The following is a 57671-nucleotide window of genomic DNA, read 5'->3' as shown; positions in this document are numbered from 1 at the left end:
CTGCATCCCCGGCATCGGCACCACTTTGCCGTTCGGCCCCTTCAGCCCGACGGCAATCTGCGAAATGGAGTGCCCCTCGGTGTGTCCGACGAGACCATAAACATTCATAAACGGCAGCAGCCAGGCATCCAGCTTGAGCGTCTCGGTTTTGCTGCTTTCCCGCGTATTACCGACGCCAATCTGGAAGGCGTTGTCCAGCGAGACCGGCCCATTTCCGAAAATGTGCTTCACGGCGCGTTTGCAAACAGGATCCTTACCGCAATCGATATTGCGGCCGTCCAGCGACAGGCCAGTGAAGCTAATGCTGTCGACATTAATATTCTGCCGCATATCCATATAGTTAATGCTGACGCCAAACGGCAGCGGCAGGACGTAGCCACGCTTTCTGGCCTCGTCGCCTAGCAAAGGGAGTAGCGAAGACGATGCTGTCGCCGCAGGCTGGCGACTTTCTGGCGCCGGCAGATCCGCGGGCTCGGCGCCGTGATAGGCATACGCTGGTTCGAGCGGCGTCGTTGGTTCCGCGGCCGCGCAGATCTGAACAGAGGCGAATGGCAGCGTAACCAACATCAAATAATGGCGTTTATTCATGAAAAATCTGATGTTAGTTCTGAATTGCAAAAAAAGAGGGCGGGTAGCTTATAGAATCCCCTGTGCGGAATAAGGGATTTAAATGCGGATTAACATCTGTTCATGAAAAAAGAGAAGACAGGCCCGACGAACGCCGGACCTGAAGGAAGCTTACGCTAAAACGTATTTTTCAATAGCGAAGGCGACGCCATCATCGAGGTTCGATTTGGTAATGAAGTTCGCCGCTTCTTTGACCGCCGGAATGGCGTTATCCATCGCCACGCCGACGCCGGCAAATTCAATCATCGCGATATCATTTTCCTGATCGCCAATCGCCATAATCTCTTCCGGTTTGATACCCAGCGCATCGGCCAGCGACTTCACGCCGGTGCCTTTATTGACGCGTTTATCCAGTATTTCGAGGAAGTAAGGCGCGCTTTTCAGCACGGTGTACTTTTCTTTCACTTCCGCCGGGATACGGGCGATGGCCTTGTCGAGGATCGCCGGCTCATCGATCATCATTACCTTCAGCAGCTGGATCTCAGGGTCCATCTTTTCCGCTTCGCAGAACACCAGCGGGATGGTCGCCACATAGGATTCATGCACGGTGTAGTAGCTGATATCGCGATTCGCGGTATACAGCGTATTGCGATCGAGCGCGTGGAAGTGGGAGCCGACTTCGCGGGAGAGCTGTTCGAGGAAGCGATAGTCGTCATAGCTCAGCGCGGTTTGTGCGACGGTGCTGCCGTCCCCGGCTTTCTGCACCAGCGCGCCATTGTAGGTGATGCAGTAATCACCCGGCTGCTCCATATGCAGCTCTTTCAGATAGCTGTGGACACCCGCGTAAGGGCGGCCAGTGGTCAGCACCACGTTCACCCCTTTTTCACGGGCGGCGGCAATGGCGTTTTTAACGGCGGGAGAGATAGTGTGATCGGGCAGCAGCAGCGTGCCGTCCATATCAATTGCAATCAGTTTAATAGCCATAGGATCCCCGGGTAAGATGAGTCTTCCCTCATGCTAACGCGATTCCGCTCAAAAAACAGTAAAAGTGTCGGCCAGAAAGGGGGATGGAACCGCAGCAGAGGATTCCCCTTTTACTGGCAAAGAAAAGCCCGGTCGCGCTATGCGACCGGGCTCAGACATTCCGTTACCCCGGTCAAACTCGCGCCGGGGGAACACACGGCTTAGATATCGATATTCGCCGCTTTCAGGGCGTTCTCTTCGATAAACGCGCGACGTGGTTCAACCGCATCACCCATCAGGGTAGTGAACAGCTGGTCGGCTGCAATCGCGTCCTTGACGGTCACGCGCAGCATACGGCGGCTGTCCGGATCCATGGTGGTCTCCCACAGCTGATCCGGGTTCATCTCGCCCAGACCTTTATAGCGCTGGATAGAGAGGCCGCGACGGGACTCTTTCACCAGCCAGTCCAGAGCCTGCTCAAAGCTGGCTACCGGCTGACGGCGTTCGCCGCGCTCGATGTAAGCATCTTCTTCCATCAGGCCGCGCAGTTTCTCGCCCAGGGTACAGATACGGCGATATTCCGGCCCCATAATGAACTCATTATCCAGCGGATAGTCGGTATCCACGCCGTGGGTACGAACGCGAATAACCGGTTCAAAATGCTGCAGCTCTTTGTTCTCATGGAGATCAAATTTCCACTGGCTGCCGTGCTGCTCTTTCTCATTCAGCTCGGAGACCAGAGTGTTCACCCAGCGGGTCACCTTCTGTTCGTCCGCCAGATCGGCCTCGGTCAGGGTCGGCTGATAGATAAGCTCTTTCAGCAGCGCTTTCGGGAAGCGGCGCTCCATGCGGCCAATCATTTTCTGAGTGGCGTTAAACTCAGCAACCAGTTTTTCCAGCGGTTCGCCCGCCAGCGCTGGCGCATTGGCGTTGGTATGCAGGGTGGCGCCGTCGAGGGCGATGGCAATCTGATACTGATCCATCGCTTCGTCGTCTTTAATATACTGTTCCTGCTTGCCTTTCTTCACTTTGTACAGCGGCGGCTGAGCAATATAGACATGGCCGCGCTCGACGATCTCCGGCATCTGACGATAGAAGAAGGTCAACAGCAGGGTACGAATGTGCGAGCCGTCGACGTCCGCATCGGTCATGATGATGATGCTGTGATAGCGCAGTTTGTCCGGGTTGTACTCATCGCGGCCGATGCCGCAGCCCAGAGCGGTGATCAGCGTGGCCACTTCCTGGGAAGAGAGCATCTTGTCGAAGCGGGCTTTCTCAACGTTGAGGATTTTGCCCTTCAGCGGCAGGATCGCCTGATTCTTGCGGTTACGCCCCTGCTTCGCAGAGCCGCCCGCGGAGTCCCCTTCCACCAGGTACAGTTCGGAGAGCGCCGGGTCGCGTTCCTGGCAGTCCGCCAGTTTGCCCGGCAGGCCAGCCAGATCCAGCGCGCCTTTACGGCGGGTCATCTCACGGGCACGACGCGCGGCTTCGCGCGCGCGCGCGGCGTCAATAATTTTGCCGACCACGATTTTCGCATCGGACGGATTTTCCAGCAGGTATTCGCTCAGCAGTTCGTTCATCTGCTGCTCAACCGCCGATTTCACCTCGGAGGAGACCAGCTTGTCTTTGGTCTGCGAGGAGAACTTCGGATCCGGCACTTTCACCGATACCACGGCAATCAGGCCTTCACGGGCGTCGTCGCCGGTGGCGCTGACTTTCGCTTTTTTGCTGTAGCCCTCTTTGTCCATGTAGGCGTTGAGGGTACGGGTCATCGCCGCGCGGAAGCCGGCAAGGTGAGTCCCCCCGTCACGCTGCGGAATGTTGTTGGTAAAGCAGTAAATGTTTTCCTGGAAGCCGTCGTTCCACTGCAGGGCCACTTCCACGCCGATACCGTCTTTTTCAGTAGAGAAATAGAAGATATTCGGGTGGATCGGCGTTTTGTTCTTGTTGAGATACTCAACGAACGCCTTGATGCCGCCTTCGTAGTGGAAATGATCTTCTTTGCCGTCGCGCTTATCGCGCAGGCGGATAGAGACTCCGGAGTTCAGGAACGACAGTTCGCGCAGGCGTTTCGCCAGGATATCGTATTCAAACTCGGTGACGTTGGTGAAGGTTTCCAGGCTCGGCCAGAAACGCACCATGGTGCCGGTTTTGTCGGTCTCGCCGGTCACGGCCAGCGGCGCCTGCGGCACACCGTGCTCATACATCTGCTTGTGCACTTTGTTATCGCGCTGGATAACCAGCTCCAGCTTCTGCGACAGGGCGTTAACCACCGAGACGCCCACGCCGTGCAGACCGCCGGAGACTTTATAGGAGTTATCATCGAATTTACCGCCAGCGTGCAGGACGGTCATGATAACTTCCGCTGCGGAGACGCCCTCTTCCGGGTGAATGCCGGTCGGGATGCCGCGACCGTCATCCTGGACGGAGACGGAGTTATCGCTGTGGATGGTCACCACGATATCTTTGCAGTAACCCGCGAGCGCTTCGTCGATAGCGTTATCCACAACCTCGAATACCATGTGGTGCAGACCGGTGCCGTCATCCGTGTCGCCGATATACATACCCGGGCGCTTACGCACCGCATCCAGCCCTTTCAGGACTTTGATACTGGAGGAGTCATAAGAATTCGACATCAACGTTTCTCGCTCATTTAATCTTGGGTTAATCCGTTATTTTACCTTTTTCCACGCGGAACATCTTCGAATTTTTGTCCGACATGTCCATAACGTGCTCAGCGCTGATGGCGCTGACGAAAACCTGCGACTGCGTCGCTTTCAGGCGACTGGATAACAGACCGCGGCGGGCATCATCGAGTTCCGAGGCAAAATCATCTATCAGGTACAGGCAGCGCCGCCCGCTGACGCGGGTGAGGAACTCGCCCTGCGCCAGACGCAGGGCGCACATCAGCAGCTTAAGCTGCCCGCGCGACAAGGTATCTTCCACCGGCGCCCCGTCGGCGCGAATACGGAAATCCGCTTTATGCGGGCCGTGGGCGGTATAGGTTAACATTCTGTCACGCTCGAAATTCCGCTCCAGCACTTCAGCGTAGTCGGTCTCTTTTTCCCAGCCGCGCTGGAAGGAGAAGGAGAGCGAGAATTCCGGTAAAAATTGCTGACAGGTATCCGCCATGTCTTCGACGATAGCGGCGCTGTATTCGGCACGCCAGCGGCTGATCTGCTCCGCCAGCGGGATTAATTCCAGATCCCATGGCCGCAGCTGGGCATAACGGCTGACCTGACGCAACGCGGCGTTGCGCTGCTTGACCAGGCGCTTCAGGTTGCTCCAGGCGGTGAAGAATCCGGCTTCGTTATGAAAGCATCCCCAGTCAAGGAATGCTCTTCTGTATTTGGGGCCGCCGTTGAGTAAAGTAAACCCCTCCGGCGTAATCAGCTGCATCGGCATCAGGTGCGCCAGCTCCGCCACTTTGTGGCCGTCGGTGCCGTCAATACGCACCTTGCTGTCGCCCTGTTTGTCTTTGGTCAGGCCGATGGCGGTTTCCCGCTCTTCGCCCTGCAGACGGCCATGCAGAACAAAGGCCTCCTGCTCGTGGCGGATCACCCGGCCAATTTGCAAACTGCGAAACGCCCGGCCATGGCCAAGCGTGTAGATGGCTTCCAGCACGCTGGTTTTGCCGCTGCCGTTCGCGCCAACCAGGAAGTTAAAGCCGGGAGATAAAGCGAGATCCGCATGTTCAATATTGCGGAAGTCTTTGATTAGCAGTCGGGATAGCGACATATCAGCTCATCATCATTCAAGGGGCGTGGGTGTCGCAGCCAGTTCGTCTACCGCCAGCGCGCAGAAAGCGGAGCGTACACGAAGTACGTGAGCATTTCGAGCACTGCCGGAAGACGAAATGGCAAGTAAACCAGCCCCTTTACGATTCTACAGCCGCATTGGCATAACAACGTAGGCTGCGGATTGAGAAGCCGCATCCTCAATCTGCACGCTCGACACCGAATCCGTCAGCAGAATGCGCACATTCTCGCACTTCAGCGCGTTCAGCACATCCAGCACGTAGCTAACGTTGAAGCCAATCTCCATCTCCGTGCCGGCGTAGGTCACGTCCAGAATCTCTTCCGCTTCTTCCTGCTCCGGGTTATTGGCGGTGATTTTCAGCTGATTTTCGCTAACGTACAGCCGCACGCCGCGGAATTTCTCATTGGAGAGAATCGCCGCGCGGGCAAAAGCCTGCTTCAGAATATCGCAGCCCGCTTCGAGGTGTTTATCCGGATTTTTCGGCAGTACGCGGCGATAATCCGGGAAACGGCCATCAACCAGCTTCGAAGTGAAGATAAAATCGCCGACATGGGCGCGGATATTATTGCTGCCGATCTGCACGCGCAGCGGCGTATCACCGCCGTCGAGCATCCGCATCAGCTCAATCACCCCTTTACGCGGCACGATCACCGAATGGTTCGGCAGCGACGCTTCCAGCGGCATCGAACAGACCGCCAGACGGTGGCCGTCGGTTGCGACGGTGCGCAGTTCGCTGCCTTCGGTTTCGAACAGCATACCGTTTAAGTAGTAACGAACATCCTGGTGCGCCATCGAGAACTGGGTCGCTTCGATCAGACGCTTCATGGTCGCCTGCGGCAGGGTAAATTCCACCTCGCTCTGCCAGTCGTCAAGATTCGGGAAATCGGCAGCGGGCAGGGTCGACAGCGAGAAGCGGCTGCGGCCGGAACGCACCAGCATGCGATCGCCTTCCAGCTGCACCGCGATCTCCGCGCCTTCCGGCAGGCCGCGGCAGATATCAAAGAATTTACGCGCCGGAACGGTGGTGGCGCCCGCTTCGTGCGGCTGAACCAGCGCCACGCGCGCCACCATCTCCATTTCAAGATCGGTACCGGTCAGCGACAGCGCGCCGTCCGCGACCTGAAGCAGCAGGTTACCGAGAATGGGCAGCGTCGGACGACCACCTAACGGACCGCTCACCTGTTGCAGCGGTTTTAATAAATGTTCACGTTCTACGGTAAATTTCATAGCGTCACGAGGATAATGTTCTGATTAAATTGGAAAAATCTTCTTTAATGTCGTGGCTTTCTTCACGCAGCTGCTCAATCTTGCGGCAGGCGTGCAGCACGGTGGTATGGTCGCGGCCGCCAAACGCATCGCCGATTTCCGGCAGGCTGTGGTTGGTCAGCTCTTTGGCCAGCGCCATCGCCATCTGGCGAGGACGCGCCACCGAACGGGAGCGGCGTTTGGACAGCAGGTCCGCTACCTTAATCTTGTAGTACTCCGCCACCGTCTTTTGAATATTGTCGATGGTGACCAGTTTTTCCTGCAGCGCCAGCAGATCGCGCAGCGCTTCGCGCACGAAATCGATAGTGATCGCCCGGCCGGTGAAATTGGCGTTGGCGATAACGCGGTTCAGCGCCCCCTCCAGTTCACGCACGTTTGAGCGCAGGCGCTTGGCAATAAAGAACGCCACTTCGCCCGGCAGGCGGATGTCGTTCTCATCGGCTTTTTTCATCAGGATCGCGACGCGGGTTTCCAGCTCCGGCGGCTCGATCGCCACCGTCAGCCCCCAGCCGAAGCGGGATTTCAGACGATCTTCAACGCCGTTGATCTCTTTGGGATAACGATCCGAAGTCAAAATGATCTGCTGATTACCTTCCAGCAAGGCGTTGAAGGTGTGGAAAAACTCTTCCTGGGATCGCTCTTTATTAGCGAAGAACTGAATGTCATCGATCAGCAGGGCGTCAACGGATCGGTAGTAGCGCTTAAACTCTTCGATGGCGTTGTTCTGCAGCGCTTTAACCATGTCCTGAACGAAACGCTCCGAGTGCATATAGACCACTTTGGCGTTCGGTTTACGCGCCACGATACCGTTCCCCACCGCGTGCAGCAGGTGGGTTTTACCCAGACCCGTTCCGCCGTAGAGGAACAGGGGGTTATAGGCGCCGCCCGGGTTATCCGCCACCTGACGCGCCGCCGCGCGGGCCAGCTGGTTAGATTTACCTTCGACGAAGTTATCAAACGTGTGTTTCACGTTAACGTTAGAACGGTAGGTCGGCTCCGCCGGCGCCGGGACATTATCCCAGCCAGGGCGCACGATCGTCGGCGCCACGCGCGCGGTCTGCACCTGCGCCGCCGGGATAGTCGCTGCGGCCGGGCTTACCGCCCCTTTCTGCAGCGAGCTGGCGGGCTTAGCTCCCACCTCAAAACGCAGCTGCGGGGCGTCCGCACCGCAAAAATCATTGAGGAGTCCATTGATATTATTGAGGTATTTGTCCCTTACCCAGTCGAGCACAAAACGGTTTGGCGCATACAGTGCCAGCGTGTTATCGCTCAGTTCCGCCTGCAATGGGCGGATCCACATGCTGAATTCTGTGGCTGGTAACTCATCCTGCAATCGGGCAAGACACTGCTGCCAAAGCGAAAGTGACACGGCGGACTCCACTCGAACATAAAATCGATATCAAAGAAAAACTGAAACAATCGTGATTGTTGGCACACGTCGACAAGACCCTGCATTAGCCGAAAAGCCCCTGCACAAAAGGGGTGACGTGCGAACCGCTATCTGCGGTTATTTCCCGCTGCGGATCCGGGGATCGCGATCGGGACCGGGGATCATAGCCTAAACTGAGAAAGAGATCTTGTGTTTCTCAACAGATTCTTCCCGATTTATCCACAGGAAGGATCGAAACCGGGTAAGTGTAATCGATCCTGGGAAGAGTGAAGCACGATTTCCGCCGCATATTGGAAAAATTAATGAGCTATGCCGCTTTTGGGCGGAAACGATCTAACAAAGATCCTTCAGGATCCTTGCGCTTTACTGGCCAGGCCGTATAATCCCCCACCCGGCGCGTAATGCCCGTTTTCGTCACGCGTCTCAGCTTATTTTTTGTGCGACGAGGTGCGAGAAATAAGGAAAGAGAATTGACTCCGGAGTGTACAATTATTACAATCCGGCCTCTTTAATCACCCACGCTGAGGCGTAAGTCGTTCGAAGTTCGTTCGGGTCTACGCAAAAGTCAGTGAATTTATTCAAGTTTAGGTAGAAATCGCCATGAAACGCACTTTTCAACCGTCTGTACTGAAGCGCAACCGTTCTCACGGCTTCCGTGCTCGTATGGCTACTAAAAATGGTCGTCAGGTTCTGGCACGTCGTCGTGCTAAAGGCCGCGCTCGTCTGACCGTTTCCAAGTAATAAAGCTAACCCTGCGTGGTTAAGCTCGCATTTCCCAGGGAGTTACGCTTGTTAACTCCCAGTCATTTCACTTTCGTCTTCCAGCAGCCACAACGGGCTGGCACGCCGCAAATCACCATCCTCGGCCGCCTGAATTCGCTGGGGCATCCCCGCATCGGTCTCACCGTCGCCAAGAAAAACGTGAAACGCGCACATGAACGCAATCGGATTAAACGTCTGACGCGTGAAAGTTTTCGTTTGCGTCAACATGAACTCCCGCCAATGGATTTCGTGGTGGTGGCGAAAAGAGGGGTTGCCGACCTCGATAACCGTGCTCTCTCGGAAGCGTTGGAAAAATTATGGCGCCGCCATTGTCGCCTGGCTCGCGGGTCCTGATCGGCCTGATTCGAGTTTATCAGCGCCTGATTAGTCCGCTACTCGGGCCGCATTGCCGTTTCACCCCAACCTGTTCTCAATACGGAATTGAGGCCTTACGCAGGTTTGGAGTGATAAAAGGCAGTTGGTTGACGATGAAACGCGTATTAAAATGCCACCCTTTACACCCTGGTGGTGACGATCCCGTCCCGCCTGGACCATTTGATACCAGAGAACACTAACGATGGATTCGCAACGCAATCTTCTTATCATCGCTTTGTTGTTCGTGTCTTTCATGATCTGGCAAGCCTGGGAGCAGGACAAAAATCCGCAACCCCAGCAGCAGACCACGCAGACTACGACCACAGCAGCGGGTAGCGCCGCCGACCAGGGCGTACCGGCCAGTGGCCAGGGGAAACTGATTACGGTTAAAACTGATGTGCTTGATCTGACCATCAACACCCGCGGTGGTGATGTTGAGCAAGCGCTGCTTCCGGCTTACCCGAAAGCGCTGAAATCGACTGAACCGTTCCAGTTACTGGAAACTACGCCACAGTTTATCTACCAGGCGCAGAGCGGCTTAACCGGTCGTGACGGCCCGGATAACCCGGCTAACGGCCCGCGTCCGCTGTATAACGCTGATAAAGATGCGTATGTACTGGCTGATGGCCAGAACGAAATCGTTATTCCGCTGACCTATACCGACAAAGCCGGCAACGTCTTCACCAAGACCTTCACCCTGAAACGCGGTGATTATGCGGTGAACGTGGGTTATAGCGTGCAGAACGCCAGCGAGAAACCGCTGGAAGTCTCGACCTTCGGTCAGCTGAAGCAGACCGCCGCGCTGCCGTCCAGTCGCGATACGCAGACCGGCGGCCTGTCCACGATGCATACTTTCCGTGGCGCAGCGTTCTCCACCGCGGATTCGAAATACGAAAAATACAAATTCGATACCATCCTGGACAATGAAAACCTGAACGTCAGCACCAAAAACGGTTGGGTTGCCATGCTGCAGCAGTACTTCACCACCGCGTGGGTGCCGCAGAATAACGGGACGAATAACTTCTACACCGCCAACCTCGGCAACGGCATTGTCGCTATCGGCTATAAATCTCAGCCGGTACTGGTGCAGCCTGGTCAAACCGACAAACTGCAGAGCACGCTGTGGGTCGGCCCGGCGATTCAGGACAAAATGGCTGCCGTCGCGCCGCACCTGGATCTGACCGTCGACTACGGCTGGCTGTGGTTCATCTCCCAACCGCTGTTCAAGCTGCTGAAATTCATCCACGGCTTCCTCGGCAACTGGGGCTTCTCGATTATCGTCATCACCTTTATCGTTCGTGGCATCATGTACCCGCTGACCAAAGCGCAGTACACCTCCATGGCGAAGATGCGTATGCTGCAGCCGAAAATTCAGGCCATGCGCGAGCGTCTGGGCGACGATAAACAACGTCAAAGCCAGGAGATGATGGCGCTGTATAAAGCGGAAAAAGTGAACCCGCTGGGCGGCTGCTTCCCGCTGATTATCCAGATGCCGATCTTCCTTGCGCTGTACTACATGCTGAGCGCCTCGGTAGAACTGCGTCATGCGCCGTTTATCCTGTGGATCCACGATCTGTCTGCGCAAGACCCGTACTACATCCTGCCGATCATCATGGGCGCGACGATGTTCTTCATCCAGAAGATGTCGCCGACCACCGTGACCGACCCGATGCAGCAGAAGATCATGACTTTTATGCCGGTCATCTTCACGGTGTTCTTCCTGTGGTTCCCGTCTGGCCTGGTGGTGTACTACATCGTCAGCAACCTGGTGACCATTATCCAGCAGCAGCTGATTTACCGTGGTCTGGAGAAGCGTGGCCTGCATAGCCGCGAGAAGAAGAAATCCTGATACTCTTCATTCTTCAAGCCAACGCATCTGCGACTTGGATAATTTAGAGTAGTTACGGTAACGTTAATGCCAGAGAAGGCGGTCAATGGACCGCCTTTTTTACATCTACATAGAGAGTCACCATGAGCCATAACGACACTATCGTCGCCCAGGCAACCCCACCGGGACGCGGGGGTGTGGGCATCCTGCGTATCTCCGGCCTCAAAGCGCGCGACGTCGCGCAGGCGGTACTCGGCAAGCTGCCGAAGCCGCGCTATGCCGACTACCTGCCGTTCAACGACGTTGACGGTACGCCGCTGGATCAGGGGATTGCGCTGTGGTTCCCCGGGCCGAACTCCTTTACCGGGGAAGATGTGCTTGAGCTACAGGGCCACGGCGGCCCGGTCATTCTCGACCTGCTGCTCAAACGTATTCTGACCCTGCCGGGCCTGCGCATCGCCAGACCGGGCGAATTCTCCGAGCGCGCGTTCCTTAACGACAAGCTCGACCTGGCGCAGGCAGAGGCCATCGCCGATCTTATCGACGCCAGCTCAGAACAGGCGGCGCGCTCGGCGCTGAACTCGCTGCAGGGGGCGTTCTCCGCGCGGGTGAACCACCTTGTGGAAGCGCTCACTCACCTGCGCATCTACGTGGAAGCGGCGATTGATTTTCCGGATGAAGAAATTGATTTCCTCTCCGACGGCAAAATTGAAGCCCAGCTGAACGAGGTGATGGCCGACCTCGACGCCGTCCGCGCCGAAGCCCGTCAGGGCAGTCTGCTGCGCGAAGGGATGAAAGTGGTGATCGCCGGGCGGCCAAATGCCGGTAAATCAAGCCTGCTGAACGCCCTGGCGGGCCGCGAAGCGGCGATCGTCACCGACATTGCGGGCACCACCCGCGATGTGCTGCGCGAGCATATCCATATCGACGGCATGCCCCTGCATATCATTGATACCGCGGGCCTGCGCGACGCCAATGACGAAGTGGAGCGTATCGGCATCGAGCGCGCCTGGCAGGAGATTGCGCAGGCTGACCGGGTGCTGTTTATGGTCGATGGCACCACCACCAGCGCCGTTGACCCGGCGGAGATCTGGCCAGATTTTATCGAGCGCCTGCCCGCTAAACTGCCGATTACCGTGGTGCGCAATAAAGCCGATGTTACCGGCGAAGCGCTGGGTATCAGCGAAGTAAATGGCCACTCACTGATCCGCCTGTCGGCACGCACCGGCGAAGGCGTCGAGGTGCTGCGTAATCACCTCAAGCAGAGCATGGGCTTCGATACCAATATGGAAGGCGGCTTCCTCGCCCGCCGTCGCCATCTGCAGGCGCTGGAAGAGGCGGCGAACCATCTGCAGCAGGGCAAAGCCCAGCTGCTGGGCGCCTGGGCCGGCGAGCTGCTGGCGGAAGAGCTGCGTCTCGCGCAGCAGGCGCTGAGCGAGATCACCGGGGAGTTCACCTCCGACGACCTGCTGGGCCGCATCTTCTCCAGCTTCTGTATCGGCAAATAACGTTTAGTCCGTAAACGTTCACTCACCCGCATTAGCGCCGCGTTAATGCGGGTTTTTTCTTGCCCTTTGCGGCGCAACGTTCTCTACTTTTATCTCCCCTTAACCACGAGACTAAAGCATGACCGTTGAATATACCGTGATCGAGAAGGTGCCCTCCGCCGAAGCGTTTTGCCACCTGCGGCTGGTAGCGGGCATGTCGCCGCGCCCCGTAGAAGGCGCCAGAACCGGGCTGCCGCAAAGTTGTTATGGCGTACATATCCTATGGCAGGAGACGCCGATCGCCATGGGGCGCATCGTCGGCGACGGCGCGATTAATTTCGACATTGTCGACGTCGCCGTCGATCCGGCTCACCAGGGAAAGGGCCTTGGCCGGCTGGTGATGGAGAAACTGGTCGCCTGGCTGGATGCGAACGCCTTTGACGGCGCCTACGTTACGCTGGTGGCGGATGTTCCGGAGCTGTACGCGAAGTTTGGCTTCGAAAGCGTTCGGCCGGAAAGCGAAGGGATGGCCCGCGTCTGGCGACGCCGGGGCCGCTAGTTCGCGTTTCCTGCCAGGAAAATAGCGTTGTCCAAATGGCAACTCGTCTTGCGGAGCGTATCTCACTATGCTGAACGCCATTCACATCGCGAGGATCTCATGACACGCTTTCTTCTCTGCAGCTTTGCCCTGGTTCTGCTCTATCCCTCCGGCATCGATATGTATCTCGTCGGCCTGCCGCGTATTGCTCAGGATCTGGGAGCCAGCGAGGCGCAATTACATATCGCCTTCTCGGTCTATCTGGCCGGAATGGCCTCCGCGATGCTGTTTGCTGGCCGTATCGCCGACCGCTTGGGGCGCAAGCCTGTCGCCATTGTGGGCGCGGCGATCTTTGTTATCGCCTCCCTGCTCTGCGCGCAGGCGCACACCAGCAGCCACTTCCTTACCGGACGCTTTATCCAGGGGATCGGCGCCGGCTGCTGCTACGTGGTGGCTTTCGCTATTCTGCGCGATACGCTGGACGACCGTCGGCGGGCCAAAGTGCTGTCGTTGCTCAACGGCATTACCTGCATCATCCCCGTTCTGGCGCCGGTGCTCGGCCACCTGATCATGCTGAAATACCCGTGGCAGAGTCTGTTCTACACCATGATCGGCATGGGGGTAACGGTGGGTTTACTGGCGGTATTTATCCTGCGCGAGACGCGTCCGACGGCGCCTCCGCAGACGGCTATGCCGCAGCATGGCGCGGATGAATCGCTGTTGAATCGCTTTTTCCTCAGCCGCATTCTCATCACCACCCTCAGCGTAACGGCGATCCTCACCTACGTGAACGTCTCGCCGGTACTGATGATGGAGGAAATGGGGTTCGATCGCGGCACCTATTCCATGACGATGGCGCTGATGGCGATGGTCAGCATGGCGGTCTCCTTCTCGACGCCGTTCGCCCTGTCGCTGTTTAAACCGCGCACCCTGATGATAACCTCGCAGCTGCTGTTCCTGGCGGCAGGCGTGGCGCTGAGCCTCGCCACCCACCAGGCCGTCACCCTGGTCGGGCTGGGCATGATTTGCGCCGGCTTCTCCGTCGGCTTCGGCGTCGCGATGAGCCAGGCCCTGGGGCCATTCACGCTGCGCGCCGGTGTCGCCAGCTCGGTCCTCGGCATCGCGCAGGTGTGCGGTTCGTCGCTGTGGATTTGGCTCGCCGCTATCATCGGGCTCAGCGCAATGAATATGCTGATCGGGATACTCATTGCCTGTAGCATAGTGAGTCTTGTTCTGCTACTGGTCGCTACCCCGCCGCGGGTTGCGCAACACGATGAAGAAGCCGCTTTCGAGTCTCGATCTTAATTTACTCCTCTGCCTGCAGCTCCTGACCCAGGAGCTCAGCGTTACCCGTACGGCGAAGCGGATGAACGTTTCGCCCTCGGCGGTGAGCAAGTCGCTGGCCAAACTGCGCGCCTGGTTTGACGATCCGCTGTTTGTCAAAACGCCGCTGGGCCTGGCGCCCACGCCGCTGGTCAGCAGCATGGAGCAGGATCTGGCGGACTGGATGCAGATGGGCAACCAGATCCTCGATAAACCGCACCACACCATGCCGAGCGGCCTCAAGTTCGAGCTGGCGGCGGAAACGCCGCTACTGATGATCCTGTTTAACACCCTCTCCCAGCGCATCTATCAGCGCTATCCGCAGGCATTGATTCGTTTGCGCAACTGGGACTACGACTCCCTGGACGCCATCATTCGCGGCGAGGTGGATATCGGCTTCTGCGGGCGCGAAAGCCATCCGCAGTCGCGAGAGCTGCTAAGCCTGCTGCCGTGGTATATCGATTTTGATGTGCTGTTCACCGACCTGCCGCAGGTCTGGCTGCGCGCCGATCATCCGGCGCTCAGGGAGGAATGGGATCTGGCGGCATTCTTACGCTATCCGCATATCACCATCTGCTGGGAACAACGCGATACCTGGGCGCTGGACGACGTGCTGCAGGAGCTGGGGCATAAACGTAACGTGGCGCTGACCGTGCCGGGGTTTGAGCAATCCCTCTTTATGGCGGCCCAGCCGCAGCACACCATGCTGGCCACCGCGCCGCGCTACTGCCAGCACTATAATCAGCAGCACCAGCTCCCCCTGGTCTCCCGACCGCTGCCGCTGGAGCCGCAGCATCTGGAAAAGCTTCGCGTCCCCTTCACCTTGCTATGGCATAAACGCAACAGCTACAACCCAAAGCTTGTCTGGCTTAGAGATACGCTGAAAGCGCTCTATTCCGGTACGCTGTAAGCCTTGTTTCGTGCCCATAGCACCTTATTTGCGCAAGAATTTGTAAAATTCAAACAAATTCCCTTTTCAAGGGGGGATTTCGGCATTAAAACCTGTTAATACCAGGCGATAATAGCGCCCGCCGTTTTATTCAGACCATTACTCACGGAGCGACGTATGGCAACGCATTTTGCACGAGGGATACTCAGTACCGGGGAGCCGCTATCGACACGTTTGTCAGCGGCCTGTCATCAATCCGCACGTCGGCTCCCTGAATACCGGCAAGCCCGCTTTCGCGCTTCGCGGTCGCTGCTCGCCGAACTGCTGTTTATGCTTTACGGCATCAGCGAGCTGCCTGAAATCGTTAACGAAGCCAATGGCAGACCGGTTTTTAGCGATCGTCACCTTCCCCGCTTCTCTATCTCTTATACTGGCAATATCGTTGGCGTGGCGCTGACCACCGAGGGGGATTGCGGCCTCGACATGGAGCTGCAGCGCGCCGTTCGCAGCCACGACGCCGACCGGCAAAATTTCAGTAACAATGAGAATCTGTGGATTAACATTCAGCATGACCCGGACGAAGCGCGCAGCCAGCTGGTGGCGCTGCGGCGCAGCGTGCTGAAACTGACCGGTGAGACATCAACGCAGCTGCAGCTGCTGCCTGGCTCCGGCCGCCTGCGTACCGCCGGCAGCCTGCCGATCGAAGCCGTCTGTGACGCCGAATCGCTGCTGGTGTGGTCGATTGCCGCTACCCCGAATATCGGCCCGCTGAAGGTCTGGGAGTATGATGCTAAGGGAGGCGACTGGCACAGCCTGGCGGACGCTCAGCGCCGCGCACGCGAACCCTCAGCCCGCCTGATGCGCTTTACCAGTCTGCCCACGGAAAAAACCTTATCCCTCAATTGACCGGTCTTGCCGGCATCATGATCCAAAGGAGCAATCATGTCAGATACCTTGAAAGTGGTTACGTTACTCGGCAGCCTGCGTAAAGGGTCGTTTAATGGAATGGTCGCGCGTACCCTGCCCGGCATCGCGCCGGCGGGTATGCACATCTCCGCGCTGCCGTCGATCGGCGATATTCCGCTGTACGATGCTGATATTCAGGAGGAAGAGGGATTCCCGCAGAGCGTGCAGGAGATTGCGCAGCAGATCCGCGAGGCGGATGGCGTGGTGATTGTCACCCCCGAGTATAACTATTCCGTGCCTGGCGGCCTGAAAAACGCCATCGACTGGCTTTCACGCCTGCCCGAGCAGCCGCTGTCCGGCAAGCCGGTGCTGATTCAAACCAGCTCTATGGGCGCCATCGGCGGCGCGCGCTGCCAGTATCATCTGCGGCAGATTCTGGTGTTCCTCGATGCGATGGTGATGAATAAACCGGAATTTATGGGCGGCGTGATCCAGAACAAAGTGGATCCGCAGTCGGGTGAAGTGGTCGATCAGAGCACCCTCGACCATCTGCGCGGCCAGCTGACTGCCTTTGGCGACTATATTCAGCGGGTTAAAGCATAAAAAAAGCCCGGCAGCGATGCCGGGCTTTTTCATCATACGTGCGGATTAATGTGCATCGATAAAGACAATCTTCAGCACGAACAGCAGCGAGACGATAATGACGCAAGGGCTGAGGTCGCGCAGACGGCCGGTGCCAATTTTCATCACGCAGTAGGAGATAAAGCCCAGGGCAATGCCTTCGGTGATCGAGAAGCTAAACGGCATCATCACCGCGGTGATAAACGCCGGTACCGCTTCCGTCAGGTCATCCCACTTCACGCGCGCCAGGCTTGAGGTCATCAGCACGCCGACGTAAATCAGCGCGCCGGCGGCCGCATAGGCCGGAACCATCCCCGCCAGCGGAGAGAGGAAGATAACCAGCAGGAACAGGATACCGACGACCACGGCGGTCAGGCCGGTGCGCCCGCCCACGGAAACGCCGGAGGAGGATTCGATATACGCAGTTACCGACGAGGTGCCGATGAAGGAGCCTGCCACCGACGAGACGCTATCGACAAACAGCGCCTGCTTCATGCGCGGGAATTTACCGTTGGCGTCCGCCAGACCCGCTTTATCCGTCACGCCGATGAGCGTCCCGGAGGAGTCAAACAGGTTGACCAGCATAAAGGAGAAGATCACCCCGGCCAGGCCCAGATTCAGGGAGCCCGCCAGATCGACATGACCGATCACCGAAGTCACGCTCGGCGGCGCCGAGACGATTCCGGTGTAGTGTACATCACCCAGCATCCAGCCCAGCAGGGTGGTCACCACGATAGAGACCAGAACCGCGGCATGAATGTTGCGCGACGCCAGAATCGCGATGATAAAGAAGCCCAGCACGCCCAGCAGCACGCTGTGGGAGGTCAAATGACCAATGCTGACCAGCGTTTCCGGGTTTGCGACGATAACCCCGGCGTTCTTCAGGCCCATCATACCGATAAACAGACCGATACCGCTGGTGATGCCCACGCGCAGGCTCAGCGGAATATTGGCGATCATCCAGTAGCGTACGCGGAAGATCGTCAGCAGCAGCAGGCCGACGGCGCCCCAGAAAATCGCGCCCATCCCGACCTGCCACGGCAGGCCCATCGCCTGCACCACCACAAAGGCGAAAAAGGCGTTCAGGCCCATCGCCGGCGCCAGGGCGACCGGCAGGTTCGCGAACAGCCCCATCAGGATACTGCCGAAAGCGGCAATCAGACAGGTGGTCACAAACACGGCGCTGGTATCCATGCCCGCTACGCCAAGAATTTGTGGGTTAACAAAAACGATATACACCATCGTCAGGAACGTGGTGAAACCGGCGATGGCTTCCGTGCGCACCGTGGTGCCGTGCTCGCGCAGTTTAAATACGCGCTCCAGCAGACCCTGGCCAGAAGACTGGCTGGTTTGTTGTTGACTCATTATCGGTTTCCGAACGTAAGGAGGGAAAATTCGACGCTATCCTATACCAAATTACAGCACCAGGCGCGGTTGTATGGTAATTTTTTTCATTTATTTTGCTTATACGGCAACGATTGCGTCGCGGTATTGGACATGACGAAAACGTTAAACTTGTTAATATGGAATGGCTATGACTCAACCAGAAGCAGTATTTTTTGACTGTGACGGCACGCTGGTCGACAGCGAGGTGATTTGCTCCCGCGCCTACGTGCACATGTTCCAGGAATTTGGCATTACGCTGGAGCTGGCAGAAATTTTTAAGCGCTTCAAAGGCGTAAAACTGTACGAAATAATCGACACCATCAACGCCGAGCATGGCGTTAACCTGCAAAAGGCCACTCTGGAGCCGATTTACCGTGCGGAAGTCGCCCGCCTGTTTGATAGCGAACTGGAGGTGATTGCCGGAGCCCAGGCGCTGCTGGATGCGGTAAGCGTCCCGATGTGCGTGGTTTCCAATGGCCCGGTCAGTAAGATGCAACACTCTCTCGGCCGCACCGGCCTGCTGCGCCATTTCGCTGACCGGTTGTACAGCGGCTACGATATTCAGCGCTGGAAACCCGATCCGGCGCTGATGTTCCATGCCGCAAAGGCGATGAGCGTTAACGTCGAGAACTGTATTCTGGTTGATGATTCCAGGGCAGGAGCACAATCGGGAATAGCCGCCGGCATGGAGGTGTTCTACTTCTGCGCCGATCCGCACAACCCGCCCATCGATCATCCCAACGTGACGACCTTTACCGATCTGGCTGCGCTTTCGGCATTGTGGAAAGCGCGCGGTTGGGATATCACTCGCTAGCCCCCGGCGTCGCCCAGCCGGGCGACGGTTGGCAGGTAGCGCTATGATCTAGCCCAGAACAGGACGGCTGGCGACCGGCTATCTCTTCATCATCTTCGGACACAATGACTTTCATCTTGTCTTTCTTCACTCGCGGAAAGCGGGGGCTAAACGCCCCCACCGGCTATTTAAACAGTTTTTGCACAAACTCCGCGTAGGCCGGGCGCCAGACGTCCATTTCATGGTTCAGGCCGGGATAGGCGTGATAGTCAAAGTTGATCTTCTGTTTTTCCAGCTCGCTTTTCAGACCCGCGATGTCTTTGCCGGTTACGGAATCTTTTTCCCCGACGACCACGGTAAAGTTACGCAGCTGTTTATTGATCGCCTCAGGATGTTTCAGTTGCGCTTCCACACCGGCATTCGGCACCGTGGTGGTCGTGACGCCGCTAAACGTGGCGAGCCAGCCAAAGCTCTTCAGATGATTCATCCCGGAAACCAGCGCCTGATACCCGCCCTGAGAGAGGCCAGCCAGCGCCCGACCGTCGGCATCTTTACGCACGTTAAACCGGGCATCGATCAGCGGAATAATGTCCTGCATCAGCTCCTTATCCGCCGCCTGCGCATTCAGCGGATAGAAGGTTTTGCGTCGCTCCTGCGGCGGGAAGTTTTCCGCGATGGCTTCCGGGGTGTCGGTTTCGGTATCCGGGACCACCACCAGCATAGACTTGATCTTGCCCTCCGCCAGCAGGTTATCCATGATTTGCGGAATACGCCCCTGATCGATGGCCGACAGCCCGCTGTCGCCAAAGCCATGATAGAAATAGAGCACCGGCAGCGGCTCGCCGCTGCCGCTATAGTTCGGCGGCGTCCAGACATAGAGCCGCCGTTCCGCATTCAGCGCCTTCGAGTGATAGGTAAGGGTGCGCAGATCGCCGTGCGCGACCGGGCGATCGTCCAGAATACTGCCGGGAACCAGAATCAGGCTGGTGTTCACCTGACGCTGCGGCTTCTGATAGCGGCTGCCGGTATCCACCGAGCGGAAGCCGTCCACATCAAAATAGTATTCATAGAGATTGGGTTTCATTGGCTCGCTTTTCCATGTCCAGACCCCGTGGTCCGCTTTGGTCATGTCGTGCGAGACAAAGGTGTCCGGCGTGGCGCCTGTCACTACCGAAACCCGCCGGGCATCAGGGGCAAACAGGCGGTAAGTGATACTCTTATCCGCGTTAACCTGAGTGATAAAGTGGCTCACCGGCAGGGAGGGCTCGGGCACCGCTGGCAACGGTGCCGCCTGAATGGTGAACGCCGCGCCCGCCAGCGCGAGGGCGAAATAAATGGCATGTCGTTTCATCGTTATTCCTCTTACGTTGTGTCCGTTCTGTTATCGTCTCACCACCAGATTTCCGCCTGCGCCCCTACGGCAAACTGATCGTTTTTACCGTCTTCAAAAATGCGGGTGGTGTTATTCGCGGCCTTATCCAGGTCGATATCCTTCGCTTTAATATAGGTGGCATAGAAGCGAATTTCCGGGCGCGAGGTCAGCATACTGGTATTAACTTTGAAGGTATGGAACAGCGTGGTCTTATAGCCGGACTCGTTATATTTCTTGCCGGTCACATCTTTGTTTTGCTGCCTGAAGTACCCCAGTTCGACGCCGGTCTGGTTATATTTATTCCAGATATAAGCCGGCCGCAGGACCGTACGGATGGATTCAAAATCGGAGTGGGCCCCGGTCTCGTAGCTGTAAACGTCGTTGCCAAAGGAGTAAACGATGGCATTCGCCATAATAATGTCATCGCGTAAATAGGTTTCCCCTTGCGAGGTTAAGCGCACGGCGGTGCCATTGGTATGGTCGCCATAATAGCGGCCGTTAAAGGTGGTATAGGGGCTGGATCCGGCATAGCGCGAGAAGCTGCTGGCAATGGAGTTATTCGCCAGCAACAAAGAAAATTCGTTAAAGCCGCCGTGAGCAAATTTTTGCGTTAACGAGGTGCCGGCCATCCAGGTATCTTTCCATGTATAATAGCCTTCATTGCCCTCTTTATATTTCTCAGAAGAACTTTGGTTGGCGGCGACATAGCGTCCGCTGACCATCAGACTGGCTTTATCCCACAACGGGATCTCTTTGTAACGGATATCGAGGGTATTGGTGTTAATTTGCTGCTTATTGCTTAAAGAACGATCGTAGTCATCAACATCCTCCCGGACCAGCGCGATATCGAATTTCCCGGCGCCTACCTGCCAGTTTTCCAGCCCCACGCCAGCCGCCGCATCGGTTCTCTGCGTTTTCCAGTCCAGCATCTGGATCTCGATTTTTGGCGCACCGTGTTTGCCGACCCAGAAATCGGCTTCCGGGGCAAACGGCAGGAATCCTTTGGTGTTAACGTACATATCCGAGAACTGGATGTAGTTTTCGCCGCCGGCATTGTCACCAAACCAGCCAGTGGAATACTGCTGGCCAACGTTCCCATCGAGCATCACGATGGCGTCGACGCGTTTATCGCCTTCCTGAAACACCCGCTGCTTCAGCTGCAGATCGAACCAGCCGGAATATTCATTGCCCAGACGGCCAAGCGAGCCAATGGCCCACGACTTTGGCGAGCCATGCGAGGCGGTTCCCCAGCCCGAGCGGAAGTAGCCGTTATAGCTAAAGCCAATTTCATCTTTGACGAACTTGCTAAAGTCTTTCAGCGTCATCGCGCTGTAGGCTGGCGCGCCGTCTGTGGCAGGTTGTTGATTTTTGACCAGTACCGCATCCGGTTTCACTGCTGCTTTCGGTCCTGCCGCCGCCGCGACGGTGCGCTTCTGGCTCTCTGCAGGCGAAGACCATGTGGCCCAAATCTGGTCTCTTTTTCTCTCCTGGTCCTGATATTTTTTGAGCTCTTTTTGCGTATCGCTAAGCGCTTTTTCCAGCAACTCAAGCCGTTGCTCTACCGTCAACTGGCTCGCGAACAGCGTGGTTGAATAACAAAGCGGCGCCAGCAATACCATCGCCGAAGCGATCCTGGTTTTTCTAAACATAATATTCCCTTATATAAGTGTTGGCATAAATAAATACGACAGCGACAAGCATCGCGCGGGTTCTAATAGCTGTATCCATACCGCTTAAGGGCGCGAGGGCTGTTATTTTTGCGGTGAGAAAAAAGCAAAAAAACCCGAAGAAGACGATCTGCCTAAACAGATAATCCTCTTCAGGTTTTGCCCGCGCATCGCGGTAGCAACCCTTATTAAGTCATTCTTAGCGCGCATAAAAAAACCTGATATCGCCGCCGTGGGGGGGGCAATATCAGGTTTTGCCTGCTGTCGCAGTAACAATCCGTTTAAAACATTCTGAGCTTGCGTGCTCAGTCAGTGGATACTGATTGTTACGCGATAAAATGAAGAACTCAAACGGGCAGCCTGTTAATTGTGACGATAATCGCAGCAATATCGCTGCCGCTGGAGGAATCATATCTAATTCTGATAAATCCATTTATCAGAATTAGACAAAATGATTATTACTCTTTCGGATCTTTCCCGGCGAGCAGTTTATCCAGTTCATCGCCGCCCACATGACGGAAATCCTGGCCTTTGACGAAGTAGAAAATATATTCGCAAATATTCTGGCAGCGGTCGCCGATACGTTCGATGGAGCGCGCGCAGAACAGCGCCGTCAGAACGCTGGGGATAGTGCGCGAGTCTTCCATCATGTAGGTCATCAGCTGACGCACGATGCCTTCATACTCCTGGTCGACTTTCTTGTCTTCGCGATAGATACGTACCGCCTCGTCGAGATCCATACGCGCGAAGGCATCCAGCACGTCATGCAGCATCTGCACCGTATGGCGGCCCAGCGATTCGAGGCTCACCAGCAGCGGCTGGTGCTGCTGGGAAAACTTCTCCAGCGCGGTACGGCAGATTTTATCCGCCACGTCGCCAATGCGTTCCAGCTCAGCGATGGTCTTGATGATCGCCATCACCAGGCGCAGGTCGCTGGCGGTCGGCTGGCGCTTGGCGATGATGCGCACGCAGGCTTCATCGATCGCCACTTCCATCATGTTGACCTGCTTGTCGCCGTCAATCACGCGTTTCGCCAGATCGCTGTCCTGGTTATGCATGGCGGTGATCGCATCAGAAAGCTGTTGCTCCACCAGCCCACCCATGGTCATCACCTGGGTGCGGATATACTCCAGTTCAGCGTTGAACTGGCCGGAAATATGTTTGTTAAGATTTAGGTTGTCCATGGTGTCTCCTGATTGCCCAACTGGTGAGAGCCTGAAAGCACAAGGGCAAATCAACCGTAGCGGCCAGTAATATAATCTTCAGTTTGTTTCTTCGCGGGCTTGGTGAACAGGTCATCCGTGTTGCTGAACTCAATCAGCTCGCCAAGATACATAAATGCCGTATGGTCGGAGCAACGCGCAGCCTGCTGCATGTTGTGAGTCACGATAACGACGGTGTAATCCTGCTTCAGCTCGGTGATCAGCTCCTCGATACGCCCGGTAGAGATCGGGTCCAGCGCTGAGCAAGGTTCATCAAGCAGCAGGACTTCCGGGCGGATCGCGATACCGCGGGCGATGCACAGGCGCTGCTGCTGACCGCCGGAGAGAGAATACCCGCTCTGGTGCAGTTTATCTTTGGTTTCATTCCATAATGCGGCTTTGGTCAACGCCCACTGCACGCGCTCATCCATATCGGCACGGGACAGCTTTTCAAACAGGCGCACGCCGAAAGCGATGTTGTCGTAAATGGACATCGGAAACGGCGTTGGCTTCTGGAATACCATGCCAACCTTGGCACGCAGCAGGGCGATATCCTGGGTGTTGGTCAGAATGTTGTCGCCATCCAGCAGGATCTCGCCTTCCGCGCGCTGCTCCGGATACAGTTCAAACATTTTGTTGAACGTACGCAGCAGGGTGGATTTACCACAGCCTGACGGACCGATAAACGCCGTCACCTGGTTTTTGGTGATATCCAGGTTGATGTTCTTCAGGGCATGGAATTTACCGTAGTAGAAGTTCAGGTTGCGAACTGAAATCTTACCCGGGGCTGTATTCACCATACTCATCTCAATCTCTTCCTCATTCAGCGCAGCTGTCGCTGCGCCGCAAAATTAACCGTGTTTCTTCTTGGCGAAGATAACGCGCGCCAGGATGTTCAGCAGCAAGACGCACAGGGTGATAATCAATACCCCGGCCCATGCCAGTTGCTGCCACTCCGCAAACGGACTCATGGCAAATTTGAAAATGGTCACCGGCAGGTTGGCAATCGGCTGCATCATGTCGGTGCTCCAGAACTGGTTGGACAGCGCGGTAAACAGCAGGGGCGCCGTTTCCCCGGCGATACGGGCGATAGCCAGCAGGATCCCGGTCATAATCCCCGAGACGGACGCTTTCAGGGTGATCGCCGAGATCATCTTCCACTTCGGCGTACCCAGCGCATAGGCCGCTTCACGCAGGCTATCCGGCACCAGTTTCAGCATGTTTTCGGTGGTACGAATAACGATAGGCACCTGCAGCAGCGCCAGGGCGATCACCCCCGCCCAGCCGGAGAAGTGCTGCATCTGCGCCACCACGATGGTGTAGACGAACAGACCAACCACGATAGACGGCGCGGAAAGCAGAATATCGTTAATAAAACGGATAATTTCCGCCAGCACCGACTTGCGGCCATACTCCGCCAGATAAATTCCAGCGAGGATACCCAGCGGCGTACCAAAGATAGTTGCCCACAGGATCAGCAGGCCGCTGCCGGCGAGGGCGTTGGCCAGACCGCCGCCCGCGGTATTCGGCGGCGGCGTCATTTCGGTAAACAGCGCCAGGCTCATGCCGTCGAAGCCGCGGGTTATCGTCGCCATCAGGATCCAGATAAGCCAGAACAAACCAAACGCCATGGTGGCCATCGACAGCGCCAGGGCGATACGGTTCTTCATGCGGCGTTTAGCCTGCATCTTGCGGCGAGACTCCGCCAGCTCGGCGGTGCTTTGCATTTCAATGGTCGCCATTAGCGTGCCCCCTCATTCTTCGCGAGGCGCATAATCATGAACTTCGACGCCGCCAGAACGATAAAGGTGATAACGAACAGGATCAGACCCAGTTCCATCAGCGCCGCCACGTGCAGACCGGTTTCGGCTTCGGCGAATTCGTTGGCCAGCGCGGAGGTAATGCTGTTCCCCGGCATATACAGCGATATGCTGTCGAGCTGGTAGGTATTGCCGATGATAAAGGTGACCGCCATGGTTTCACCCAGCGCGCGGCCCAGACCGAGCATCACGCCGCCGATCACCCCGTTCTTGGTGAACGGTAAAACGATGCGCCAGATCACTTCCCAGGTGGTGCAGCCGATGCCATAGGCCGACTCTTTCATCATCACCGGCGTCTGTTCGAAAACATCACGCATTACCGCGGCGATATAAGGGATGATCATGATGGCCAGAATAACGCCAGCGGCGAGAATACCGATACCAAACGCCGGGCCAGCAAACAGCGCGCCGACGAACGGAATAGTCGACAGGACGTTACCGACAGGCTCCTGGAAGTAAGTCGCAAACAGCGGGGCGAAAATAAACAGGCCCCACATGCCGTACACGATACTCGGGATCGCGGCCAGCAGCTCAATCGCAATGCCCAGCGGACGCTTGAGCCAGGCGGGGGACAGTTCCGTCAGAAACAGCGCGATGCCGAAGCTCACCGGTACGGCGATCAGCAGCGCGATAAAGGAGGTCACCAGGGTCCCGTAAATCGGCACCAGCGCGCCGAAGATTTCGTTGGGCGCATCCCACTCTTTGGTCCACAAAAAGGCAAAGCCAAACTTTTGAATGCTCGGCCAGGAAGAGATGATCAGGGAAACGATGATGCCGCCCAGCATCAATAGCACAATCAGCGCAGCCAGTTTTACCAGCGCACTGAAAATCATGTCACCCTTTTTCCCCGGAGGGGTAAATGCAGGCTTGGTTGCAGCCATAGATTACTCTTTACGTATTAAAGCTTGTTCGAATAAATGCCCGGTGGCGTTCGCTTCCGGGCCTACAGTCTGAACCGTAGGGCGGGCAGCGCTGAACGCCCCCGCCATCTTCGTCAAAAATCTACTGTTAGTACAGCGCTTTACCGCTGCTGTCTTTGACGTTGGTTTTCCATGCCGCACGAACCTGCTCAACCACGCTTTCCGGCAGCGATGCGTAATCCAGCGCATTCGCTTCTTTCCCGCCGTTTTTATACGCCCAGTCGAAGAACTTCAGCACTTCAGCGGTCTGCTCAGGCTTGTTAGTCGCCTTATGCACCAGAATGAAGGTGGTTGAGGTGATCGGCCATGCATTTTCACCCTTCTGGTTAGTCAGGTCCTGAGCGAAAGACTTGCTCCAGTCAACGCCTTTTGCGGCGTTAGCGAAGTTGTCTTCAGTCGGGCTAACCGGTTTGCCATCGGCAGAGACCAGTTTGGTGTACGCCAGATTGTTTTGTTTGGCGTAAGCGTATTCGACGTAACCAATCGAGCCCGGCAGACGCTGAACAAAGGCGGCGATACCGTCGTTGCCTTTACCGCCAAGACCGGTTGGCCAGTTAACGGTAGAGCCTGCGCCGATTTTCGATTTCCACTCTTCATTCACTTTGGACAGGTAGCTGGTGAAGACGAAGGAGGTACCGGAACCATCGGCGCGGCGAACCACGGCGATATTCTGCGACGGCAGCTTCAGACCCGGGTTGAGTTTAGCGATCGCTTCGTCATCCCATTTTTTAATTTTACCCAGATAGATATCGCCGAGGGTTTTGCCATCCAGCACCAGCTCGCCGGATTTCACGCCAGGCAGGTTAACCGCCAGCACCACGCCGCCAATCACGGTCGGGAACTGGAACAGACCTTCCTGGGTCAGTTTGTCATCAGCCAGCGGAGCATCAGAAGCACCGAAATCAACGGTGTTGGCAATAATCTGCTTAACGCCACCAGAGGAACCAATACCCTGGTAGTTCACTTTATTGCCGGTTTCTTTCTGATAGGTGTCAGCCCATTTGGCATACACCGGCGCAGGAAAAGTTGCACCTGCGCCAGTCAGGCTTGCTGCTGCGAAAGCAGAGAAAGCGCTCATCGATAAGGTCGCGGCGACAACTGTTGCGACGGTGGTACGCATAACGTTCATAATGTCTCCTGCTGGGATTCGTAAATCATTGTTTCGAGGCTATGGTGAGCAAAATAGGTCAAAGAGGTGACAGTAAAATGTACGAATTATGACAGTTTTATGACAGGCCGGGAGACGGGATTTTGCCTCAAATAATACGCTTATAACTCAAATGGTTACCTGCAAGCATGACCATACAATGACGGAATAATTTTCTTTTTATGACAGCCAAATCGCAGTGCAAAACGATCGTTTGTCGTCTATCGCCATCCCACATATTGCGCACAAGATCGGCGAAAAACAGCAGGTGAAAATAAAAAAGGGCCACCGCCGGCAGCCCTTTGCAAAAGAGGTAATACGTTACTCAACCGTGACCGATTTCGCCAGGTTACGCGGCTGATCAACGTCTGTGCCTTTGATCAGCGCAACGTGATAAGCCAGCAGCTGCAGCGGCACGGTGTAGAAGATGGGGGCGATGGTCTCTTCGACATGCGGCATCTCAATGATGTGCATGTTGTCGCTGCCGTTGAAGCCGGCGTCACCGTCGGCGAAGACGTACAGCTCACCGCCGCGGGCGCGAACTTCTTCGATGTTGGATTTCAGTTTTTCCAGCAGCTCGTTGTTCGGCGCCACCACGATCACCGGCATTTCCGCATCAATCAGCGCCAGCGGGCCGTGCTTCAGCTCGCCCGCCGCGTAGGCTTCCGCGTGAATGTAGGAGATCTCTTTCAGCTTCAGCGCCCCTTCCATGGCGATCGGATACTGATCGCCGCGGCCGAGGAACAGCGCATGGTGCTTATCAGAGAAACGCTCTGCCAGCTGCTCAATACGCTTGTCCTGAGAGAGCATCTGCTCGATACGACTCGGCAGCGCCTGCAGGCCGTGGACGATATCATGCTCAATGGACGCATCCTGACCTTTCAATCGCGCCAGTTTCGCCACCAGCATCAGCAGCACCGTCAGCTGAGTGGTAAAGGCCTTGGTCGAGGCCACGCCAATTTCCGTTCCGGCTTTGGTCATCAGCGCCAGATCGGATTCGCGCACCAGCGACGAGCCCGGCACGTTGCAGATAGCCAGCGAGCCGAGATAGCCCAGCTCTTTCGACAATCGCAGCGCCGCCAGCGTATCGGCAGTTTCACCGGACTGGGAAAGGGTGATCATCAGGCTGTTACGACGCACCGCGGACTTGCGATAGCGGAATTCGGAGGCGATTTCCACATCGCACGGCACGCCGGCTAACGCTTCAAACCAGTAGCGGGAGACCATCCCGGAGTTATAGGAGGTCCCGCAGGCAACAATCTGAATATGTTCGACCTGAGCCAGCATTTCATTGGCGTTCGGCCCCAGCTCGCTGAGATCGACTTCGCCGTGGCTGATACGCCCGGTCAGGGTGTTCTTAATCGCGTTCGGCTGTTCGAAAATCTCTTTCTGCATATAGTGGCGATAGATACCTTTATCGCCGGCGTCATACTGCAGATTGGATTCGATCTCCTGGCGCTTCACTTGCGCAGCGGATTTATCGAAAATCACTACCGAGCGACGAGTCACTTCCGCAATATCGCCCTCTTCGAGGAAGATGAAGCGGCGGGTAACCGGCAGCAGCGCCAGCTGGTCGGAGGCGATAAAGTTTTCACCCATGCCCAGACCGATAACCAGTGGGCTACCGGAGCGGGCCGCCAGCAGAGTTCCCGGGTCGCGGGTATCCATGATGACGGTGCCGTAGGCGCCGCGCAGCTGCGGGATGGCGCGCAGCACGGCTTCACGCAAGGTACCACCTTGTTCCAGCTCCCAGTGCACCAGATGGGCGATAACTTCGGTATCGGTCTCAGTGACGAAGACATAGCCGCGAGACTGCAGCAGTGCGCGCAGCGGCTCGTGGTTTTCAATGATCCCGTTATGGACCACCACAATGTGTTCAGAAACATGCGGATGCGCATTGCTCTCAGACGGTTCGCCGTGCGTCGCCCAACGAGTATGGGCGATCCCGGTACCACCGTGTAACGGTTGCTCTTCGACCGCCTGAGCCAGCATCTGTACCTTACCCAGGCGACGCACGCGGGTCATATGACCTTCGCTGTCGACTACCGCCAGACCGGCAGAGTCATAGCCACGGTATTCCAGACGACGTAAACCTTCGAGAAGGATTTCAGCAATATCACGCTGCGCGACTGCGCCAACAATTCCACACATAGTTAAATTTCCTGATAATGGCGATATGCCATGCGTTGTCGCTGACCTGTATTTGCCCGTTTTCCGGGCGCCCCGAGCCTTGTAGAGAGTGGGGTTATTGTTATGGTACTGCCTGCGGACGGGGATCTATATTGACCCTCTCATCCTGGTTCGCCGGGCGTTTTTCACCCCCGGCGACAATCCTGTTTATTTTTTCTTCACCGGACGCTGCCAGCCCTGTTTGTGGACCTGCGGTACGCGGCTCAACACCAGTTCGTTATCGGCGATATTGCGTGTGACGGTGGTGCCGGCGGCGATCGTGACGCCGTTGCCAACCGTGACCGGGGCCACCAGCTGGGTATCCGAGCCAACAAAAACATCATCGCCAATAATCGTTTTATGTTTATTCGCGCCATCATAGTTGCAGGTGATGGTGCCCGCGCCGATATTGACGTTATCACCGATCTCCGCATCGCCCAGATAGGTCAGATGACCCGCCTTGGAGCCTTTGCCAAGACGCGCCTTTTTCATTTCCACGAAGTTGCCAACGTGGGCGCCTTCCAGCAGTTCGGCGCCCGGGCGCAGACGGGCAAATGGGCCGATGGTGCAGGCCGCCTGCAGCTGGGCATCTTCCACCACGCTGTAGGGGCTGATTTCGCAATCATCGCCGATAGTGCTGTTTTTAATCACACAGCCGGCGCCGATTTTCACGCGATCGCCCAGCACGACGCGGCCTTGCAGAATAACGTTAGTATCGATCTCCACATCGCGCCCGTGCTGCAGCGTACCGCGCAGATCGAAACGCGCCGGATCGCGCAACATCACCCCCGCCAGCAGCAGCTTTTCCGCTTGCTCAGCCTGGTAGACGCGCTCCAGGCGCGCAAGCTGCAGGCGATTGTTGACGCCTTCGACTTCGCTCAGGCGCTGGGGATGCACGGCAACGATCTCGTGACCTTCCTGATGCGCCATGGCGATGATATCGGTGATGTAGTATTCGCCCTGGGCGTTGTTATTGGTGAGCTTCGCCAGCCAGCGCTTGAGATCTGCTCCGCCGGCGATCAGGATCCCGGTGTTAATTTCCTGAATCTGGCGCTGCGCCTCGCTGGCATCTTTGTGCTCAACGATGCCTGTCACCTGGCCATTCTCACGGGTAATGCGGCCATAGCCGGTTGGATCATCCAGCTTCACCGTCAGCAGACCAATCCCGCCCTGCGGTTTCGCGGCGCGCAGGCGCTGTAGCGTCTCGACGGAGATCAGCGGCACGTCGCCGTAGAGCATCAGGATGTCTTCATCATCATTGAAGAACGGCGCCGCCTGCTGCATGGCGTGCCCGGTTCCTAGCTGCTCGGCCTGCAGCACCCAGTTCAGGTTGTCTTCATGCAGCGTCTGACGCAGCAGATCGCCGCCGTGGCCGTACACCAGGTGTACCGCACATGCGCCTAAATCGTTAGCGGCATCAATGACATGCTGCACCATTGGCTTCCCGGCCAGGGTATGCAGCACCTTAGGAAGATCGGAATACATGCGGGTCCCTTTGCCTGCGGCAAGGATAACCACGCTCATCGCACTATTTGACATACTCATCCTGACGGTAGTTAGAACGAAAAGTAAAAGCCTTTCACGTTGAAATTTCTACATATTTTTCATCATAAAACGAGACGTGGAGAAAACGTCCAGGCTCACCGCTATACACCATTTTATGACGCTATTTTTAACCACTGCAAATCAGTTTAACGCTGAAAAAGGAGGGTAGGGAGGATAATCATTGACTATCTCACTGCTTTTGCTGTTTTTTCGTCACCTGAATAAAGCCGCTGCGGAAAGCGGTTTTCAGCACCCATAGCGGGAAGAACCAGGATAATCGTCGCCAGTCGCTGGCGGGGGGAGGGCGGCAAAGTGATTGATGTAGTGATTAAAAACGAAAGGCCACCGTCAGGTGACCTTCTTTGCCCGGTTTCACATCGCCAGTGTTGTCGTTTTGATGGGCGATACGTCGTGTCAGCGGGGGAGATAGCGCGGAGCTTAGAAGCTCAGGACGCTAAATTTAGCGATGATTTTATGGAACAGTTTCATGATGAATTCCTGACGCAGGTGCAATTTGATAACGCTCTTTTATGTGACATACATCACATAAAACAGAGTCTACGCTTCATCATTTAACTAATCAATAACAATTAAGGGTGAACTCTGTTTTCACTTCATCTGCTCGTCAGCAGCTAGCCATAAAAAAAGCCAGCCTGGAAACCAGACTGGCTTTTTACGTTCAAGCCGGTGTTACATCGCTTTTTTGGTCAACTCGATAACGCGCAGTTTAGCGATCGCTTTGGCCAGTTCCGCGGACGCCTGAGCGTAATCCACGTCACCATGAGAGCTCTTAATGTGCTCTTCAGCCTTACGTTTCGCTTCCAGGGCTCGCGCTTCGTCGAGATCCTGGCCACGAATTGCGGTATCCGCCAGGACGGTCGTGCTACCCGGCTGCACTTCAAGAATGCCGCCTGACAGGTAGATAAATTCTTCGTGACCGTGCTGCTTAACGATGCGAATCATACCAGGCTTAATGGCGGTGAGCAGCGGCGCGTGCCCCGGGTAAATACCCAGTTCACCTTCGCTACCCGTTACCTGGATTTTCTCGACCAGACCAGAGAACATTTGTTTCTCTGCGCTGACGACGTCCAGGTGGTAAGTCATTGCCATATCACCCTCCGATTAAGGCGTTAAAGTTTTTTGGCTTTTTCCACGGCTTCGTCGATAGAACCGACCATGTAGAACGCCTGCTCCGGCAGGTGATCGTATTCGCCTTCCATGATGCCTTTAAAGCCACGGATGGTGTCTTTCAGGGAGACGTATTTGCCCGGAGAACCGGTAAATACTTCTGCCACGAAGAACGGCTGGGACAGGAAGCGCTGGATCTTACGTGCGCGAGCTACCACCAGTTTATCTTCTTCAGACAGTTCATCCATACCCAGGATGGCGATAATGTCTTTCAGTTCCTGATAACGCTGCAGAATGGACTGAACGCCACGAGCGGTGTCGTAGTGCTCCTGACCAACAACCAGCGGATCCAGCTGACGGCTGGTGGAGTCCAGCGGGTCAACGGCCGGGTAGATACCCAGGGATGCGATCTGACGGCTCAGTACTACGGTTGCATCTAAGTGAGCAAAGGTAGTGGCTGGGGATGGGTCAGTTAAGTCATCCGCCGGTACGTATACCGCCTGTACGGAAGTGATAGAGCCGGTTTTGGTGGAGGTGATACGTTCCTGCAGAACGCCCATCTCTTCCGCCAGAGTCGGCTGGTAACCTACCGCTGAAGGCATACGACCCAGCAGTGCGGATACTTCAGTACCGGCCAGGGTGTAACGATAGATGTTATCGACGAACAGCAGAACGTCACGACCTTCGTCACGGAACTTCTCAGCCATGGTCAGGCCGGTCAGCGCAACGCGCAGACGGTTTCCCGGCGGCTCGTTCATCTGGCCATACACCAGGGATACTTTGTCGATAACGTTGGAGTCGGTCATTTCGTGGTAGAAGTCGTTACCCTCACGAGTACGTTCACCTACGCCCGCAAACACGGAGTAACCGGAGTGCTCGATCGCGATGTTACGGATCAGCTCCATCATGTTTACGGTTTTACCTACACCCGCGCCACCGAACAGACCGACTTTACCGCCCTTCGCGAACGGACACATCAGGTCGATAACTTTGATGCCGGTTTCCAGCAGTTCCTGAGAGCTGGACAGCTCTTCATAAGACGGTGCTGCGCGGTGGATAGCCCAACGCTCTTCTTCGCCGATGTCGCCTTTCATGTCGACCGGTTGACCCAGTACGTTCATGATACGACCCAGCGTAGCTTTACCAACCGGGACTTCGATCGGGTGCTCGAGGTCTTTTACATCCAGACCGCGGCGCAGACCATCGGAAGAACCCATGGCGATGGTACGCACGATACCGCCGCCCAGCTGCTGCTGAACTTCCAGCACCAGAACTTCATTACCATTCTGTACCTCAAGGGCTTCGTACACGCGTGGTACGGCATCCTGAGGGAACTCGACGTCGACCACGGCGCCGATTACCTGGACAATCTTTCCAGTAGCCATCTTAAATCCTCTACGAAATAACCTGGTTAAACCGCGGCGGCCCCCGAGACGATCTCGGTGAGTTCCTGAGTAATGCTGGCCTGACGAGCTTTGTTGTATACCAACTGCAGCTCTTTAATCAGGCTGCCGCCATTATCGGTCGCGGCTTTCATCGCCACCATACGGGCGGCCTGCTCGCTGGCCAGGTTTTCAACCACGCCCTGATAAACCTGAGACTCGACGTAGCGGCGCAGGAGGGTATCCAGCAGCGCTTTCGGATCGGGCTCATACAGGTAATCCCAGGATTTACGTTTCAGATCAGCGTCTTCTGATGCCGGTAACGGCAGCAGCTGAGTGATCGTCGGAACCTGAGACATGGTGTTAATAAATTTGTTGCTGACAACGTACAGCTTGTCCAGACGGCCTTCATCATAGGCCTGCAACATCACTTTTACCGGGCCGATCAGTTCGGACAGGGATGGGTTATCCCCCATACCGGTCACCTGTGCAACGACGTTGCCGCCAACGGAGTTAAAGAAAGAGACGCCCTTAGAGCCGATCATTGCGAGGTCGCACTGAACGCCTTTATCGGACCATGCTTTCATTTCCGCCAGCAGTTTCTTGAACAGGTTAATGTTCAAGCCGCCGCACAAACCACGGTCGGTCGACACCACCAGGTAGCCCACGCGCTTAACGTCGCGTTCTTCCAGGTAAGGGTGCTTATATTCCAGATTACCGTTCGCAAGGTGACCAATCACTTTGCGCATAGTATCTGCGTAAGGACGGCTGGCCGCCATGCGCTCCTGCGATTTACGCATTTTGGAAGCGGCGACCATCTCCATCGCTTTAGTGATCTTTTGCGTGTTCTGGACGCTTGCGATCTTACTACGTATCTCTTTTGCGCCGGCCATGAGCTTCTCCTCAATGCCTTGCGGCCTGCCCTAAGACAGACCGCCAGACGTTACCAGGACTGGGTTGCTTTGAAGGAATCGAGGATGCCTTTCAGCTTGCCTTCGATTTCGTCGTTATAGCCACCGGACTGGTTAATCTCTTGCATCAGCGGAGCGTGATCACGGTCGACGTAAGCCAGCAGAGCGGCTTCGAAGCTACCGATTTTCGCCAGTTCTACATCAGCCAGATAACCACGTTCTGCTGCGAACAGAACCAGAGACTGCTGCGCGACGGACATCGGCGCATACTGTTTCTGTTTCAGCAGTTCGGTCACTTTCTGACCGTGGTCCAGCTGTTTGCGGGTTGCATCGTCAAGGTCGGATGCAAACTGGGAGAACGCCGCCAGTTCACGATACTGCGCCAGCGCGGTACGGATACCACCGGACAGTTTCTTCATGATCTTGGTCTGCGCTGCACCACCCACACGGGATACCGAGATACCCGGGTTAACCGCAGGACGAATACCGGCGTTGAACAGGTTGGTTTCCAGGAAGATCTGACCATCGGTAATGGAGATTACGTTGGTCGGAACGAACGCGGAAACGTCACCCGCCTGGGTTTCGATAATCGGCAGCGCGGTCAGAGAACCGGTTTTCCCTTTCACTTCACCTTTGGTGAAGGCTTCAACGTATTCGGCGTTAACACGCGCAGCACGCTCCAGCAGACGAGAGTGGAGGTAGAATACGTCGCCCGGGAACGCTTCACGTCCTGGCGGACGACGGAGCAGCAGGGAGATCTGACGATAAGCAACAGCCTGTTTAGACAGGTCATCGTAAACGATCAGCGCATCTTCACCGCGGTCGCGGAAGTATTCGCCCATTGCGCAACCCGCGTATGGCGCCAGGTATTGCAGTGCAGCAGATTCGGATGCAGTCGCTACCACCACGATGGTGTTAGCCAGCGCGCCGTGCTCTTCCAGTTTACGCACCACGTTAGAGATGGTGGACGCTTTCTGGCCGATAGCAACATAGACGCACTTGATGCCGGAATCACGCTGGTTGATGATGGCATCGATAGCCAGCGCAGTTTTACCGGTCTGACGGTCGCCGATGATCAGTTCACGCTGACCACGACCGATTGGGATCATGGCGTCAACGGATTTATAACCGGTCTGTACCGGCTGATCGACGGACTGACGTTCGATTACGCCCGGCGCGATCGCTTCAACGGCGGAGAAACCGTCGTTTTCCAGCGGACCTTTACCATCAATTGGCGCGCCCAGGGTGTTAACCACGCGGCCCAGCAGGCCACGGCCAACCGGAACTTCCAGGATACGGCCAGTACATTTCACCTTCATGCCTTCGGCGAGGTCAGCGTACGGACCCATCACCACCGCACCAACGGAGTCGCGCTCCAGGTTCAGTGCGATAGCGTAACGGTTACCCGGCAGGGAGATCATCTCACCCTGCATACATTCGGCAAGGCCGTGGATGCGGATAACACCGTCACTTACAGAAACAATAGTACCTTCGTTATGAGCTTCGCTCACAACATTGAACTGAGCAATGCGCTGCTTGATCAGTTCGCTGATTTCGGTGGAATTCAGTTGCATGCTCCAGTCCCCTTAAGACTGCAAGACGTCTGCAAGGCGATCAAGACGGCCGCGTACGCTGCCATCAATGACCATATCACCCGCACGGATGATAATACCTGCCATAACAGACTTATCGATTTTGCAATTCAGCTTAACTTTGCGTGACAGACGTTTTTCCATCGCGCTGACGATCCTGGCAAGCTGTTCATCACTCAGTTGGTTGGCAGATATGACTTCTACCTCTGCGATGGCCTCACTGGCCGCGCGCAGGTGAATGAATTGCTCAAGAACGTCCGGGAGCACCTTCAGACGATTATTTTCCGCCATCACCTTAATCAGGTTCTGGCCGTTTTCGTCAAGTTGCTCGCCGCAGATAGCGATAAACGCTTCTGAGAGCGTTTCCGGCGCCAAAGCACCGGAGAGAAGCTCTGCCATTTGGTCGTTTTTGGTCACTTCGGCGGCAAACGCCAGCATATCCTGCCAGCGTTCAACACTGTTGTGTTCGACGGCAAAGTCAAAAGCTGCTTTGGCGTAGGGGCGAGCTACCGTTACAAATTCAGACATCAGCCCCTCCCTCCTTACAGTTCAGCGACAAGTTTATCCACGATGTCGCTGTTAGCAGCTTCATCCACGGAACGTTCGATGATCTTCTCGGCGCCAGCAACAGCCAGGATAGCGACCTGCTTACGCAGCTCCTCGCGTGCACGTTTACGCTCAGCATCAATTTCAGCCTGCGCTTGTGCAACGATTTTGGTGCGTTCCTGTTCTGCTTCAGCTTTAGCTTCGTCCAGAATCTGAGAGCGGCGCTTGTTCGCCTGCTCAATGATTACCTGGGCTTCCGCTTTCGCTTTTTTCAGCTGGTCGGTCGCGTTGGCCTGTGCAAGGTCCAAATCTTTCTTAGCGCGTTCTGCAGAAGCTAAACCGTCAGAAATCTCTTTCTGGCGTTTTTCGATGGCAGCCATTAAAGGCGGCCATACGTACTTCATGCAGAACCATACGAAGATAACAAACGCGATGGCCTGGCCGAGGATTGTTGCGTTCATGTTCACAGCACAATACCTCTTTAATTAACTCTGTGGCTTAGGTTTCTAACAACTTACTACGCGACGGCGAACATCACGTACAGACCCAGACCTACAGCGATCATCGGGATAGCATCCACCAGACCCATAACGATAAAGAACTGAGTACGCAGCAGAGGGATCAGATCCGGCTGACGCGCTGCGCCTTCCAGGAATTTACCTCCGAGGATGCCGATACCGATCGCAGCACCGATTGCCGCCAGACCCATCATCACAGCGGCAGCCATGTACAGCAGATCCATATTCAGGTTTTCCATGACAGTCTCCAGTTTGTTTCAGTTAAAACGTAGTAGTGTTGGTAAAAATCAATGCTCTTCAGACGCCATCGACAGATAGACAATCGTCAGAACCATGAAGATGAAGGCTTGCAGCGTAATAATCAGGATGTGGAAAATGGCCCAAGGCACATTCAGAACCCACTGTGACCACCACGGCAACAGACCAGCAATCAGAATGAAAATCAGCTCACCGGCATACATGTTGCCGAACAGTCGCAGACCGAGAGAGACCGGTTTGGACAGCAGGCTTACCCCTTCAAGGATTAAGTTGACAGGAATGAACGCCCAGTGATTGAACGGCTGCATGGTCAGTTCTTTAACAAACCCACCGACGCCTTTCATTTTGATGCTGTAGAAAATAATCAGGATGAACACGCCAAGCGCCATCGACAGGGTGATGTTCACGTCAGCAGACGGAACCACGCGCAGTGCAGGCAGGCCGAAAATGTGTTCGCCGATATAAGGAAGCAGGTCGATTGGCAGCAGGTCCATCAGGTTCATCAGGAAGACCCAGACGAACACGGTCAGCGCCAGCGGCGCGATAACCTTGCTCTTGCCATGGTACATGTCTTTGACGCTGCCATGGACGAAGCCGATGATCATTTCGATGAAGGTCTGGAATTTCCCTGGTACGCCGCTGGTCGCTTTCTTAGCAACGCTACGGAACATGGCCAGGAACAGCAGACCGAGAACCACCGAGAAGAACATGGAGTCAATGTTGAGCGTCCAGAAGGTGGCCGGGGGGTTGTGCGGATCCACCAGCGAGAAAGTACGCAGATCAATCTGAAGGTTGTTCAGATGGTGACCTATGTATTCCTGCGGCGTCATATTTTCTGAAGCCATGATGCCTTTTACCCTTTGTTGTTGATTACAGCTGGCGCCAGAACTTGTACCACCAGCACCAAAACCCACGTCACGATCAGTGGCAAAAATACCACTTTTAAAACGGCCAGCGCCACCGCCAGGAGGGCGAAGGTCAGCAACACCTTGAAGGCTTCACCGAAGGCGAAGGTCCAGGCCACACGGCCTTTTGCTGGTGTATGCGCCTGATGACGCCAGGCAAAAATCATAAACATCAGGTTTGGCAAAACCACTGCCAAACCGCCGCATACCGCGGAAATGCCCCAGAAGGGGTCTTTGAGGCTAAACAGCAGTCCACTTGCCATTACTGCCAGTAACTGAATAAACAGAAGCTTGCGAGCAACGTTTCGACTCAAGAGCGACACTGACATCACGTTTTTACTCCTGCTCCCTTTGAGGTATGTCGCGTGTCGTATAAAACGTCCTTTAAGACGAAGAGTCAAGCATCAAAAAGCGGACAAATTATACGGTGACGCCCCGTGATTTCAAACAATAAGTAGCAAAATAGTGAATAAATGTTTAATTATTTTCCAACGGACAACTTTCCGTGCATTTCAGCGTTCTGTGAGCGGTCATACAAAACTGCAAATAACGTGGAAACACGGCAATTAAAGCGTGCATTAGATCACATAATAAACATTTCGAGCGCCCTTTAATGAATCAAGGACATAAAACACTATTTTTCATGTTTTTGATATTCAAGATAAAAAGTGAGGACATTATCTAAAACAACCCCACATACAATAAAAACCTTTTATTGACATTTATAATAAAAATTTAACATCGCTATGCTGTTTATCGTTGTCGATTTTTAGCACCCTGATATTTTCAAAGTTGACTATTTTGTCAGTGAATCAGTTACGCTAAGTTAACCGCAAGAAAAACCATAGTAAAAACATGGTTAAATGCAGCCCGATAAGAACGGAAGGTGACCTTTATTTTTGTAACATTCATGGGCCACATTTTTTCCACATTTTTTGATAAAAATTAACTCGATTTTGGCGTAATCACCACCAGGTGCCGCTCCCCTTCCAGCTGAGGAACATGCAGCTCAATGACCTCGGCTATGGCATACCCTTCCGGCAGGTTTTCCATTTCGTCTTTTTGCGCTAACCCTTTGAGCGCATAGAAGTGACCGTTCGCGGCCGGCAAATGATGGCACCAGCTCACCATATCATTAAGCGACGCGAAGGCGCGGCTTATCACGCCATCAAACGGCGGCTCGGCCGGGAAAGCTTCCACGCGGCTCTGCACCGGCGTGACGTTATCCAGCTTCAGTTCATGCTGCACCTGACGCAGGAAGCGCACGCGTTTGCCAAGGCTGTCCAGCAGGGTGAAATGCGACTCCGGGCGCACGATAGCCAACGGGATCCCCGGCAGCCCCGGTCCCGTACCGACATCGATAAAGCGCGAGCCCTGCAGATAAGGCGCGACGATGATGCTGTCGAGGATATGACGCACCAGCATCTCATTTGGATCGCGAACGGAGGTCAGGTTATAGGCTTTGTTCCACTTATCGAGCAGCCCGACGTAAGCCACCAGCTGATTTTTCTGGTGATCGGTGAGCGAAATACCCGCTTCATCCAGCAGACGAGAAAGTTTGTTGAGCACGGTAAGTACCTTCAAAAAATAATGAGCCCGGAGGCGCTAACGCTTACCGGGCCAGGAATGATAAAGGCGAACGCTGATTATGCAAGTGGGAAATCAGCGCGGCAGGCTGCCGCAATCAGGCGCTGCGACGCAGCATCCCCTGCTTTTTCAACCAAACCAGCAAAATAGAGATCGCCGCCGGGGTGATCCCGGAAATACGTGACGCCTGTCCTATCGACGACGGTTTATGGTCGTTTAGTTTAGCGATCACTTCATTAGACAGTCCGGTGACCTGACGGTAGTCGAGCGTCGCCGGTAACAAGGTATTCTCGTTGCGCTGCTGTTTCTCGATCTCATCCTGCTGGCGCGCGATATAGCCTTCATACTTCACCTGGATCTCAACCTGCTCAGCCGCCTGCCGATCTTCCAGCCCCGGCGCGAACGGCGAGAGCTGAACCAGCTGCTCGTAGGTCATTTCCGGGCGACGCAGCAGATCTTCACCGCTGGCTTCGCGCGACAGCGGCGCGGTCAGGTGAGCGTTCACTTCGGTAGCGCTCTCAGCCTGCGGGTTCACCCAGGTCGATTTCAGGCGCTGGCGTTCGCGCTCAATGCTTTCCAGCTTCTCGTTGTAACGCGCCCAGCGTTCATCATCCACCAGACCCAGCTCACGCCCCTGCTCAGTCAGACGCAGGTCGGCGTTGTCTTCGCGCAGCATCAGACGATATTCAGCACGAGAGGTAAACATGCGGTACGGTTCTTTGGTACCCAGAGTACACAGGTCATCCACCAGCACGCCGAGGTAGGCCTGATCGCGACGCGGCGCCCAGCCCTCTTTTTCCGCCGAGAAGCGAGCAGCGTTAAGACCGGCCAGCAGACCCTGAGCCGCCGCTTCTTCATAACCGGTAGTGCCGTTGATCTGACCGGCGAAGAACAGACCCTGAATGAATTTGCTCTCGAGCGTCGGTTTCAGATCGCGCGGGTCGAAGAAGTCGTACTCAATAGCGTAGCCAGGACGGACGATCCGCGCATTTTCCATCCCCTGCATGGAGCGGACGATTTGCATTTGCACATCGAACGGCAGGCTGGTGGAGATGCCGTTCGGATAAATTTCGTTTGAGGTCAGGCCTTCCGGTTCGAGGAAGATCTGATGCTGGTTGCGATCGGCAAAGCGCATGACTTTGTCTTCGATCGACGGGCAGTAGCGTGGACCGATCCCTTCGATCACCCCGGCGTACATGGGGCTGCGATCGAGGTTATTGCGGATCACGTCATGGGTTTTCTCGTTAGTGTGGGTGATGTAGCACGGCACCTGACGCGGATGCTGATCGGCAGATCCCATAAACGAGAAGACCGGCATCGGGTTATCGCCATGCTGTTGAGCCAACACGCTGAAATCGATGGTGCGCGCGTCAATGCGCGGCGGGGTCCCGGTTTTCAGTCGGCTTACGCGCAGCGGCAGTTCACGCAGACGACGAGACAGCGGGATCGACGGCGGATCGCCGGCGCGTCCGCCGCTGTAGTTATCCAGACCAATATGGATTTTGCCGTCAAGGAAGGTTCCGACGGTCAGCACCACCGCTTTGGCACGGAATTTGAGGCCCATCTGGGTGACTGCGCCTACGACGCGATCGTTTTCGACAATCAGATCTTCCACTGCCTGCTGGAAGATCATCAAATTCGGCTGGTTCTCCAGCGCAGTGCGTACCGCCTGACGGTACAGCACGCGGTCAGCCTGGGCGCGAGTGGCGCGCACCGCGGGGCCTTTGCTGGCGTTTAGTATCCTAAACTGGATGCCTGCCTGATCGATCGCTTTGGCCATCAGGCCGCCGAGCGCGTCCACTTCTTTTACCAGGTGTCCTTTCCCAATGCCGCCAATCGCCGGGTTGCAGCTCATCTGCCCCAGCGTGTCGATATTGTGTGTCAAAAGCAGGGTCTGTTGACCCATACGCGCTGCGGCCATTGCGGCCTCAGTGCCTGCGTGACCCCCGCCAATGATAATGACGTCAAAAGGATCCTGATAAAACATGGTGGTCTGCCTCGCATAACGCGGTTTGAAAATGGATTGAAGCCCGGGCCGTGGATTCTACTCGGCTTTGGTCTTTTGAGAAAGACTCCGGGATCCTGAGTATTAAAAAGAAGATCTTTATATAGAGATCTGTTCTATTGTGATCTCTTATTAGGATCGACTCTCTTTGTGGATAAGTCGGATCCGCGAAGTAAGATCAAAAGCTTAAGAAGGATCACTATCTGTGAATGATCGGTGATCCTGGTCCGTATAAGCTGGGATCAGAATGAAGGGTTATACACAGCTCAAAAACCGTACTGCGGTTATTCTTTGGATAACTACCGGTTGATCCAAGCTTTTAAGCATGGTTATCCACAGAAGAACGGACGATCTTTACAAATCTCAGAGCAAATTTTTCCAGGATCCCAGCCAAATTTCCGCCGGATCCTCGGGAATTTCATGTTCCAGCACGTTGATCTTCAGGGTCTCGCCGATCTGTTTTGCCCCGCAGGCCTTCAGCGCCGCTTCTAATTTATCGATCGCGCCGCAAAAAGTGTCGTATTCGCGGCTGCCGATCCCGATGGCGCCAAAGCGCACGGCGGAAAGATCGGCCTGCTGCGCCAGCAGCGCGTCATAGAAGGGAACCAGGTTGTCGGGAATGTCGCCGGCGCCATGGGTGGAAGAGATAACTAACCAGATCCCCTGCGCCTGCAGATCGTCCACCAGCGGGCCGTGCTGGATTTCAGTGCTGTAGCCTGCTTCTTCCAGCTTTTCCGCCAGATGCTCCGCTACGTATTCCGCACTGCCCAGGGTGCTGCCGCTGATAAGTGTAATGTCTGCCATAGATCGCCGATCGCCCGCTCAACTGTTCAGAGTGGCGTATTGTACGCTGTGAGCGAGCTGGGATCTACCTGTGGAAAAATGTGGGATTAAAAAAAACGATCAGGGCTTAATGGTGCGCATGATCGGGTTCTGCAACACGATTAGGGTCTCGGTGGACTGAATTTCATCAATTGTTTGGATCTTGTTGATAAGTACCTGCTGCAGGGCATCGATGGATTTACACATCACCTTAATAAAGATGCTGTAGTGGCCGGTGGTGTAGTAAGCCTCGGTGACCTCCTCCAGGCTTTCCAGGCGGGCGAGGGCGGAGGGATAGTCTTTGGCGCTCTTGAGAATAATGCCGATGAAGCAGCCGACGTCGTAGCCCAGCTGTTTGGGGCTGACGTCAATGCGCGCGCCGGTAATGATGCCCGCCTGTTTCATCTTTTCGACGCGTACATGAATAGTGCCGGGGCTGACGCTGAACTGTTTGGCCAGTTCGGCATAGGCGGTACGGGCGTTGGCCATTAGCGCATCGAGAATGCCGCGGTCCAGATTGTCGATCTGATAATTTTCCATATCTTTTTCTTATGAAGTTTGAGGGTTCTTACTATTTTAGCGCCATATTTTGATGAATTAAAAGTTGATGAGCCTTTTTATTGATTGATTATTGTATTGGTGGCCTTTTTTGTTGCTTAATCAATGGCAACAGGACGCAGGAGTCATAAAAATGAAAACCGCATATATCGCAAAACAACGCCAGATCAGTTTCGTTAAATCCCACTTTTCCCGTCAGCTGGAAGAGAAGCTTGGCCTGATTGAAGTCCAGGCGCCAATCTTAAGCCGCGTGGGCGATGGGACGCAGGATAACTTGTCCGGCTGTGAGAAAGCGGTTCAGGTGAAAGTGAAAACACTGCCCGACGCCCAGTTCGAAGTGGTGCATTCGCTGGCGAAGTGGAAGCGTCAAACCCTGGGACAACACGACTTCAGCGCGGGCGAAGGGCTGTACACGCACATGAAGGCCCTTCGCCCCGATGAAGACCGTCTGACGCCGATCCATTCCGTCTATGTCGACCAGTGGGACTGGGAGCGGGTGATGGGGGATGAAGAGCGCCACGTCGGCACGCTGAAGGCGACCGTCGAAGCGATTTACGCCGGGATCAAAGCCACCGAGCTGGCGGTCAGCCAGGAATTTGGCCTGACGCCGTTCCTGCCGGAACAGATCCACTTTGTTCACAGCCAGGCGCTGCTGAGTCGCTATCCGGATCTTGATGCCAAGGGCCGCGAGCGAGCGATTGCTAAAGAGCTGGGCGCCGTCTTCTTAATCGGCATCGGCGGCAAACTCTCTGATGGCAAGCGCCATGATGTACGTGCGCCGGACTATGATGACTGGAGCACTGAGGTTTCTGAAGGCTTTGCCGGACTGAACGGCGATATCCTGGTGTGGAACCCCGTGCTGGAAGATGCGTTCGAGATCTCCTCAATGGGGATCCGCGTTGACGCCGCGGTGCTGAAACGCCAGCTGGCGCTGACCGGCGATGAAGATCGCCTGAAACTGGAGTGGCACCAGGCGCTGCTGCGCGGCGAGATGCCGCAGACTATCGGCGGCGGCATTGGCCAGTCTCGGCTGACGATGCTGTTGCTGCAGCTCGACCATATCGGCCAGGTGCAGTGCGGCGTATGGCCGGCACAGGTTCGCGAAAGCGTTTCCGCGCTGCTGTAACGATTAGCGCCGCCAGCGTCGCAGCAGGCGGCTACGCAACCCGGTATCAAAGCGCCAGATATGATCGAAGATGCGCATGATGCCGGGTTTGCCGTGTACCGACATCGCCACCGCGTGAAAACGGTGCTGATGCTTTCGCTGTAACTCCCCCACCTGAGCAATCACCTCATCCGGCAACCGCTGGGCAATAAAGTCGGAGATCACCACGGCATCCGCATCCACCCACTGCGGGTTTTGCAGACGTTCAATAATGGCGCGAAAACAGCTGGCCAGATCGGTGCCGCCGCGAAAGCGCTGGCTCAGAAAGCGGATCGCCTGCTCCAGGCCGCCCTCGCAGGTCAGTTCGTAGTGCACCACTTCGCTGGAGAACAGCATAATAAAGCAGCGGCGGTTATCCGCTAGCGCGACGCGCATCAGGGCCAGACAAAAGGCTTTGGCGCACTGCTCGTTAAAACCGCCCATCGATCCTGACGTATCGACGCAGACAATAAAGGGCCCGCGCGGCTGTTCATCAAAATCCTGCCGCGTCACCGGGCGTTCGGTGATTTTTTCGCGCCAGGCGTCGCCGTGCAGCCGGTAAGTCAGGAGCTGTTTCTCCACCAGCTTGCGATAAAATTCAAACTCCAGCTCCGTGATGCCGAGCGTCGCCAGCTCCGGCGGCAGCAGGCGCAGAATGTCATCGCTCTGCTGGAGGCCGTCGACCTGTTCTGGCACCGTCGCTGGCTCGCGCACCAGGCTACGGAAGGTCTCCATCGGCGCGTCTTTCTTCGGCACGGATTTCGCTTCCCGTGAGCGCCCCAGCTGTTCCGCCAGCTGCAGTAGCTCCGGCTGCTGGTTAAGAAAATCGCCATAGCGCACGATCAGCTGATAGTCGCCACGTTTGAGTTCGCCGGCGCTCATATCCCACAGGCGTCCGGCGGCGGTGTCATTCTCAGCCAGCACCGGATCGAGCTGACCGCTGAGCGTCATTCGTTCCTGGACCTCGCTGAGCAACTGATCGCGCTCCTCATCCAGCAGCTGCTGGTTAAGGCTGGTGGCTTGCACCACCAGGCTCAGGCGCCAGCGCTGTAAAAACAGCGTATGCAGCGCCGGGGTAAAGGTCGCATTGTCGTCCACCAGCTTCTGCGCCTGGGCGGCAAAAGGGGACTGGAGCTGGTGTAGCTTGCCGAGGATCTGCGGCAGCTGGACGATAAACTGCGAGGTAGAGAGCAGCTGAGCCTGCTGATAGGTTTGCACCTCGGCGTCCAGATCCGGCGGGACGTTAACCTCTTTTAAGCGGGCGCGAACGGCTTCCCGCCAGCGCGGAATATCCGCCGCGATGATGTTTTTCAGGCGGGGAAATTTCTCAAAGAAAACCGCCAGCTGCGGAGAGGCCAGCAGCGCCAGCAGCATCTCCTCGATCATTCCCTCTTCGCTGACTGCCAGCATGACATTCAGCATATCGAGCGTCATGGCTGCTTCGCCTGTTTAATCTGCGCGCCGACGTCCTGCAGGCTGGCTTCGATTCTTCCCAGCCACTCGACCGGGATAAACAGGCACTTCTGCTGCTCGCTGAAGCGGTTATGTTGCTGGTGCCACTCATCGTCCAGCGCCTCCAGCTGCTGGCGAATTTCCGCCGGCATGTTTTCCTGCGACGCGCTGCCGGGCAGCGAGAGGCGTGATCCCTGCAGGCTGACGTCGCGAACAACCAGATGCTGGCTGGTATCGACATCCATATTGAGCAGTTGGGCAAAGCCGATCCCGTTGAGCTTGCCGCGGATTTCGCCGCCCTTTTCCAGCCAACTGGCTAACGCCTCGCGCTCAAAAGTAATGTGGATCACTTCCATATCGTGGAGTTTGAGCGGCTGCTGCAGCAGCAGGGTCAGGCTGGTCCCCTGGATCTCCGCCGGCAGCTCATAGTGCGGCTTGCGGCTAAACATGCCGCCAAGGCGGGTGACCTTTAGCGCCGTTTTGTCACTTTGCTGCTGTTGGATCTGAATGCGTCGCTGCACAATCGCCCCGAGCCGCGTCAGCATCGCCTGCTGCTGCCAGGCGTGGCAGGTCATCAGCGTTTCCAACTGCTGCGACATCAGGTTCATGCTCTCGACGTTGTGCCACAGACAATCTTTCAGCAGGATAAGATCTATCGGCGCGATGCTGTCGCGGCCGCTGAAGAAGGCGCTGGCCTGCAGCAGGCGAATAGCCTTTTTCCAGCGGCGATCCGAAACGTATGGCGCGTTTGGCAGGGCATCCAGCTGCTGGCGCAGCTGGAATATCAGCTCAAACACCGCGTCCGGCAGTTTGATATTGCCGATCTGCTGCTGCCATTGCGTAAACTCTTCATCGCTAACCTGCAGCGCGCTGGGCACCGGATTGCTGTTTTCATCCTGCTGGCTGACCAGCATCGAACGGAAATTACCTTTATCCTGTACTTTATCGAGCCACAGACGGATCAGCATTCGGTCATACAGCGCTTCCAGGCTGCTGTCGGCTTCGGGCAGTTCGTTCGAGGCGGCCACCAGCAGGCGCATCGGGATTTTCTCTTCGTGAGCGCCGTTGCGGAAGTGACGTTCGTTAATCGCCGTCAGCAGGGTGTTGAGGATAGCCGGCCCCGCTTTCCATATTTCATCGAGGAACACGATTTCTGCTTCCGGCAGGTAACCGGCGGTTAAACGCTCGTAGCGGCCTTCATCTTTCAGCGCCTGAATGGACAGCGGGCCAAAAACCTCTTCCGGGGTGGAAAAGCGGGTCATCAGGTATTCAAAAGCGCGCGCCTGCTGGAAGGCGAACTTGAGGCGGCGGGCAATCAGGCTTTTGGCGATCCCCGGCGGACCGAGCAAAAATACGCTCTCGCCGCTGAGCGCCGCCAGCAGGCACAGGCGTATCGCGTGGCTGCGTTCAAAGAGTCCTTTTTCGAGTGCCGCGCTGAGTCGGGAAATTCTTTCAGCCAGTAAATGTGTTTGAGCCATAATTGAGTTGCGTGCTTTGTCATGTATCGTTATTGGGACGAGTATAGATGTTAGAGCAGGGGCGGTAATAGCCTGAAGAATCGATTTATTTTTTTTGAGCCAGGTTAATATGGTGTCTGTTAGGGGTACGATTTCACAAATAATCGTGCATACTGTGCGCTTTTTGTGGGCCAAGGGACTAGGCACACATTTGTTTTATAAACGAAAAGACTAGTCTATGAGCACTGATAATAAACAATCGTTGCCGGCGTTAACGCTGGCGGCCATCGGCGTGGTGTACGGTGATATCGGTACCAGTCCACTGTATACCCTGCGTGAATGCCTGTCAGGTCAGTTTGGCTTTGGCGTTGAGCGCGATGCCGTTTTTGGCTTTTTGTCGCTGATTTTCTGGCTGTTAATCTTTACCGTATCGATAAAATACATCACCTTCGTGATGCGGGCGGATAACGCCGGGGAAGGCGGGATCTTAACGCTGATGTCGCTGGCCGGACGCAATACCTCGGCGCGGATGACCTCTGTGCTGGTGATCCTCGGCCTGATCGGCGGCAGTTTCTTCTATGGCGAAGTGGTGATTACCCCGGCGATTTCGGTGATGTCGGCGATAGAGGGGTTAGAAATTATCGCTCCGCAACTCGATAGCTGGATTGTGCCGATCTCCATTATCGTGCTTACCCTGCTGTTTATGATCCAGAAGCACGGGACCGGGATGGTCGGCAAGCTGTTTGCGCCGATTATGCTGATCTGGTTCTTGCTGCTGGCGGTGCTTGGCGCGCGAAGCATTTACGCTAACCCGGAAGTTCTGCAGGCGCTAAACCCCTACTGGGCGGTGCACTTCTTCCTGCAGTACAAAACGGTTTCCTTTATTGCGCTTGGCGCGGTGGTGCTGTCGATTACCGGGGTGGAAGCGCTGTACGCCGATATGGGGCACTTCGGCAAACTGCCGATCCGTGTCGCCTGGTTCTCCGTCGTGCTGCCTTCGCTGGTGCTGAACTATTTTGGCCAGGGGGCATTGCTGCTTAAGCATCCGGAAGCGATTAAAAACCCGTTCTTCCTGCTGGCGCCGGAGTGGGCGCTGATCCCGATGCTGATTATCGCCACACTGGCGACGGTTATCGCCTCGCAGGCGGTGATCTCCGGGGTCTTCTCCTTAACCCGTCAGGCGGTGCGTCTGGGCTATCTGTCGCCGATGCGCATCATCCACACCTCGGAAATGGAGTCCGGCCAGATCTATATCCCGTTCATTAACTGGCTGCTGTATGTCTCGGTAGTGATCGTCATCGTCAGCTTCGAACATTCGTCTAACCTGGCGGCGGCGTACGGTATCGCGGTCACGGGGACCATGGTGCTGACCTCCATCCTGTCGGCAACGGTGGCGCGCAAAAACTGGCACTGGAATAAACTGTTCGTTGGGCTGATGCTGGTGGCCTTCCTGTGCATTGATGTTCCGCTGTTCTCGGCGAACCTCGATAAGATTGTCTCCGGCGGCTGGCTGCCGTTGTCCCTGGGTCTGGTGATGTTTACGGTGATGACCACCTGGAAGAGCGAGCGTTTCCGCCTGCTGCGTCGAATGCACGAGCACGGCAACTCGCTGGAAGCGATGATCTCTTCGCTGGAGAAATCGCCGCCGGTGCGCGTGCCGGGTACTGCGGTGTATATGTCCCGCGCCCTGAACGTGATCCCGTTTGCCCTGCTGCATAACCTGAAGCACAACAAGGTGCTGCATGAGCGAGTGATCCTCCTGACCCTGCGCACCGAAGACGCGCCTTACGTGCATAACGTTCGCCGGGTGCAGATTGAGCAGCTGTCGCCCTCGTTCTGGCGGGTGGTGGCCAGCTACGGCTGGCGGGAAACGCCAAATGTCGAAGAGGTGTTCCATCGCTGTGGCCTGGAAGGACTCAGCTGCCGGATGATGGAGACCTCGTTCTTTATGTCCCATGAGTCGCTGATTATCGGCAAACGACCGTGGTATCTGCGCCTGCGCGGCAAGCTTTATCTGCTGCTGCAGCGTAACGCCCTGCGCGCGCCGGATCAGTTTGAAATCCCGCCAAACCGGGTTATCGAGCTCGGTACTCAGGTCGAAATCTGATGTCAAAAAGCCCTTCCGTTGCGAAGGGCTTTTTGTTTCTCACTCCGGCTGTCATCTCCTGTCGCTGTCTCGCGAAACGTTTCGATAGCGATCACATTTCTCTCTTCTGGTGATGGTTTTCTGCTCACGCATTGATAATAATTATTTTAGCGAAACGTTTCGCTAGTGGAGCAAAAGAGAAAAAATGAAAAAAGGCACCGTACTTAACGCTGATATTTCCGCGGTTATCTCCCGCCTGGGCCACACCGATACGCTGGTGGTCTGCGATGCCGGATTACCGGTTCCCCGCAGCAGCGCGCGCATCGATATGGCGTTGACCCAGGGCGTACCTTCATTTATGCAGGTTCTGGAAGTGGTGACGACGGAAATGCAGGTTGAAGCGGCTGTCATCGCGGAGGAAATTAAGACGCATAATCCGCAGCTCCACGCGACGTTGCTCAACCATCTTGAGCAGCTGCAGCAGCACCAGGGAAACACCATTGAAATTCGTTACACCAGTCATGAGCAGTTCAAAAAACAAACCGCAGACAGTCAGGCGGTAATTCGCAGCGGGGAGTGTTCCCCGTTTGCGAATATCATTCTCTGTGCCGGCGTCACCTTCTGAGATCGCCGTCATGGAAGCCTTATTGCAACTGAAAGGGATCGATAAAGCGTTCCCTGGCGTCAAGGCGCTCTCCGGCGCCTCGCTGAATGTCTACCCTGGCCGGGTGATGGCGCTGGTGGGTGAGAACGGCGCCGGTAAATCCACCATGATGAAAGTGCTGACCGGGATCTATACCCGTGACGCTGGCGCTTTATTGTGGTTGGGCAAAGAGACCACCTTTAGCGGCCCAAAATCTTCCCAGGAAGCCGGGATCGGCATTATCCATCAGGAGCTGAACCTGATCCCGCAGTTGACGATCGCCGAGAACATCTTCCTCGGCCGCGAATTCGTTAACCGCTTTGGCAAAATCGACTGGAAGCGGATGTATGCCGAAGCCGACAAGCTGCTGGCGAAGCTGAATCTCCGTTTTACCAGCCAGAAGCTGGTGGGCGATCTGTCGATTGGCGATCAGCAAATGGTGGAGATCGCCAAAGTGCTGAGCTTCGAGTCGAAGGTCATCATTATGGATGAACCGACCGACGCGCTGACCGATACCGAAACCGAATCGCTGTTCCGTGTGATCCGCGAACTGAAATCGCAGGGGCGCGGCATCGTCTACATCTCCCACCGCATGAAAGAGATCTTCGAGATTTGCGACGACGTGACCGTGTTCCGCGACGGGCAGTTTATTGCCGAACGCGAGGTCTCCTCGCTGGATGAAGACCGTCTGATTGAAATGATGGTTGGCCGGAAGCTGGAAGATCAGTATCCGCATCTGGCTAAGGCGCCGGGCGCGGTGCGCCTGAAAGTCGATAATCTCTGCGGCCCGGGCGTGGAAAACGTGACCTTTACCCTGCGCCAGGGGGAAATCCTCGGTGTCGCCGGGCTGATGGGCGCCGGGCGGACCGAGCTGATGAAAGTGTTGTATGGCGCGCTGCCGCGCAGCAGCGGCTCCGTGACGCTCGACGGTCACGAAGTGGTGACCCGTTCGCCGCAGGATGGTCTGGCGAACGGCATTGTCTATATCTCCGAAGACCGTAAGCGTGACGGCTTAGTGCTCGGGATGTCGGTAAAAGAAAACATGTCCCTGACCGCCCTGCGCTACTTCAGCCGGACGGGGGGGAGTCTCAAGCATAAAGATGAACAGCAGGCGGTCAGTGATTTCATCCGGCTGTTTAACGTGAAAACGCCGTCCATGGAGCAGGCGATCGGCCTGCTCTCCGGCGGCAACCAGCAAAAGGTCGCCATCGCCCGCGGGCTGATGACCCGGCCGAAGGTCCTGATCCTCGATGAGCCGACCCGTGGCGTCGACGTTGGGGCGAAGAAAGAGATCTACCAGCTTATCAATCAGTTCAAAGCCGATGGCCTGAGCATCATTCTGGTCTCCTCCGAGATGCCGGAAGTGTTGGGCATGAGCGATCGCATCATAGTGATGCATGAAGGGCATCTCGGCGGTGAATTCACACGCGAGCAGGCCACCCAGGAAGTATTGATGGCTGCCGCTGTGGGCAAGCTTAACCGTGTGAATCAGGAGTAAGAAAGATGACAACCCAGGCTGTTTCTGGTCGCCGTTATTTCACGAAAGCGTGGCTGATGGAGCAAAAATCGCTGATTGCCCTGCTGGTGCTGATCGCGGTGGTATCGACCATGAGCCCCAACTTTTTTACCGTCAATAACCTGTTCAATATTCTGCAGCAGACCTCCGTTAACGCCATTATGGCGGTAGGGATGACGCTGGTCATACTGACCTCGGGGATCGACCTGTCCGTCGGTTCCCTGTTGGCGCTCACCGGCGCGGTGGCGGCGTCGATCGTTGGCATTGAAGTGAATGCGTTGGTGGCGGTCGCTGCTGCCCTCGCATTAGGTGCGGCGATCGGCGCAGTCACCGGGGTGATTGTGGCGAAAGGCCGCGTGCAGGCTTTCATCGCCACCCTGGTGATGATGCTGCTGCTGCGCGGCGTGACCATGGTGTACACCAACGGCAGCCCGATCAATACCGGCTTTAGCGATAATGCCGATCTGTTCGGCTGGTTTGGTATCGGGCGTCCGCTGGGGATCCCGACGCCGGTATGGATCATGGCGATTGTCTTCCTGGCGGCCTGGTACATGCTGCACCATACTCGCCTGGGTCGTTATATCTACGCCCTTGGCGGTAATGAGGCGGCGACGCGCCTGTCCGGGATTAGCGTCAATAAAGTCAAAATTATCGTCTACGCGTTGTGCGGGATGCTGGCGTCGCTGGCCGGGATTATCGAAGTGGCGCGCCTCTCCTCCGCGCAGCCGACGGCCGGGACAGGCTATGAGCTGGACGCCATTGCGGCAGTCGTGCTCGGCGGCACCAGTCTGGCGGGCGGCAAAGGACGCATTGTCGGCACGCTGATTGGCGCGCTGATCCTTGGCTTCCTGAATAATGGTTTGAACCTTTTAGGCGTTTCTTCCTATTACCAGATGATCGTTAAAGCGGTGGTGATTTTGCTGGCGGTACTGGTAGATAACAAAAAGCAGTAACTGAGAACTCTACAGGACATCTTAACTATGAATATGAAAAAACTGGCGACCCTGGTCTCTGCTGTTGCGCTAAGTGCGACCGTTAGCGCGAACGCGATGGCCAAAGACACCATCGCTCTGGTTATCTCTACTCTCAACAATCCCTTCTTCGTGTCGCTGAAAGACGGCGCGCAAAAAGAAGCTGACAAACTGGGCTACAACCTGGTGGTGCTCGATTCCCAGAACAACCCGGCGAAAGAGCTGGCTAACGTTCAGGATTTAACGGTGCGCGGCGCGAAGCTGTTGCTGATCAACCCAACCGACTCTGATGCCGTCGGCAATGCCGTGAAGATGGCGAACCAGGCGAAAATCCCGGTCATCACCCTCGACCGTCAGGCGACAAAAGGCGATGTCGTGAGCCACATCGCCTCTGACAACGTGCAGGGCGGAAAAATGGCGGGCGATTACATTGCGAAAAAGCTGGGTGAAAGTGCGAAAGTCATTGAGCTGCAGGGCATTGCCGGGACTTCCGCGGCGCGTGAGCGCGGCGAAGGCTTCAAACAGGCCGTGGCGGCGCACAAGTTCAACGTTCTGGCCAGCCAGCCGGCCGATTTCGACCGTACCAAAGGGCTGAACGTGATGCAGAACCTGCTGACCGCCCATCCTGACGTCCAGGCGGTGTTCGCGCAGAATGATGAAATGGCGCTCGGCGCTCTGCGCGCGCTGCAGACCGCAGGCAAGTCCGATGTGATGGTGGTTGGATTTGACGGCACTCCGGATGGCGAAAAAGCAGTAAACAGTGGCAAACTGGCGGCGACCGTCGCACAGTTGCCGGAGCAGATCGGCGCGAAAGGCGTTGAGACTGCTGATAAGGTACTGAAGGGCGAAAAAGTGGAAGCTAACTACCCGGTTGAGCTGAAGCTGGTCGTTAAGCAGTAATATGCGATTCGGACTGGCAACGGTCCGAGGGACAATATAAAAAAAGAAAAGCAGGGCATGCGCCACCGGATCCCGGTGGCGCGCTTTCCCGGGAACAGAAACGATGAAAACTGCAGGCAAACTTGTCGTCCTTGGCAGCATCAATGCCGATCACATTCTCAACCTTGACGCTTTCCCGACGCCGGGTGAAACCGTCACCGGCAACCACTACCAGCTGGCGTTCGGTGGTAAAGGGGCCAACCAGGCGGTGGCCGCCGGGCGCAGCGGGGCGGATATCGCGTTTATCGCCTGCACCGGCGATGACGACATCGGTGAACGCATCCGTCGCCAGCTGGCGAGCGATAAAATCGATGTGGCGCCTGTGCGCGCGGTCGCCGGGGAAGCAACCGGCGTGGCGTTAATCTTCGTTAACGCCGAAGGTGAGAATGTCATCGGTATTCATGCCGGCGCCAATGCGGCCTTATCCGTCGCTCAGGTAGAGGCGGAAAAAGAGCGGATCGTCAGCGCGCAGGCGTTGTTGATGCAGCTCGAGTCGCCGCTGGAGAGCGTGCTGGCGGCGGCGAAAATCGCCCATCACCATCAGACCACCGTGGTGCTTAATCCCGCGCCAGCGCGTGAACTGTCCGATGAACTGCTGGCGCTGGTGGATATCATTACCCCCAACGAAACCGAAGCGGAAAAGCTGACGGGGATTCGCGTTGAGAGTGACGAGGATGCGGCAAAAGCCGCCGACGTGCTGCATGCCAAAGGCATTGGTACGGTAATGATCACCCTCGGCAGTCGCGGCGTCTGGCTCAGTGCCGAAGGCGAAAGCCGCCGGATCCCAGGGTTTCGCGTGCAGGCTATTGATACTATCGCGGCCGGCGACACTTTCAACGGCGCGCTGGTGACCGCGCTGCTGGAAGGGACCGCCCTGCCGGAGGCGATCCGCTTTGCGCATGCCGCGGCGGCGATTGCCGTGACTCGCAAAGGCGCGCAGCCTTCCGTGCCGTGGCGCACAGAGATTGATGAATTGTTAGCGCAACAGGGGTAATGCTTGGCTACGATGAAAGATGTGGCCCGCGTCGCGGGCGTTTCCACATCGACGGTGTCACACGTCATCAATAAGGACCGCTTTGTCAGCGAGGCGATTACCGCCAAAGTCGACGCCGCGATCAAAAGCCTCAACTACGCCCCCTCGGCGCTGGCGCGTAGCCTCAAGCTGAATCAAACCCGCACCATCGGCATGCTGATCACCGCCAGTACCAATCCGTTTTATTCCGAGCTGGTGCGGGGCGTGGAGCGCAGCTGCTTTGAGCGGGGTTATAGTCTCGTACTCTGTAATACGGAAGGTGATGAGCAGCGAATGAATCGTAATCTGGAGACGTTAATGCAAAAACGCGTCGATGGATTACTGCTGCTGTGCACTGAGACCCACCAACCCTCCCCGGAAATTATGCAGCGCTATCCGTCGGTTCCGACGGTCATGATGGACTGGGCGCCGTTTGATGGCGATAGCGATCTGATTCAGGATAACTCGCTGCTCGGTGGCGATATGGCGACCCAGTACCTGATCGATCAAGGGTATTCACACATTGCCTGCATTGCCGGCCCGCTGGATAAAACCCCGGCGCGTCTGCGCCTTGAAGGTTACTATGCTGCGATGGCGCGCTGCGGTCTGCCCGTAGCCGAGGGAGACGTGGTGACCAGTGATTTTGAGTTTGGCGGCGGATTTAGCGCGATGCAGCAGCTGCTGGCGTTGCCGCAGCGGCCGCAGGCGGTGTTTGTCGGTAACGACGCCATGGCGGTTGGCGCTTATCAGGCGTTATACCAGGCCGGGTTGCAGATCCCGCAGGATATGGCGCTGGTGGGTTACGATGATATTGAACTGGCTCGCTATATGACGCCGCCGTTAACCACCATTCACCAGCCGAAAGATGAGCTGGGGGAACTGGCCATCGACGTGCTGATCCATCGCATGGCCGACCCGCAGCAAAAACAGCAGCGCGTACAGTTAACCCCGGAGCTGGTGGTCCGCGGCTCCGCTTAGCGTTTGTGCCGCTCGCTAATCAGGTTGCGGCCATCCTTCGCTCTCAACAGCATAAACATCAGCGCCGACACGATGGTTATCACGCCCATGGTAATAAAGGTGTAGTGAAACTGCTCTACGGTGCTGGCGCTGTCAAAACCTTCATAGAAGCGCAGCACCGCAGCGCTGATGGCCACTCCGAGACTGATGGAAAGCTGCTGGGTGACTGCCAGCAGGCTATTGCCGCTGCTGGCATTGTCATCCGTTAGATCGGCCAGGGTAATGGTATTCATGGCGGTAAACTGCGTGGACATCGCCATCCCCAGCACGAACAGCGGCAGAAGCAGCATCCACAGCGGCATTTCTGGCGACTGCAGCGAGAACTGGGCAATCATAAGGCCAATAAACACGGTGATCCCCACCAGGGTCTTACGATAGCCAAACCAGCGCAGCACCTGGGTAACGGTAGATTTCGCAATAATCGAGCCGATAGCGGTGGGGGCGATCATACAGCCGGCGATAATGGCCGGATAGCCAAAGCCAACCTGCAGCATGAGCGGCATCAGAAAAGGTACGCAGCCGGTACCCAACCGCGTGGCAAGGTTTCCGGCAATGCCGACTGAGAACGTATGGGTCTTAAATAAAGAGAGCGAGATCAGCGGCGCAGGATGGCGGCGCGCGTGACGGACATAGGCCAGGAGCAGTATCAGACTGACGGCGATCACCGCCAGCGCCAGCCATGTCGCCACGATTTTTTCGCCAAACAGTTCAATACCGCTGGAAAATAACACCAGGCTTAAGCCAAATAACAGAAAACCGGTTATATCGAAGCGTCGGCGCGGCGTTGTGAAATTTGGCATATATTTACGGGCATACAGAATGCCGATCACGCCGATGGGAATGTTTATCAGGAAAATCCAATGCCAGCTGGCCCAGGTCACAAATACCCCGCCGAGAACCGGGCCCAGAATCGGTCCTACCAGTCCCGGCATGGTGACAAAGTTCAGTACCGGCAGCAGTTCGCTGCGCGGATAGGCGCGCAGGAGGGCTAGCCTCGCCACCGGCATCATCATCGCCCCGCCGACCCCCTGAATAACGCGAAAAATGACCAGCTCCGTTAATGAACTCGAGAGCGCGCAGGCGAGGGAGCCGAGAGTAAACAGGCTAACGGCGATGATAAAGACCCGGCGCGTGCCGAAGCGATCGGCCAGCCAGCCGCTGACCGGGATCAACATCGCCACCGTCAGCGTATAGCTGATGATGGCCGACTGCATTGCTAAGGGGGAACGGTTCAGGCTGTGGGCGATAGCCGGGAGGGCGGTGTTAAGAATGGTGGCATCCAGCGCCTGCATAAAGAAGGCCATCGCCGCGATCCACGGCAGGCCTGCCATGCTGCGCCCTTTTTTTCCGCTCATGCCAAATCCTTGTTATTGATTTACGTGGTGTGGGGCGTTCAGCAGCGCCTGGCAGGCGAGCAAGGCACCTGGCGCATCGCTATTGAGAATGGCATCGACGATCGCCTGGTGGAGATCGAGCTTCACGACTTCATTTTGCGTAATCGACGTGAAGTAGGTGTGGTAGACGGAATGAAATAAAGAAGCGAATGAGCTGAGGAAAGGATTGCCGCTCATTTCATAGATATGTTCATGCCAGGCCATATCGACGTCTATCCAGCGATCGCGCTGAAAATGACGTTTCAGGGCAATCATCTCTTCCATAAGGGTATTGAGCTGCGCTTTCTGTTCCGCGGTGCCGTGGGCGGCGGCGAGGAAACAGGCTTGTGGCTCCAGGCTGCTGCGCATGACGAGAAAGTGGCTCACCACCTCTTCGAAGTTATCTTCCGTGAGCCACCAGGAGAGTAGTTCCTTATCCAGGAAGTTCCAGCTGCTGCGCGGCATTACCCGGGTGCCAATGCGAGGGCGGGGCAGCAGCATGCCTTTTGCAGTCAGCGTCTTCACCGCTTCGCGGACGGCGGTACGACTCACGCCGAACTGCTCCCCTAACTCCATTTCGCCGGGAAGAATGCTTTCCGGCTGATATTCGCCAGTCAGTATCTTTTGGGCGAGCTTCTCGGCCAGTACCCAGGAGATGTTCTTTTGTGCCGCCAGTTGCTGTGCGCTTAAAGACATAAATGCCGTTCCTTTCTTTTCTCTACACTAACAGTATGCCACCAGGCGCCCCGTTTCGTCGGTTAAAACAGCAAAACGGCGGTTTTTTGCGACATTCCTCGCCGCATTGTTGAAAAAAGAGACGGTTGAAAAGTTTTTTTGCATTTCCCCTTGTCACCTCAGAATTACTCCCTATAATGCGCCTCCACTGACACGGAACAACGGCAAGCAAGCCGCCGGGTCAGCGGGGTTCCGGTGAGAACCTCGCAGAGAAAAGCGAAAATAAATGCTTGACTCTGCAGCGGGAAAGCGTAATATGCACACCCCGCGCCGCAGCGAAAAACGAAGCGGCACTGCTCTTTAACAATTTATCAGACAATCTGTGTGGGCACTCAAAGTGACATGGATTCTTAACGTCCTCGGACGAAAAATGAATACCAAGTCTCAAGAGTGAACACGTAATTCATTACGAAGTTTAA

52 protein-coding genes (1 of these 52 running past the window's edge) are annotated in these 57671 nt (G+C 56.0%); 19 read left to right on the top strand and 33 right to left on the bottom strand.

Features of this window, described 5'->3' with window-relative positions:
• From MKR05_RS11810 to dnaA, 6 genes are all read right to left on the bottom strand, one after another.
• A protein-coding gene (locus MKR05_RS11810) for a hypothetical protein (RefSeq protein WP_101989634.1) crosses the window boundary here: on the bottom strand, positions 1-588 show its 5' portion. The gene continues 495 nt to the left of window position 1, outside the view; 588 of the gene's 1083 nt are visible here — the first part of the coding sequence; the start codon lies at positions 586-588; the stop codon falls past the left edge of the window.
• Positions 589-738: 150 nt separating this feature from the next.
• The gene (gene yidA, locus MKR05_RS11805) at positions 739-1551 is read right to left on the bottom strand and encodes a sugar-phosphatase (RefSeq protein WP_023291455.1); all 813 of its coding nucleotides are present in this window, start codon (positions 1549-1551) and stop codon (positions 739-741) included.
• A 200-nt stretch (positions 1552-1751) separates the two neighbouring features.
• Entirely contained in the window at positions 1752-4166 is a 2415-nt protein-coding gene (gene gyrB, locus MKR05_RS11800) for a DNA topoisomerase (ATP-hydrolyzing) subunit B (RefSeq protein WP_004202281.1), read from the bottom strand.
• A 28-nt stretch (positions 4167-4194) separates the two neighbouring features.
• Positions 4195-5268: a DNA replication/repair protein RecF gene (gene recF, locus MKR05_RS11795; protein WP_032454434.1), complete on the bottom strand. Its 1074-nt coding sequence runs from the start codon at positions 5266-5268 to the stop codon at positions 4195-4197.
• Positions 5269-5415: 147 nt separating this feature from the next.
• Positions 5416-6516: a DNA polymerase III subunit beta gene (dnaN, locus tag MKR05_RS11790; protein ID WP_004145090.1), complete on the bottom strand. Its 1101-nt coding sequence runs from the start codon at positions 6514-6516 to the stop codon at positions 5416-5418.
• 4 nt (positions 6517-6520) lie between these two features.
• Positions 6521-7924, bottom strand: a complete 1404-nt coding sequence (dnaA, locus tag MKR05_RS11785) for a chromosomal replication initiator protein DnaA (RefSeq protein WP_017899658.1) — start codon at positions 7922-7924, stop codon at positions 6521-6523.
• 621 nt (positions 7925-8545) lie between these two features.
• On the opposite strand from dnaA, the gene rpmH reads away from it, so the two are divergent.
• From rpmH to MKR05_RS11735, 10 genes are all read left to right on the top strand, one after another.
• A complete protein-coding gene (gene rpmH / locus MKR05_RS11780) occupies positions 8546-8686 on the top strand; it encodes a 50S ribosomal protein L34 (RefSeq protein ID WP_000831330.1) in 141 nt (46 codons plus the stop codon).
• A 15-nt stretch (positions 8687-8701) separates the two neighbouring features.
• On the top strand, positions 8702-9061 hold the full coding sequence (gene rnpA / locus MKR05_RS11775; RefSeq protein WP_004151535.1) for a ribonuclease P protein component: 360 nt from the start codon (positions 8702-8704) through the stop codon (positions 9059-9061).
• A complete protein-coding gene (yidD, locus tag MKR05_RS11770; protein WP_004151536.1) occupies positions 9025-9282 on the top strand; it encodes a membrane protein insertion efficiency factor YidD in 258 nt (85 codons plus the stop codon). The genes rnpA and yidD overlap by 37 nt, the downstream gene beginning before the upstream one ends.
• Positions 9283-9284: 2 nt before the next feature.
• On the top strand, positions 9285-10931 hold the full coding sequence (gene yidC, locus MKR05_RS11765; protein ID WP_023291460.1) for a membrane protein insertase YidC: 1647 nt from the start codon (positions 9285-9287) through the stop codon (positions 10929-10931).
• Positions 10932-11053: 122 nt separating this feature from the next.
• Positions 11054-12418, top strand: a complete 1365-nt coding sequence (gene mnmE / locus MKR05_RS11760; RefSeq protein ID WP_021313053.1) for a tRNA uridine-5-carboxymethylaminomethyl(34) synthesis GTPase MnmE — start codon at positions 11054-11056, stop codon at positions 12416-12418.
• 118 nt (positions 12419-12536) lie between these two features.
• Positions 12537-12956: a GNAT family N-acetyltransferase gene (locus MKR05_RS11755; RefSeq protein WP_087824455.1), complete on the top strand. Its 420-nt coding sequence runs from the start codon at positions 12537-12539 to the stop codon at positions 12954-12956.
• Between the two features lie 99 nt (positions 12957-13055).
• Complete coding sequence (locus MKR05_RS11750) at positions 13056-14240, top strand: MFS transporter (protein WP_072414103.1); 1185 nt, start codon at positions 13056-13058, stop codon at positions 14238-14240.
• Positions 14209-15168 (top strand): HTH-type transcriptional regulator YidZ, encoded by a 960-nt coding sequence (gene yidZ / locus MKR05_RS11745; protein WP_004202291.1) that lies wholly within the window; start codon positions 14209-14211, stop codon positions 15166-15168. Before MKR05_RS11750 ends, yidZ begins: the two co-directional genes overlap by 32 nt.
• A 309-nt stretch (positions 15169-15477) precedes the next feature.
• Positions 15478-16053, top strand: coding sequence for a 4'-phosphopantetheinyl transferase superfamily protein (locus tag MKR05_RS11740; protein WP_072096716.1), 576 nt, complete (start codon positions 15478-15480; stop codon positions 16051-16053).
• A gap of 36 nt (positions 16054-16089) precedes the next feature.
• Entirely contained in the window at positions 16090-16656 is a 567-nt protein-coding gene (locus MKR05_RS11735) for an NADPH-dependent FMN reductase (protein WP_023291465.1), read from the top strand.
• A gap of 45 nt (positions 16657-16701) precedes the next feature.
• Here the strand turns inward: MKR05_RS11735 and MKR05_RS11730 are convergent, their stop codons facing one another.
• A complete protein-coding gene (locus MKR05_RS11730) occupies positions 16702-18039 on the bottom strand; it encodes an NCS2 family permease (RefSeq protein WP_023291466.1) in 1338 nt (445 codons plus the stop codon).
• A 169-nt stretch (positions 18040-18208) separates the two neighbouring features.
• Between MKR05_RS11730 and yieH the strand changes: the two genes are divergently transcribed.
• Positions 18209-18874, top strand: coding sequence for a 6-phosphogluconate phosphatase (yieH, locus tag MKR05_RS11725; protein ID WP_065813015.1), 666 nt, complete (start codon positions 18209-18211; stop codon positions 18872-18874).
• Positions 18875-19037: 163 nt separating this feature from the next.
• Here yieH and MKR05_RS11720 read toward each other — a convergent pair whose 3' ends face one another.
• The 22 genes from MKR05_RS11720 to asnC all read right to left on the bottom strand — a co-directional run bounded on the left by MKR05_RS11720 (position 19038) and on the right by asnC (position 42889).
• The gene (locus MKR05_RS11720) at positions 19038-20204 is read right to left on the bottom strand and encodes an esterase (RefSeq protein WP_101989635.1); all 1167 of its coding nucleotides are present in this window, start codon (positions 20202-20204) and stop codon (positions 19038-19040) included.
• A 38-nt stretch (positions 20205-20242) separates the two neighbouring features.
• On the bottom strand, positions 20243-21874 hold the full coding sequence (locus MKR05_RS11715; protein ID WP_238875160.1) for a carbohydrate porin: 1632 nt from the start codon (positions 21872-21874) through the stop codon (positions 20243-20245).
• A gap of 476 nt (positions 21875-22350) precedes the next feature.
• Positions 22351-23076 carry a phosphate signaling complex protein PhoU gene (gene phoU, locus MKR05_RS11710; RefSeq protein ID WP_004145007.1) on the bottom strand — a complete coding sequence of 242 codons (726 nt, stop codon included), beginning with the start codon at positions 23074-23076 and terminating at the stop codon, positions 22351-22353.
• Positions 23077-23126: 50 nt separating this feature from the next.
• Positions 23127-23900, bottom strand: a complete 774-nt coding sequence (pstB, locus tag MKR05_RS11705) for a phosphate ABC transporter ATP-binding protein PstB (protein ID WP_004145006.1) — start codon at positions 23898-23900, stop codon at positions 23127-23129.
• 45 nt (positions 23901-23945) lie between these two features.
• The gene (gene pstA, locus MKR05_RS11700) at positions 23946-24836 is read right to left on the bottom strand and encodes a phosphate ABC transporter permease PstA (protein WP_023291470.1); all 891 of its coding nucleotides are present in this window, start codon (positions 24834-24836) and stop codon (positions 23946-23948) included.
• Positions 24836-25795 (bottom strand): phosphate ABC transporter permease PstC, encoded by a 960-nt coding sequence (gene pstC, locus MKR05_RS11695; protein ID WP_004145004.1) that lies wholly within the window; start codon positions 25793-25795, stop codon positions 24836-24838. The genes pstA and pstC overlap by 1 nt, the downstream gene beginning before the upstream one ends.
• 127 nt (positions 25796-25922) lie before the next feature.
• Complete coding sequence (gene pstS, locus MKR05_RS11690; RefSeq protein ID WP_023291471.1) at positions 25923-26963, bottom strand: phosphate ABC transporter substrate-binding protein PstS; 1041 nt, start codon at positions 26961-26963, stop codon at positions 25923-25925.
• A gap of 339 nt (positions 26964-27302) precedes the next feature.
• Positions 27303-29132, bottom strand: coding sequence for a glutamine--fructose-6-phosphate transaminase (isomerizing) (glmS, locus tag MKR05_RS11685; protein ID WP_023291472.1), 1830 nt, complete (start codon positions 29130-29132; stop codon positions 27303-27305).
• Between the two features lie 186 nt (positions 29133-29318).
• Positions 29319-30689, bottom strand: coding sequence for a bifunctional UDP-N-acetylglucosamine diphosphorylase/glucosamine-1-phosphate N-acetyltransferase GlmU (gene glmU, locus MKR05_RS11680; RefSeq protein ID WP_032454443.1), 1371 nt, complete (start codon positions 30687-30689; stop codon positions 29319-29321).
• 696 nt (positions 30690-31385) lie between these two features.
• Positions 31386-31805 (bottom strand): F0F1 ATP synthase subunit epsilon, encoded by a 420-nt coding sequence (locus MKR05_RS11675; protein ID WP_004107274.1) that lies wholly within the window; start codon positions 31803-31805, stop codon positions 31386-31388.
• Positions 31806-31825: 20 nt separating this feature from the next.
• A complete protein-coding gene (gene atpD / locus MKR05_RS11670) occupies positions 31826-33208 on the bottom strand; it encodes a F0F1 ATP synthase subunit beta (RefSeq protein ID WP_023291474.1) in 1383 nt (460 codons plus the stop codon).
• Positions 33209-33234: 26 nt separating this feature from the next.
• Positions 33235-34098 (bottom strand): F0F1 ATP synthase subunit gamma, encoded by an 864-nt coding sequence (atpG, locus tag MKR05_RS11665; RefSeq protein ID WP_004144996.1) that lies wholly within the window; start codon positions 34096-34098, stop codon positions 33235-33237.
• 50 nt (positions 34099-34148) lie between these two features.
• Complete coding sequence (gene atpA / locus MKR05_RS11660; protein WP_004144995.1) at positions 34149-35690, bottom strand: F0F1 ATP synthase subunit alpha; 1542 nt, start codon at positions 35688-35690, stop codon at positions 34149-34151.
• 12 nt (positions 35691-35702) lie between these two features.
• Positions 35703-36236: a F0F1 ATP synthase subunit delta gene (gene atpH / locus MKR05_RS11655; protein WP_004202307.1), complete on the bottom strand. Its 534-nt coding sequence runs from the start codon at positions 36234-36236 to the stop codon at positions 35703-35705.
• Between the two features lie 14 nt (positions 36237-36250).
• Complete coding sequence (atpF, locus tag MKR05_RS11650) at positions 36251-36721, bottom strand: F0F1 ATP synthase subunit B (RefSeq protein ID WP_004107293.1); 471 nt, start codon at positions 36719-36721, stop codon at positions 36251-36253.
• 50 nt (positions 36722-36771) lie between these two features.
• A complete protein-coding gene (gene atpE, locus MKR05_RS11645; RefSeq protein ID WP_000429386.1) occupies positions 36772-37011 on the bottom strand; it encodes a F0F1 ATP synthase subunit C in 240 nt (79 codons plus the stop codon).
• 48 nt (positions 37012-37059) lie between these two features.
• Positions 37060-37875 carry a F0F1 ATP synthase subunit A gene (gene atpB, locus MKR05_RS11640; protein WP_023291475.1) on the bottom strand — a complete coding sequence of 272 codons (816 nt, stop codon included), beginning with the start codon at positions 37873-37875 and terminating at the stop codon, positions 37060-37062.
• A gap of 8 nt (positions 37876-37883) precedes the next feature.
• Positions 37884-38264 (bottom strand): F0F1 ATP synthase subunit I, encoded by a 381-nt coding sequence (gene atpI / locus MKR05_RS11635; RefSeq protein WP_004202310.1) that lies wholly within the window; start codon positions 38262-38264, stop codon positions 37884-37886.
• A 616-nt stretch (positions 38265-38880) separates the two neighbouring features.
• On the bottom strand, positions 38881-39504 hold the full coding sequence (rsmG, locus tag MKR05_RS11630; protein ID WP_044525110.1) for a 16S rRNA (guanine(527)-N(7))-methyltransferase RsmG: 624 nt from the start codon (positions 39502-39504) through the stop codon (positions 38881-38883).
• Between the two features lie 115 nt (positions 39505-39619).
• Complete coding sequence (mnmG, locus tag MKR05_RS11625; protein WP_023291477.1) at positions 39620-41509, bottom strand: tRNA uridine-5-carboxymethylaminomethyl(34) synthesis enzyme MnmG; 1890 nt, start codon at positions 41507-41509, stop codon at positions 39620-39622.
• Positions 41510-41890: 381 nt separating this feature from the next.
• Positions 41891-42331 carry an FMN-binding protein MioC gene (mioC, locus tag MKR05_RS11620; protein ID WP_017899651.1) on the bottom strand — a complete coding sequence of 147 codons (441 nt, stop codon included), beginning with the start codon at positions 42329-42331 and terminating at the stop codon, positions 41891-41893.
• Between the two features lie 99 nt (positions 42332-42430).
• The gene (gene asnC / locus MKR05_RS11615; RefSeq protein ID WP_002882510.1) at positions 42431-42889 is read right to left on the bottom strand and encodes a transcriptional regulator AsnC; all 459 of its coding nucleotides are present in this window, start codon (positions 42887-42889) and stop codon (positions 42431-42433) included.
• Between the two features lie 151 nt (positions 42890-43040).
• On the opposite strand from asnC, the gene asnA reads away from it, so the two are divergent.
• Positions 43041-44033 (top strand): aspartate--ammonia ligase, encoded by a 993-nt coding sequence (gene asnA, locus MKR05_RS11610; RefSeq protein WP_101989521.1) that lies wholly within the window; start codon positions 43041-43043, stop codon positions 44031-44033.
• 3 nt (positions 44034-44036) lie between these two features.
• Here asnA and viaA read toward each other — a convergent pair whose 3' ends face one another.
• The gene (gene viaA / locus MKR05_RS11605) at positions 44037-45485 is read right to left on the bottom strand and encodes an ATPase RavA stimulator ViaA (protein ID WP_032454444.1); all 1449 of its coding nucleotides are present in this window, start codon (positions 45483-45485) and stop codon (positions 44037-44039) included.
• The gene (ravA, locus tag MKR05_RS11600) at positions 45482-46981 is read right to left on the bottom strand and encodes an ATPase RavA (protein WP_050534295.1); all 1500 of its coding nucleotides are present in this window, start codon (positions 46979-46981) and stop codon (positions 45482-45484) included. The genes viaA and ravA overlap by 4 nt, the downstream gene beginning before the upstream one ends.
• 217 nt (positions 46982-47198) lie before the next feature.
• Between ravA and kup the strand changes: the two genes are divergently transcribed.
• The 7 genes from kup (at position 47199) to rbsR (ending at position 55105) form a co-directional block, all read left to right on the top strand.
• Positions 47199-49067 carry a low affinity potassium transporter Kup gene (gene kup / locus MKR05_RS11595; protein ID WP_004202319.1) on the top strand — a complete coding sequence of 623 codons (1869 nt, stop codon included), beginning with the start codon at positions 47199-47201 and terminating at the stop codon, positions 49065-49067.
• Positions 49068-49251: 184 nt separating this feature from the next.
• Positions 49252-49671 (top strand): D-ribose pyranase, encoded by a 420-nt coding sequence (gene rbsD, locus MKR05_RS11590; RefSeq protein ID WP_004202320.1) that lies wholly within the window; start codon positions 49252-49254, stop codon positions 49669-49671.
• Between the two features lie 10 nt (positions 49672-49681).
• Positions 49682-51187 (top strand): ribose ABC transporter ATP-binding protein RbsA, encoded by a 1506-nt coding sequence (rbsA, locus tag MKR05_RS11585; protein ID WP_023291483.1) that lies wholly within the window; start codon positions 49682-49684, stop codon positions 51185-51187.
• A 5-nt stretch (positions 51188-51192) separates the two neighbouring features.
• The gene (rbsC, locus tag MKR05_RS11580) at positions 51193-52158 is read left to right on the top strand and encodes a ribose ABC transporter permease (RefSeq protein WP_004202322.1); all 966 of its coding nucleotides are present in this window, start codon (positions 51193-51195) and stop codon (positions 52156-52158) included.
• A 27-nt stretch (positions 52159-52185) separates the two neighbouring features.
• Positions 52186-53076, top strand: coding sequence for a ribose ABC transporter substrate-binding protein RbsB (gene rbsB / locus MKR05_RS11575; RefSeq protein WP_004202323.1), 891 nt, complete (start codon positions 52186-52188; stop codon positions 53074-53076).
• A gap of 103 nt (positions 53077-53179) precedes the next feature.
• Positions 53180-54109, top strand: coding sequence for a ribokinase (rbsK, locus tag MKR05_RS11570; RefSeq protein ID WP_284118664.1), 930 nt, complete (start codon positions 53180-53182; stop codon positions 54107-54109).
• Positions 54110-54112: 3 nt separating this feature from the next.
• Positions 54113-55105 (top strand): ribose operon transcriptional repressor RbsR, encoded by a 993-nt coding sequence (gene rbsR, locus MKR05_RS11565; RefSeq protein ID WP_284118666.1) that lies wholly within the window; start codon positions 54113-54115, stop codon positions 55103-55105.
• Here the strand turns inward: rbsR and mdtD are convergent.
• Both mdtD and MKR05_RS11555 read right to left on the bottom strand, forming a co-directional pair.
• Positions 55102-56499, bottom strand: coding sequence for a multidrug transporter subunit MdtD (mdtD, locus tag MKR05_RS11560; RefSeq protein WP_023291486.1), 1398 nt, complete (start codon positions 56497-56499; stop codon positions 55102-55104). The two genes, rbsR and mdtD, sit on opposite strands and share 4 nt — an antisense overlap.
• Before the next feature lie 12 nt (positions 56500-56511).
• Positions 56512-57213: a FadR/GntR family transcriptional regulator gene (locus MKR05_RS11555; protein WP_023291487.1), complete on the bottom strand. Its 702-nt coding sequence runs from the start codon at positions 57211-57213 to the stop codon at positions 56512-56514.
• Between the last annotated feature and the right edge of the window lie 458 nt (positions 57214-57671).

This window comes from Klebsiella sp. K5-204, assembly GCF_030128585.1.
Taxonomy (GTDB): Bacteria; Pseudomonadota; Gammaproteobacteria; order Enterobacterales; family Enterobacteriaceae; genus Klebsiella; species Klebsiella quasipneumoniae.
Note: the sequence above shows the minus strand (reverse complement) of the source record. Positions and strands in the feature narration are given on the sequence as shown.

Coding starts and splice junctions, on each gene's coding strand:
- ravA (WP_050534295.1), bottom strand. CDS start 46,981: ATGGCTCAAACACATTTACTGGCTGAAAGAATTTCCCGACTCAGCGCG.
- atpB (WP_023291475.1), bottom strand. CDS start 37,875: ATGGCTTCAGAAAATATGACGCCGCAGGAATACATAGGTCACCATCTG.
- rpmH (WP_000831330.1), top strand. CDS start 8,546: ATGAAACGCACTTTTCAACCGTCTGTACTGAAGCGCAACCGTTCTCAC.
- yieH (WP_065813015.1), top strand. CDS start 18,209: ATGACTCAACCAGAAGCAGTATTTTTTGACTGTGACGGCACGCTGGTC.
- viaA (WP_032454444.1), bottom strand. CDS start 45,485: ATGACGCTCGATATGCTGAATGTCATGCTGGCAGTCAGCGAAGAGGGA.
- recF (WP_032454434.1), bottom strand. CDS start 5,268: ATGTCGCTATCCCGACTGCTAATCAAAGACTTCCGCAATATTGAACAT.
- atpE (WP_000429386.1), bottom strand. CDS start 37,011: ATGGAAAACCTGAATATGGATCTGCTGTACATGGCTGCCGCTGTGATG.
- asnA (WP_101989521.1), top strand. CDS start 43,041: ATGAAAACCGCATATATCGCAAAACAACGCCAGATCAGTTTCGTTAAA.
- MKR05_RS11735 (WP_023291465.1), top strand. CDS start 16,090: ATGTCAGATACCTTGAAAGTGGTTACGTTACTCGGCAGCCTGCGTAAA.
- dnaN (WP_004145090.1), bottom strand. CDS start 6,516: ATGAAATTTACCGTAGAACGTGAACATTTATTAAAACCGCTGCAACAG.
- mioC (WP_017899651.1), bottom strand. CDS start 42,331: ATGGCAGACATTACACTTATCAGCGGCAGCACCCTGGGCAGTGCGGAA.
- asnC (WP_002882510.1), bottom strand. CDS start 42,889: ATGGAAAATTATCAGATCGACAATCTGGACCGCGGCATTCTCGATGCG.
- rbsC (WP_004202322.1), top strand. CDS start 51,193: ATGACAACCCAGGCTGTTTCTGGTCGCCGTTATTTCACGAAAGCGTGG.
- rbsB (WP_004202323.1), top strand. CDS start 52,186: ATGAATATGAAAAAACTGGCGACCCTGGTCTCTGCTGTTGCGCTAAGT.
- MKR05_RS11750 (WP_072414103.1), top strand. CDS start 13,056: ATGACACGCTTTCTTCTCTGCAGCTTTGCCCTGGTTCTGCTCTATCCC.
- MKR05_RS11675 (WP_004107274.1), bottom strand. CDS start 31,805: ATGGCAATGACTTACCACCTGGACGTCGTCAGCGCAGAGAAACAAATG.
- MKR05_RS11730 (WP_023291466.1), bottom strand. CDS start 18,039: ATGAGTCAACAACAAACCAGCCAGTCTTCTGGCCAGGGTCTGCTGGAG.
- MKR05_RS11740 (WP_072096716.1), top strand. CDS start 15,478: ATGCTTTACGGCATCAGCGAGCTGCCTGAAATCGTTAACGAAGCCAAT.
- gyrB (WP_004202281.1), bottom strand. CDS start 4,166: ATGTCGAATTCTTATGACTCCTCCAGTATCAAAGTCCTGAAAGGGCTG.
- atpD (WP_023291474.1), bottom strand. CDS start 33,208: ATGGCTACTGGAAAGATTGTCCAGGTAATCGGCGCCGTGGTCGACGTC.
- MKR05_RS11715 (WP_238875160.1), bottom strand. CDS start 21,874: ATGTTTAGAAAAACCAGGATCGCTTCGGCGATGGTATTGCTGGCGCCG.
- pstC (WP_004145004.1), bottom strand. CDS start 25,795: ATGGCTGCAACCAAGCCTGCATTTACCCCTCCGGGGAAAAAGGGTGAC.
- yidA (WP_023291455.1), bottom strand. CDS start 1,551: ATGGCTATTAAACTGATTGCAATTGATATGGACGGCACGCTGCTGCTG.
- yidD (WP_004151536.1), top strand. CDS start 9,025: ATGGCGCCGCCATTGTCGCCTGGCTCGCGGGTCCTGATCGGCCTGATT.
- atpH (WP_004202307.1), bottom strand. CDS start 36,236: ATGTCTGAATTTGTAACGGTAGCTCGCCCCTACGCCAAAGCAGCTTTT.
- pstS (WP_023291471.1), bottom strand. CDS start 26,963: ATGAACGTTATGCGTACCACCGTCGCAACAGTTGTCGCCGCGACCTTA.
- glmU (WP_032454443.1), bottom strand. CDS start 30,689: ATGTCAAATAGTGCGATGAGCGTGGTTATCCTTGCCGCAGGCAAAGGG.
- phoU (WP_004145007.1), bottom strand. CDS start 23,076: ATGGACAACCTAAATCTTAACAAACATATTTCCGGCCAGTTCAACGCT.
- MKR05_RS11555 (WP_023291487.1), bottom strand. CDS start 57,213: ATGTCTTTAAGCGCACAGCAACTGGCGGCACAAAAGAACATCTCCTGG.
- MKR05_RS11720 (WP_101989635.1), bottom strand. CDS start 20,204: ATGAAACGACATGCCATTTATTTCGCCCTCGCGCTGGCGGGCGCGGCG.
- pstB (WP_004145006.1), bottom strand. CDS start 23,900: ATGAGTATGGTGAATACAGCCCCGGGTAAGATTTCAGTTCGCAACCTG.
- kup (WP_004202319.1), top strand. CDS start 47,199: ATGAGCACTGATAATAAACAATCGTTGCCGGCGTTAACGCTGGCGGCC.
- atpI (WP_004202310.1), bottom strand. CDS start 38,264: ATGTCAGTGTCGCTCTTGAGTCGAAACGTTGCTCGCAAGCTTCTGTTT.
- yidZ (WP_004202291.1), top strand. CDS start 14,209: ATGAAGAAGCCGCTTTCGAGTCTCGATCTTAATTTACTCCTCTGCCTG.
- atpA (WP_004144995.1), bottom strand. CDS start 35,690: ATGCAACTGAATTCCACCGAAATCAGCGAACTGATCAAGCAGCGCATT.
- MKR05_RS11755 (WP_087824455.1), top strand. CDS start 12,537: ATGACCGTTGAATATACCGTGATCGAGAAGGTGCCCTCCGCCGAAGCG.
- yidC (WP_023291460.1), top strand. CDS start 9,285: ATGGATTCGCAACGCAATCTTCTTATCATCGCTTTGTTGTTCGTGTCT.
- glmS (WP_023291472.1), bottom strand. CDS start 29,132: ATGTGTGGAATTGTTGGCGCAGTCGCGCAGCGTGATATTGCTGAAATC.
- mnmE (WP_021313053.1), top strand. CDS start 11,054: ATGAGCCATAACGACACTATCGTCGCCCAGGCAACCCCACCGGGACGC.
- atpG (WP_004144996.1), bottom strand. CDS start 34,098: ATGGCCGGCGCAAAAGAGATACGTAGTAAGATCGCAAGCGTCCAGAAC.
- rbsK (WP_284118664.1), top strand. CDS start 53,180: ATGAAAACTGCAGGCAAACTTGTCGTCCTTGGCAGCATCAATGCCGAT.
- rbsD (WP_004202320.1), top strand. CDS start 49,252: ATGAAAAAAGGCACCGTACTTAACGCTGATATTTCCGCGGTTATCTCC.
- rbsA (WP_023291483.1), top strand. CDS start 49,682: ATGGAAGCCTTATTGCAACTGAAAGGGATCGATAAAGCGTTCCCTGGC.
- pstA (WP_023291470.1), bottom strand. CDS start 24,836: ATGGCGACCATTGAAATGCAAAGCACCGCCGAGCTGGCGGAGTCTCGC.
- mdtD (WP_023291486.1), bottom strand. CDS start 56,499: ATGAGCGGAAAAAAAGGGCGCAGCATGGCAGGCCTGCCGTGGATCGCG.
- mnmG (WP_023291477.1), bottom strand. CDS start 41,509: ATGTTTTATCAGGATCCTTTTGACGTCATTATCATTGGCGGGGGTCAC.